Annotated in this window: 48 protein-coding genes (2 of these 48 cut by a window edge); 27 read left to right on the top strand and 21 right to left on the bottom strand. The window is 66.2% G+C overall.

Features of this window, described 5'->3' with window-relative positions:
• A protein-coding gene (locus ABE483_RS05830; protein ID WP_123730460.1) for an L-serine ammonia-lyase crosses the window boundary here: on the bottom strand, positions 1 to 1,361 show its 5' portion. Its footprint begins 22 nt before the window's first position; 1,361 of the gene's 1,383 nt are visible here — the first part of the coding sequence; it begins with the start codon at positions 1,359 to 1,361; the stop codon falls past the left edge of the window.
• Between the two features lie 97 nt (positions 1,362 to 1,458).
• Between ABE483_RS05830 and ABE483_RS05825 the strand changes: the two genes are divergently transcribed.
• Complete coding sequence (locus tag ABE483_RS05825) at positions 1,459 to 1,677, top strand: glutaredoxin family protein (RefSeq protein ID WP_070471416.1); 219 nt, start codon at positions 1,459 to 1,461, stop codon at positions 1,675 to 1,677.
• A 71-nt stretch (positions 1,678 to 1,748) separates the two neighbouring features.
• On the opposite strand, the gene ABE483_RS05820 is transcribed toward ABE483_RS05825, so the two are convergent.
• Positions 1,749 to 2,210, bottom strand: a complete 462-nt coding sequence (locus ABE483_RS05820; protein ID WP_346481325.1) for a cytochrome c — start codon at positions 2,208 to 2,210, stop codon at positions 1,749 to 1,751.
• 8 nt (positions 2,211 to 2,218) lie between these two features.
• Positions 2,219 to 2,611, bottom strand: coding sequence for a c-type cytochrome (locus ABE483_RS05815; RefSeq protein ID WP_019183109.1), 393 nt, complete (start codon positions 2,609 to 2,611; stop codon positions 2,219 to 2,221).
• Positions 2,612 to 2,815: 204 nt separating this feature from the next.
• Here ABE483_RS05815 and ABE483_RS05810 point away from each other — a divergent pair, with 204 nt between their 5' ends.
• From ABE483_RS05810 to ABE483_RS05800, 3 genes are read left to right on the top strand one after another with little or no spacing between them, the layout of a single operon-like run.
• The gene (locus ABE483_RS05810; RefSeq protein WP_313211586.1) at positions 2,816 to 3,961 is read left to right on the top strand and encodes an efflux RND transporter periplasmic adaptor subunit; all 1,146 of its coding nucleotides are present in this window, start codon (positions 2,816 to 2,818) and stop codon (positions 3,959 to 3,961) included.
• A complete protein-coding gene (locus tag ABE483_RS05805) occupies positions 3,958 to 7,467 on the top strand; it encodes an efflux RND transporter permease subunit (protein WP_346481324.1) in 3,510 nt (1,169 codons plus the stop codon). The genes ABE483_RS05810 and ABE483_RS05805 overlap by 4 nt, the downstream gene beginning before the upstream one ends.
• Positions 7,464 to 10,559 (top strand): efflux RND transporter permease subunit, encoded by a 3,096-nt coding sequence (locus ABE483_RS05800; RefSeq protein ID WP_346481323.1) that lies wholly within the window; start codon positions 7,464 to 7,466, stop codon positions 10,557 to 10,559. Before ABE483_RS05805 ends, ABE483_RS05800 begins: the two co-directional genes overlap by 4 nt.
• 319 nt (positions 10,560 to 10,878) lie before the next feature.
• Here ABE483_RS05800 and ABE483_RS05795 read toward each other — a convergent pair whose 3' ends face one another.
• The 6 genes from ABE483_RS05795 to ykgO all read right to left on the bottom strand — a co-directional run bounded on the left by ABE483_RS05795 (position 10,879) and on the right by ykgO (position 15,474).
• Entirely contained in the window at positions 10,879 to 12,099 is a 1,221-nt protein-coding gene (locus ABE483_RS05795; RefSeq protein WP_123729051.1) for a TraB/GumN family protein, read from the bottom strand.
• 4 nt (positions 12,100 to 12,103) lie between these two features.
• Positions 12,104 to 12,634, bottom strand: coding sequence for an N-acetyltransferase family protein (locus ABE483_RS05790; protein WP_313218056.1), 531 nt, complete (start codon positions 12,632 to 12,634; stop codon positions 12,104 to 12,106).
• Between the two features lie 19 nt (positions 12,635 to 12,653).
• Positions 12,654 to 13,541 (bottom strand): carbon-nitrogen hydrolase, encoded by an 888-nt coding sequence (locus tag ABE483_RS05785; RefSeq protein WP_152151648.1) that lies wholly within the window; start codon positions 13,539 to 13,541, stop codon positions 12,654 to 12,656.
• A gap of 218 nt (positions 13,542 to 13,759) precedes the next feature.
• Positions 13,760 to 14,794, bottom strand: coding sequence for an agmatine deiminase family protein (locus ABE483_RS05780; protein WP_346481322.1), 1,035 nt, complete (start codon positions 14,792 to 14,794; stop codon positions 13,760 to 13,762).
• Positions 14,795 to 14,840: 46 nt separating this feature from the next.
• On the bottom strand, positions 14,841 to 15,167 hold the full coding sequence (locus ABE483_RS05775; protein WP_123729053.1) for a hypothetical protein: 327 nt from the start codon (positions 15,165 to 15,167) through the stop codon (positions 14,841 to 14,843).
• Positions 15,168 to 15,348: 181 nt separating this feature from the next.
• The gene (gene ykgO, locus ABE483_RS05770; protein WP_057628212.1) at positions 15,349 to 15,474 is read right to left on the bottom strand and encodes a type B 50S ribosomal protein L36; all 126 of its coding nucleotides are present in this window, start codon (positions 15,472 to 15,474) and stop codon (positions 15,349 to 15,351) included.
• Positions 15,475 to 15,668: 194 nt separating this feature from the next.
• On the opposite strand from ykgO, the gene cmk reads away from it, so the two are divergent.
• From cmk to galU, 8 genes are all read left to right on the top strand, one after another.
• Positions 15,669 to 16,349, top strand: a complete 681-nt coding sequence (gene cmk, locus ABE483_RS05765) for a (d)CMP kinase (RefSeq protein WP_046273768.1) — start codon at positions 15,669 to 15,671, stop codon at positions 16,347 to 16,349.
• A gap of 194 nt (positions 16,350 to 16,543) precedes the next feature.
• Positions 16,544 to 18,229, top strand: coding sequence for a 30S ribosomal protein S1 (rpsA, locus tag ABE483_RS05760; protein WP_121042136.1), 1,686 nt, complete (start codon positions 16,544 to 16,546; stop codon positions 18,227 to 18,229).
• 87 nt (positions 18,230 to 18,316) lie between these two features.
• Positions 18,317 to 18,622: an integration host factor subunit beta gene (locus tag ABE483_RS05755; RefSeq protein ID WP_019183098.1), complete on the top strand. Its 306-nt coding sequence runs from the start codon at positions 18,317 to 18,319 to the stop codon at positions 18,620 to 18,622.
• 98 nt (positions 18,623 to 18,720) lie between these two features.
• Complete coding sequence (locus tag ABE483_RS05750; protein ID WP_313212332.1) at positions 18,721 to 19,005, top strand: LapA family protein; 285 nt, start codon at positions 18,721 to 18,723, stop codon at positions 19,003 to 19,005.
• Between the two features lie 6 nt (positions 19,006 to 19,011).
• Positions 19,012 to 20,190 (top strand): lipopolysaccharide assembly protein LapB, encoded by a 1,179-nt coding sequence (lapB, locus tag ABE483_RS05745; protein ID WP_121042140.1) that lies wholly within the window; start codon positions 19,012 to 19,014, stop codon positions 20,188 to 20,190.
• A gap of 3 nt (positions 20,191 to 20,193) precedes the next feature.
• Positions 20,194 to 21,168 carry a glycosyltransferase family 4 protein gene (locus ABE483_RS05740; protein ID WP_313212330.1) on the top strand — a complete coding sequence of 325 codons (975 nt, stop codon included), beginning with the start codon at positions 20,194 to 20,196 and terminating at the stop codon, positions 21,166 to 21,168.
• 16 nt (positions 21,169 to 21,184) lie between these two features.
• Positions 21,185 to 23,092, top strand: a complete 1,908-nt coding sequence (locus ABE483_RS05735; RefSeq protein WP_313212328.1) for a nucleoside-diphosphate sugar epimerase/dehydratase — start codon at positions 21,185 to 21,187, stop codon at positions 23,090 to 23,092.
• Positions 23,092 to 23,973, top strand: coding sequence for a UTP--glucose-1-phosphate uridylyltransferase GalU (gene galU, locus ABE483_RS05730; protein WP_346481321.1), 882 nt, complete (start codon positions 23,092 to 23,094; stop codon positions 23,971 to 23,973). The genes ABE483_RS05735 and galU overlap by 1 nt, the downstream gene beginning before the upstream one ends.
• Before the next feature lie 361 nt (positions 23,974 to 24,334).
• Here the strand turns inward: galU and ABE483_RS05725 are convergent, their stop codons facing one another.
• From ABE483_RS05725 to ABE483_RS05715, 3 genes are read right to left on the bottom strand one after another with little or no spacing between them, the layout of a single operon-like run.
• Complete coding sequence (locus tag ABE483_RS05725; RefSeq protein ID WP_141058424.1) at positions 24,335 to 25,543, bottom strand: acetyl-CoA C-acyltransferase; 1,209 nt, start codon at positions 25,541 to 25,543, stop codon at positions 24,335 to 24,337.
• Between the two features lie 22 nt (positions 25,544 to 25,565).
• Positions 25,566 to 27,938, bottom strand: coding sequence for a 3-hydroxyacyl-CoA dehydrogenase/enoyl-CoA hydratase family protein (locus ABE483_RS05720; protein ID WP_346481320.1), 2,373 nt, complete (start codon positions 27,936 to 27,938; stop codon positions 25,566 to 25,568).
• 44 nt (positions 27,939 to 27,982) lie between these two features.
• Complete coding sequence (locus tag ABE483_RS05715; protein WP_313212322.1) at positions 27,983 to 28,645, bottom strand: TetR family transcriptional regulator; 663 nt, start codon at positions 28,643 to 28,645, stop codon at positions 27,983 to 27,985.
• A gap of 319 nt (positions 28,646 to 28,964) precedes the next feature.
• Here ABE483_RS05715 and ndk point away from each other — a divergent pair, with 319 nt between their 5' ends.
• The 12 genes from ndk (at position 28,965) to guaA (ending at position 43,412) form a co-directional block, all read left to right on the top strand.
• Positions 28,965 to 29,390 carry a nucleoside-diphosphate kinase gene (ndk, locus tag ABE483_RS05710; RefSeq protein WP_008265389.1) on the top strand — a complete coding sequence of 142 codons (426 nt, stop codon included), beginning with the start codon at positions 28,965 to 28,967 and terminating at the stop codon, positions 29,388 to 29,390.
• A 10-nt stretch (positions 29,391 to 29,400) separates the two neighbouring features.
• Complete coding sequence (rlmN, locus tag ABE483_RS05705; protein ID WP_346465208.1) at positions 29,401 to 30,606, top strand: 23S rRNA (adenine(2503)-C(2))-methyltransferase RlmN; 1,206 nt, start codon at positions 29,401 to 29,403, stop codon at positions 30,604 to 30,606.
• A complete protein-coding gene (gene pilW, locus ABE483_RS05700; RefSeq protein ID WP_346481319.1) occupies positions 30,593 to 31,390 on the top strand; it encodes a type IV pilus biogenesis/stability protein PilW in 798 nt (265 codons plus the stop codon). Before rlmN ends, pilW begins: the two co-directional genes overlap by 14 nt.
• A gap of 6 nt (positions 31,391 to 31,396) precedes the next feature.
• The gene (locus ABE483_RS05695; protein WP_346481318.1) at positions 31,397 to 32,260 is read left to right on the top strand and encodes a RodZ domain-containing protein; all 864 of its coding nucleotides are present in this window, start codon (positions 31,397 to 31,399) and stop codon (positions 32,258 to 32,260) included.
• 59 nt (positions 32,261 to 32,319) lie between these two features.
• Complete coding sequence (locus ABE483_RS05690; protein ID WP_019183086.1) at positions 32,320 to 32,958, top strand: tetratricopeptide repeat protein; 639 nt, start codon at positions 32,320 to 32,322, stop codon at positions 32,956 to 32,958.
• The gene (bamB, locus tag ABE483_RS05685) at positions 32,958 to 34,166 is read left to right on the top strand and encodes an outer membrane protein assembly factor BamB (RefSeq protein WP_313212316.1); all 1,209 of its coding nucleotides are present in this window, start codon (positions 32,958 to 32,960) and stop codon (positions 34,164 to 34,166) included. Before ABE483_RS05690 ends, bamB begins: the two co-directional genes overlap by 1 nt.
• A 12-nt stretch (positions 34,167 to 34,178) precedes the next feature.
• A complete protein-coding gene (der, locus tag ABE483_RS05680) occupies positions 34,179 to 35,570 on the top strand; it encodes a ribosome biogenesis GTPase Der (RefSeq protein ID WP_259261070.1) in 1,392 nt (463 codons plus the stop codon).
• 137 nt (positions 35,571 to 35,707) lie between these two features.
• A complete protein-coding gene (moeB, locus tag ABE483_RS05675; RefSeq protein ID WP_346481317.1) occupies positions 35,708 to 36,847 on the top strand; it encodes a molybdopterin-synthase adenylyltransferase MoeB in 1,140 nt (379 codons plus the stop codon).
• A gap of 251 nt (positions 36,848 to 37,098) precedes the next feature.
• Positions 37,099 to 38,925 carry a monovalent cation:proton antiporter-2 (CPA2) family protein gene (locus tag ABE483_RS05670; RefSeq protein WP_313212314.1) on the top strand — a complete coding sequence of 609 codons (1,827 nt, stop codon included), beginning with the start codon at positions 37,099 to 37,101 and terminating at the stop codon, positions 38,923 to 38,925.
• A 137-nt stretch (positions 38,926 to 39,062) separates the two neighbouring features.
• Complete coding sequence (folD, locus tag ABE483_RS05665; protein ID WP_346463082.1) at positions 39,063 to 39,944, top strand: bifunctional methylenetetrahydrofolate dehydrogenase/methenyltetrahydrofolate cyclohydrolase FolD; 882 nt, start codon at positions 39,063 to 39,065, stop codon at positions 39,942 to 39,944.
• Positions 39,945 to 40,277: 333 nt separating this feature from the next.
• A complete protein-coding gene (gene guaB / locus ABE483_RS05660) occupies positions 40,278 to 41,735 on the top strand; it encodes an IMP dehydrogenase (RefSeq protein ID WP_123729717.1) in 1,458 nt (485 codons plus the stop codon).
• Positions 41,736 to 41,846: 111 nt separating this feature from the next.
• Positions 41,847 to 43,412: a glutamine-hydrolyzing GMP synthase gene (gene guaA, locus ABE483_RS05655; protein ID WP_313218074.1), complete on the top strand. Its 1,566-nt coding sequence runs from the start codon at positions 41,847 to 41,849 to the stop codon at positions 43,410 to 43,412.
• A 94-nt stretch (positions 43,413 to 43,506) separates the two neighbouring features.
• Here the strand turns inward: guaA and ABE483_RS05650 are convergent, their stop codons facing one another.
• Positions 43,507 to 44,391 carry a LysR family transcriptional regulator gene (locus ABE483_RS05650; RefSeq protein ID WP_346481316.1) on the bottom strand — a complete coding sequence of 295 codons (885 nt, stop codon included), beginning with the start codon at positions 44,389 to 44,391 and terminating at the stop codon, positions 43,507 to 43,509.
• Between the two features lie 76 nt (positions 44,392 to 44,467).
• Between ABE483_RS05650 and ABE483_RS05645 the strand changes: the two genes are divergently transcribed.
• The gene (locus tag ABE483_RS05645; protein WP_346481315.1) at positions 44,468 to 44,935 is read left to right on the top strand and encodes a PACE efflux transporter; all 468 of its coding nucleotides are present in this window, start codon (positions 44,468 to 44,470) and stop codon (positions 44,933 to 44,935) included.
• A gap of 129 nt (positions 44,936 to 45,064) precedes the next feature.
• Positions 45,065 to 47,518 (top strand): M20/M25/M40 family metallo-hydrolase, encoded by a 2,454-nt coding sequence (locus tag ABE483_RS05640; RefSeq protein WP_346481314.1) that lies wholly within the window; start codon positions 45,065 to 45,067, stop codon positions 47,516 to 47,518.
• A 198-nt stretch (positions 47,519 to 47,716) separates the two neighbouring features.
• Here the strand turns inward: ABE483_RS05640 and lpdA are convergent, their stop codons facing one another.
• The 4 genes from lpdA to ABE483_RS05620 are packed head-to-tail and all read right to left on the bottom strand — an operon-like array spanning position 47,717 to position 52,772.
• A complete protein-coding gene (lpdA, locus tag ABE483_RS05635; RefSeq protein ID WP_346481313.1) occupies positions 47,717 to 49,123 on the bottom strand; it encodes a dihydrolipoyl dehydrogenase in 1,407 nt (468 codons plus the stop codon).
• Positions 49,124 to 49,126: 3 nt separating this feature from the next.
• On the bottom strand, positions 49,127 to 50,470 hold the full coding sequence (locus tag ABE483_RS05630) for a dihydrolipoamide acetyltransferase family protein (RefSeq protein WP_346481312.1): 1,344 nt from the start codon (positions 50,468 to 50,470) through the stop codon (positions 49,127 to 49,129).
• A gap of 3 nt (positions 50,471 to 50,473) precedes the next feature.
• A complete protein-coding gene (locus ABE483_RS05625; protein WP_070427218.1) occupies positions 50,474 to 51,517 on the bottom strand; it encodes an alpha-ketoacid dehydrogenase subunit beta in 1,044 nt (347 codons plus the stop codon).
• Positions 51,518 to 51,521: 4 nt separating this feature from the next.
• Positions 51,522 to 52,772, bottom strand: a complete 1,251-nt coding sequence (locus ABE483_RS05620; RefSeq protein ID WP_070427219.1) for a 3-methyl-2-oxobutanoate dehydrogenase (2-methylpropanoyl-transferring) subunit alpha — start codon at positions 52,770 to 52,772, stop codon at positions 51,522 to 51,524.
• A 262-nt stretch (positions 52,773 to 53,034) separates the two neighbouring features.
• Between ABE483_RS05620 and ABE483_RS05615 the strand changes: the two genes are divergently transcribed.
• Positions 53,035 to 53,946, top strand: a complete 912-nt coding sequence (locus ABE483_RS05615) for a LysR substrate-binding domain-containing protein (RefSeq protein ID WP_346481311.1) — start codon at positions 53,035 to 53,037, stop codon at positions 53,944 to 53,946.
• Here the strand turns inward: ABE483_RS05615 and ABE483_RS05610 are convergent.
• The 4 genes from ABE483_RS05610 to ABE483_RS05595 form a co-directional block, all read right to left on the bottom strand.
• Positions 53,916 to 55,112 (bottom strand): hypothetical protein, encoded by a 1,197-nt coding sequence (locus ABE483_RS05610; RefSeq protein ID WP_313212687.1) that lies wholly within the window; start codon positions 55,110 to 55,112, stop codon positions 53,916 to 53,918. The two genes, ABE483_RS05615 and ABE483_RS05610, sit on opposite strands and share 31 nt — an antisense overlap.
• Complete coding sequence (bla, locus tag ABE483_RS05605) at positions 55,109 to 56,113, bottom strand: class A beta-lactamase (RefSeq protein WP_346481309.1); 1,005 nt, start codon at positions 56,111 to 56,113, stop codon at positions 55,109 to 55,111. Before bla ends, ABE483_RS05610 begins: the two co-directional genes overlap by 4 nt.
• Positions 56,110 to 57,153, bottom strand: a complete 1,044-nt coding sequence (locus ABE483_RS05600) for a DUF1611 domain-containing protein (protein WP_313212689.1) — start codon at positions 57,151 to 57,153, stop codon at positions 56,110 to 56,112. Before ABE483_RS05600 ends, bla begins: the two co-directional genes overlap by 4 nt.
• A 192-nt stretch (positions 57,154 to 57,345) precedes the next feature.
• On the bottom strand, positions 57,346 to 57,671 hold the end of the coding sequence (locus ABE483_RS05595) for a TonB-dependent receptor (protein ID WP_313212690.1). The gene runs 1,870 nt beyond the window's last position; the window shows 326 of its 2,196 coding nt (coding positions 1,871–2,196); the start codon falls outside the window, past its right edge; its stop codon occupies positions 57,346 to 57,348.

Here is a 57,671-nt window from a genome sequence, read left to right as displayed (position 1 = left end):
GCCAGCCCGCCGCGGCTGGTTTCCTTGTACTTGTCCTGCATGTCGCGGCCGGTGTCGCGCATGGTCTTGATGACCTTGTCCAGCGAGACCTTGTGCTTGCCGTCGCCGCGCATGGCCATGCGTGAGGCATTGATCGCCTTGACCGCGCCCATCGCATTGCGCTCGATGCAGGGAATCTGCACCAGCCCGCCGATCGGGTCGCAGGTCAGGCCGAGGTTGTGTTCCATGCCGATCTCGGCGGCATTCTCGATCTGGCTCGGGTTGCCGCCGAGCGCGGCGACCAGACCGCCGGCGGCCATCGAGCAGGCCACGCCCACTTCACCCTGGCAGCCCACTTCGGCACCGGAGATCGAGGCGTTTTCCTTGTACAGGATGCCGATCGCCGCCGAGGTCAGCAGGAAATCGAACACACGCTGTTCGTTGGCACCGGGGCAGAAGCGGTCGAAATAGTGCAGCACCGCTGGCAGTACGCCGGCTGCGCCGTTGGTCGGTGCGGTCACCACGCGGCCACCGGCGGCGTTTTCTTCGTTCACGGCCAGCGCGTACAGGTTGACCCAGTCCAGCGTGGTCAGCGGGTCGCGCATCGCCGCTTCCGGCTTGGAGGACAGTTCGCGGTACAGCGCCGGGGCGCGGCGTGATACATGCAGGCCGCCGGGCAGGGTACCTTCCTGGCGGATGCCGCGCTCCACGCAGGCCTGCATGGCGCTCCAGATCTCGCGCAGGCTGTCGCGGATCTCGTCCTCGGTACGCCAGCACTTTTCGTTCTCGAACATCATCTGGGCGATGCTCAGGCCACTGCGGGCGGTCTGCGCGAGCAGCTCATCGCCGCTCTTGAACGGGTAGGGCAGCGGGGTTTCATCGGGCACGATGCGGTCATCGGCCGCGTCATCCTGGTTGACCACGAAACCGCCGCCGACGGAGTAGTAATCGCGCGTGGCGATCACCTGCTCGTCCGCACCGTAAGCCGTGAAGCGCATGCCGTTGGTGTGGTACGGCAGCTTCTGGCGCTTGTTCAGGCCCAGGTCGCGCTTCTCGTCGAAGGCGATCTCGTGCTGGCCCATCAGGCGGATGCGCTTGCTGCTGCGGATCCGCTCCAGCGTTTCGGGGATGATGTCCGGATCGATCAGGTTCGGGCGCTGGCCTTCCAGCCCGAGCAGCACGGCCTTGTCGGTGCCATGGCCACGGCCGGTCAGGGCCAGCGAGCCATAGACGTCGGCGCGAATGCGCACCACGTCCTGCAGATGGCCCGGATCGAGCAGCCAGCGGTGCACGAAACGTTCGGCAGCCTTCATCGGTCCTACGGTGTGCGAAGAACTCGGGCCAATGCCGATCTTGAAAACGTCGAACGTGCTGACAGCCATGATTGCCAAACTGCGGGTATCGGATGGAGCGCTATTCTATGCTGTCGCAGGCGCCAGCCTTGAGTGCGGCGCAACATTTCCCAAGGTGGGTGGCCCGGTGTTTACCTTGTTCCAGCGTGATGACTGCCATTTGTGCGACCAGGCCCTGGCGGTGCTGGCGCAGGCCCGGGTGGCCGATCTGGACAGTGTGTTCATCGATGACGCCCCCGCGCTGGAGGCCCGCTACGGGCTGAGGGTGCCGGTGTTGCGCGATGCGCGGGGCCGCGAGCTGGACTGGCCGTTCGATGTGGCGGCGGTAGACGCCTGGATCCGGTAGAGCCGACCGTTGGTCGCCCCCCAGGCGGCGATGACGGCCGGGCAGCCGACCAACGGTCGGCTCTACCGCGGTCACTTCAAGCCGTGCAGATCCCGCAGCTGGGTCGGCCGTGAGCCGAAATAGGCCGCCAGATCGGCGATGTCCTGATCACTCAGGTCGGTCGCCTGCGGGGTCATCAGCGCGTGCTGACGATCCCCCGCGCGGTAGGCCTGCAGGCTGTGCGCCAGGTAATCCCCGTACTGCCCACCCAGTTTCGGATAGGTCGGGTCGATCGGCTTGTTGCCGTCCGCCCCGTGGCAGTCGATGCAGCTCTGGCCGGTGGCTTTGCCCTTCACCTGGGCACGCACCTCACCGGCGGCGATGCGGCCGGCCGGCAGGCCGGCGGAGGAGCCGGACCCGTGTTCACCACTGGCGTGGCCCGGATCGGCGGCGGAATCTGCGCTGTTCTCCACCTGTGACTGCGAGCACGCAGTCATCAGCAGGGCAACGGACAGGGCGATGGCGTAACGCTGGAGTGGCGTGGCTTTCGACATGAGCGCGCTTATTTGACGGTGGACAGGTAAACAGCGAGATCGGCGATCTCCTGTTCGCTGAAACTCATCGACTGCGCCTGCATCGTCGGATGCTTGCGCTTGCCGTGGCGGTACTCGGTCAGCGCCTGGCTGAGGTACTCACGGGTCTGCCCGCCGATCTTGGGCACCTTGTAGCTGGGGTAGGCGTTCTTGTACCCGGTGATGCCGTGGCACCCCTGGCACGTGTAGGCCAGGACCCGGCCATTGTCGAACCGGCCGGTGACGGCGGCGGGCGCCGGCGCGGTGGCGGCCGGAGCGGGGGTGGCGGGTACTGCAGGAGCGGGTGTTGCGGCCTGTGCGGCGGCCCCGAGGGGCAGGAGGACGGCCAGAACGAGACAAGCGGCGAGCGGCTGCGGGCGCATGATGTCCTTTTCCGATAAACGGGTCTGGTCGTTCCGGCGTGGGGTACGGAACTGGGCCGAGTATAGCCTGCCATTTCATCTAGCTGAAACCGGGCCCGGGAAGCCAACGCCGCAGGTCACCATGACCTTTGGGATATGGTGTGGTCGTGACGTGGTGCATTACTTTGCTACCACACCTGCCCACGCATCCTTAGGGACACGACGATGTCGCGACACACTTTCCTGCTCGGCCGCACCGGACGCTGTGCCGCTGCACTGCTGATCACCTCAACCCTGCTGCTGAGCGGCTGCGGTGGCGCCGGCCCCGCCGAAGCCAACGCTGCTGAAAAGGACGGCAAGGCCGAGAAGAAGGTCGATGCGGTACCGGTCGAAGCCGTCGCTGCCAGCCGTCGCGCCGTCGCCGCCAGCTACACCGGCACGGCCGCACTGGAACCGCGGGGCGAGTCGCAGGTGGTCGCCAAGACCTCCGGCGTCGCGCTGGTCGTTCTGGTCGAAGAAGGGCAGCAGGTACGTGCCGGCCAGCCGCTGGTGCGGCTGGACCCGGACCGTGCGCGCCTGGCGGTTGCCCAGAGCGAAGCGCAGATGCGCAAGCTGGAGAACAATTACCAGCGTGCCCACAAGCTCGTCGGCGAGCAGATGGTCAGCGCCGCCGATGTCGACCAGATCAAGTACGACCTCGACAACGCCCGCGCGCAGTACCGCCTGGCAACGCTCGAACTGTCCTACACCACGGTGGTCGCGCCGATCTCGGGCGTGATCGCCTCGCGCTCGATCAAGACCGGCAACTTCGTGCAGATCAACACACCGATCTTCCGCATCGTCGACAACTCGCGACTGGAAGCCACGCTCAACGTGCCCGAGCGCGAGCTGGCGACGCTGCGCCCGGGCCAGCCGGTCACGCTGATCGCCGACGCGCTGCCGGGCAAGACCTTCCCGGGCACGGTGGACCGCATCTCGCCGGTGGTCGATGCCGGCAGCGGCACCTTCCGCGTGGTCAGCGGCTTCGGCGAAGATGCTGAAGGCCTGCAGCCGGGCATGTTCGGCCGCATCCGTATCGACTACGACCAGCGTGCCGATGCTCTGGTGGTGCCGCGCATCGCACTGCTCGACGATGGCGAGCCGGCGGTGTTCCGCGTGCGCGAGGGCAAGGCCGCACGCGTGCCGGTCAAGCTGGGCTATGCCGAAGGCCCGTGGGTGGAAATCCGCGAGGGCCTGGCCGCCGGCGATCAGGTGGTTACAGCCGGCAAGGTGGCGCTGCGTGACGGCACCGCGGTGCAGGTGATCGGTGCCAAGCCGGCCGCCACTGCCGTCGCCAAGCCGGCGCCGGCCAAGGCGGAGAGCCGTCAATGACAGCGGCCGGCAACGACCACGGCAATGATCCGCACCAGGGCGAGCGCCCCGGTGCCCAAGGCGGCGGCCTGGTGGAATTCGCCACCCGCCGCCGCGTCACCATCGCGATGTTCACCGTCACGCTGATGCTGTTCGGCTTCATCGCGCTGGGCAATCTCAAGGTCAATCTGCTGCCCGACCTGAGCTACCCGACCCTGACCGTGCGCACCGAGTACACCGGTGCAGCGCCGGCGGAAATCGAAACGCTGATCACCGAGCCGGTCGAAGAAGCCGTCGGCGTGGTCAAGAACCTGCGCAAGCTCAAATCGATTTCGCGTACCGGCCAGAGCGATGTGGTGCTCGAGTTCGCCTGGGGCACCAACATGGACCAGGCCAGCCTGGAGGTGCGCGACAAGATGGAAGCGCTGAACCTGCCGCTGGAGGCGAAGTCCCCGGTGCTGCTGCGCTTCAATCCGTCCACCGAACCGATCATGCGGCTGGTGATCTCGGCGAAGACCGATCCGTCCAGCGATGCCGAGGCCGTGCGCCAGCTCACCGAGCTGCGCCGCTACGCCGATGAAGACCTGAAGAAGAAACTGGAGCCGGTCACCGGCGTGGCGGCGGTCAAGGTCGGCGGCGGTCTGGAGGATGAAATCCAGGTCGACATCGACCAGCAGAAGCTGGCCCAGCTCAACCTGCCGATCGACAATGTCATCAAGCGGCTCAAGGAAGAGAACATCAATATCTCCGGCGGTCGCCTGGAGGAAGGCTCGCAGCGTTACCTGGTGCGCACCGTCAACCAGTTCGCCGATCTGGAGGACATCCGCAATCTGCTGGTGACCACCCAGAGCAGCAACGGCAGCGCCGCCGATGCAGCGATGCAGCAGATGTTCGCCATCGCCGCCTCGACCGGCTCGGATGCCGCCGTGGCCGCCGCCTCGGCCGCGCAGAGCGCATCCAGCAGCAGCTCCACCAACATCGCCAACGGCGTGCCGGTGCGGCTGAAGGATGTCGCCACCGTGCGCCAGGGCTACAAGGAACGCGAAGCGATCATCCGTCTGGGCGGCAAGGAAGCGGTCGAGCTGGCGATCTACAAGGAGGGCGATGCCAACACGGTGTCGACCGCCGAAGCGCTGCGTGCGCGGCTGGAGCAGATCAAGGGCCAGGTGCCCGGCGATGCCGAGCTGACCACGATCGAAGACCAGTCGCGCTTCATCGAACACGCCATCAGCGACGTCAAGAAAGACGCCGTGATCGGCGGCATCCTCGCCATCCTGATCATCTTCCTGTTCCTGCGCGATGGCTGGAGCACGTTCGTGATCAGCCTGTCGCTGCCGGTCTCGATCATCACCACGTTCTTCTTCATGGGCCAGCTCGGCCTGAGCTTGAACGTGATGTCGCTGGGCGGTCTGGCGCTGGCCACCGGCCTGGTGGTGGACGACTCCATCGTGGTGCTGGAGAGCATCGCCAAGGCGCGCGAGCGTGGCCTGAGCATCCTGCAGGCCGCCATCGTCGGCACCCGTGAAGTGAGCATGGCCGTGGTCGCCTCGACCCTGACCACCATCGCGGTGTTCCTGCCGCTGGTGTTCGTGGATGGCATCGCCGGCCAGCTGTTCCGCGACCAGGCGCTGACCGTGGCGATCGCGATCGCGATCTCGCTGTTGGTCTCGATGACCCTGATCCCGATGCTGAGCTCGCTCAAGGGCCGCCCACCGCTGGCCTTCCCGGAAGAACCCGCGCATCAGCCGTGGCAGCCGGACAGCCGGTGGTTGAAGCCGGTCGCCGGCAGCCGTCGTGGCGTAGGCACGCTGGTGCGCTGGATCTGCTTCGGGATGGCCTGGTCGGTGATCCGCGTCTGGCGCGGTCTGGTGGCCGTGGTCGGCCCGGTGATGCGCAAGGCCAGCGATGTGGCGATGAAGCCGTACGCCGGTGCCGAACGCGGTTACCTGAAGCTGCTGCCGGGCGCGCTGCACCACCCGGGCAAGGTGCTGGGTCTGGCCGCGCTGGCCTTCGTCGGCACGATGGCGCTGGTGCCGATGCTGGGTGCGGATCTGATCCCGCAGCTGGCCCAGGACCGCTTCGAAATGACCGCCAAGCTGCCGGCCGGCACGCCGCTGAAGCAGACCGATGCACTGGTCCGCGAGATGCAGCTGGCCCATGCCAAGGACGACAGCATCGCCTCGTTGTACGGCGTCAGTGGCAGCGGTACCCGCCTGGATGCCAGCCCGACCGAGAGTGGCGAAAACATCGGCAAGCTGACCGTGGTGATGACCGGTGGCGGCAACGCACGCACCGAAGCGGCGATCACCGAGCGTCTGCGTGAGTCGATGCAGCAGCATCCCGGCGTGCAGGTCGATTTCGCCCGCCCGGCGCTCTTCAGCTTCTCCACCCCGCTGGAAGTGGAACTGCGCGGCCAGGACATGGCCACGCTGGAAACGGCCGGCAAGGCGCTGGCCGCGATGCTGCGCAACAACCCGCACTACGCAGACGTCAAATCCACGGTGGAAGAGGGCTTCCCGGAGATCCAGATCCGCTTCGACCAGGAGCGCGCCGGTGCCTTGGGCCTGACCACGCGGCAGATCGCCGATGTGGTGGTCAAGAAGGTGCGCGGTGATGTGGCCACGCGCTACAGCTTCCGCGACCGCAAGATCGACGTGCTGGTCCGTGCCCAGGAAGGCGACCGGGCCAGCGTGGACAGCATCCGCCGGCTGATCGTCAATCCGGGCAGCAACCGGCCGGTGACGCTGGATTCGGTGGCCGAGGTGGTCGCCACCAACGGCCCGAGCGAGATCCATCGCGCCGATCAGACCCGCGTGGCGGTGGTCTCGGCCAACCTGCGCGATATCGACCTGGGCGGCGCCGTGCGCGAAGTGCAGGACATGGTCGCCAAGCAGCCGCTGGGTGCCGGTGTGGGCATGCACATCGGCGGCCAGGGTGAGGAGCTGGCCGATTCGGCGCGCTCGCTGATCTTTGCCTTCGGCCTGGCCATCTTCCTGGTGTATCTGGTGATGGCCTCGCAGTTCGAGTCGCTGCTGCACCCGTTCGTCATCCTGTTCACCATCCCGCTGGCGCTGGTCGGTGCGATCCTGGCGTTGATGCTGACCGGCAAGCCGATCTCGGTGGTCGTGTTCATCGGGTTGATCCTGCTGGTGGGCCTGGTGACCAAGAACGCGATCATCCTGATCGACAAGGTCAACCAGCTGCGCGAGGCCGGTGTGCCCAAGCGCGAGGCGTTGGTGGAAGGCGCGCGCTCCCGCCTGCGGCCGATCATCATGACCACCCTGTGCACGCTGTTCGGCTTCCTGCCGCTGGCGGTGGCGATGGGCGAAGGCGCCGAAGTGCGTGCGCCGATGGCGATCACCGTGATCGGTGGCCTGCTGGTCTCCACCCTGCTGACCCTGGTGGTGATCCCGGTGGTGTACGACCTGCTGGATCGTCGTGGCGACGCCTACTACCGCGCGCGTGGCCGGCACCTCAAGACGCCGCTGGCCGATGCCGGCCATGACACCGCACAGGAGCCGGCATGAGCATTGCCGAGTTCTCCATCCGCCGGCCCATCACCACGATCATGTGTTTTGTGTCGTTGGCGGTGGTGGGCCTGATCGCCTCGTTCCGGCTGCCACTGGAAGCACTGCCGGACATCTCCGCGCCGTTCCTGTTCGTGCAGGTGCCGTATACCGGTTCCACGCCGGAAGAGGTCGAGCGCAACATCATCCGGCCCACCGAAGAAGCGCTGGCAACGATGACCGGGATCAAGCGCATGCGCTCCTCGGCCACCTCCGAAGGTGCCAGCATCTTCATCGAGTTCACCGACTGGGATCGCGACATCGCCATCGCGGCCTCCGATGCCCGCGAGCGCATCGATGCGATCCGCAGCGACCTGCCTGACGACCTGCAGCGCTACAACGTGTTCAAGTGGTCCAGCAGCGATGACCCGGTGCTGAAGGTGCGCCTGGCCAGTGCCACCGACCTGACCGGCGCATACGACATGCTCGACCGCGAGTTCAAGCGGCGGATCGAGCGCATCCCGGGGGTGGCGCGGGTCAACATCTCCGGTGCCCCACCGAACGAGGTCGAGATCGCGATCAGCCCGGACCGGTTGACCGCGCACAACCTGAGCATCAACGAGCTCAGCGATCGCCTGCGCACGCTGAACTTCTCGATCTCGGCCGGGCAGATCGACGACAACGGCCAGCGCGTGCGCATCCAGCCGGTGGGCGAGATCACCGACCTGCAGGAACTGCGCGATCTGGTGATCGACACCAAGGGCCTGCGCCTGGGCGACATCGCCGAGATCCGGCTCAAGCCCACGCGCATGAACTACGGTCGCCGCCTGGACGGCAACCCGGCCGTCGGCCTGGATATCTACAAGGAGCGCAGCGCCAACCTGGTGGAGGTCTCGCGTGCCGCGCTGGCGGAAGTGGAGGCGATCCGCACGCAGCCCTCGATGCGCGATGTGCAGATCAAGGTGATCGACAACCAGGGCAAGATGGTGACGTCTTCGCTGCTGGAGCTGGCCGAGGCGGGTGCAGTGGGCCTGCTGTTGTCGATCACGGTGCTGTTCTTCTTCCTGCGCCATTGGCCCTCCACGCTGATGGTGACCCTAGCGATCCCGATCTGTTTCGTGATCACGCTGGGCTTCATGTATTTCGCCGGCGTCACCCTCAACATCCTGACCATGATGGGCCTGCTGCTGGCGGTCGGCATGCTGGTGGACAACGCCGTGGTGGTGGTGGAGAGCATTTACCAGGAACGTGAGCGGATGCCTGACCAGCCACGGCTGGCCTCGATCATCGGCACCCGCAACGTGGCCATCGCGCTGAGCGCCGGCACGCTGTGCCACTGCATCGTGTTCGTGCCGAACCTGTTCGGCGAGACCAACAACATCAGCATCTTCATGTCGCAGATCGCCATCACGATCTCGGTCTCGCTGCTGGCCTCCTGGCTGGTCGCGGTGAGCCTGATCCCGATGCTGTCCGCGCGTATGCAGACGCCCAAGCTGGTGCATTCGGACAGCGGGGTGATCGCCCGCCTGCAGCGCCGCTACGCCACACTGCTGCAGTGGACGCTGGAGCATCGCGGTTGGAGCGTGTTCGGCATCCTGCTGGTGATCCTGATCAGCCTGGTGCCGATGAAGCTGACCAAGATCGACATGTTCGGTGGCGAGGGTGGCCACGAGGTGTTCATCGGGTACAACTGGAAGGGCGCCTATACCTTCGGGCAGATGTCCGAGGAAGTGGCACGCGTCGAACGCTACCTGGATGACAACCGCGAGGCGCTGCACATCACCCAGGTGTATTCCTGGTACAGCGAGCAGGAAGGCAGCAGCACGATCGTGACCTTCGATACCGCGCACGCCAAGAGCATGCCGGCCGTGCAGGAGGCACTGCGCAAGGGCCTGCCGCGTTCGGCGCGTGCCGATTACGTGGTCGGCAACTCGGGCGACGGCGGCGGCGGTGGCAACAACCAGGTGCAGGTGCAGCTGGTCGGCGACTCGACCAAGATGCTGCAGGAGATCGGCGAGGAAGTGGTGCCGCTGCTGGCCCAGCGCAAGGAACTGCGCGACGTGCGCATCGACAACGGCGAGAAGGGCAGCGAGTTGTCCATCCATGTGGACCGCGAGCGCGCGGCCGCGTTCGGCTTCAATGCCGAGCAGGTGGCCAGTTTCGTCGGCCTGGCCCTGCGTGGCGCGCCGCTGCGCGAGTTCCGCCGCGGTGACAGCGAAGTGCCGGTATGGGTGCGTTTCGCCGGTGCCGAGCAGAGCAGTCCGGAAGACCTGGCCAGCTACACCGTGCGCACCGGTGACGGCCGCTCGGTGCCCCTGCTGAGCCTGGTGGATGTGGCGATCAAACCCTCGGCCACGCAGATCGGCCGCACCAACCGCCAGACCACGCTGACCATCAAGGCCAACCTGGCCGAGAAGGTCACCGTGCCGGAAGGGCGCAAGGCCATGGAGGAGATGCTCACGCCGATGAGTTTCCCGGCCGGCTACACCTTCAGCTTCGACGGCGGCGACTACGGCGACGACGACCAGGCGATGTCGCAGATGATGTTCAATCTGGTGATCGCATTGGTGATGATCTACGTGGTGATGGCGGCCGTGTTCGAGTCGCTGCTGTTCCCGGCGGCAATCATGAGCGGCGTGCTGTTCTCGATCTTCGGCGTGTTCTGGCTGTTCTGGATCACCGGCACCTCGTTCGGGATCATGTCCTTCATCGGCATCCTGGTGTTGATGGGCGTGGTGGTGAACAACGGCATCGTGATGATCGAGCACATCAACAACCTGCGCCGCCGCGGGATGGGGCGGACCCAGGCGCTGGTGGAAGGCTCACGCGAGCGCCTGCGCCCGATCATGATGACGATGGGCACCGCGATCCTGGCGATGATCCCGATCTCCATGACCGACACCCAGCTGCTCGGCAATGGTCCGCCGTACTACCCGATGGCCCGCGCCATCGCCGGCGGCCTGGCGTTCTCCACGGTGGTGAGCCTGCTGTTCCTGCCGACCATCTACGCGATGCTCGATGACATGAGCACGGCGGTGTCGCGGATCATCCGGCGCGCGCGTGGCCGCGGCGTGGATGCTCCGGTGGTCGAGCCGGGCGCAGAATCGGTTTGAGGGTGGATGGAGGCCCGTTGGGCGGGCCTCCTTTTTTCGCGGACCGCATCCACGCATGGCGTGGATCTACAGGCGGGTATGGGCGCCATCCACGCATGGCGTGGATCTGCACGTGGGGCGGTAGTGCCGGCGGGGGGGGGGGCGCCGCGGAGGCCCCCCCCGCGGGGGGGCCCCCCGCGCGCGCCCCCAACCCCGCCTATCCTATAGCGCCCCCTGTGGCGCGCCCGCGCCCCGCCCGCGTCACTACCCGCGGTTCCCACATGCGTGCACAAAAAAGGCCACGCATTGCGTGGCCTTTCGATTACAGCCGGCGCGGGAATCACCCCGCGACCTTGCCCCACACCTGGAACCCGGTCAGCCACAACCCGAGCATGCTGCCCAGGTTGGTCAGCATGAAGGTCAGCACCACGCGGGTCACCCGGTTGCGGTACCAGCCCTTGACGCTCTGCGCATCGTCGCGCAGCTTCAGGAAGTCTTCGTAGGCCGGTTTGCGCAGGCGCGCTTCCACAAGGGCCGAGAACGCACCGGTCGGGATGCTCAGCCGGAACGGCTTGAACGGGGCCACCACGATCGCGGTCAGGATGCTCAGCGGGTGGCTGCCGGCCAACAGGCAGCCCAGGCCGGCCAGACCGCCGGTGTACATCGCCCAGACCGCCAGCAGCTCACTGCCGACCCCCAGGCCACCGCGATAGAAGCCCACGCCGATACCGGTCAGCACGATGGCCAGGATCGCCAGCGTGATCCACGGGATGTTGCGCTTCTTCGGCACGTCTTCCAGCGACTCGCGCAGCGGACCCGGCGCGTCGGTGTCGGTTTCCAGGTACCTGGCCAGACCGGCCAGATGACCGGCACCGACCACCGCCAGCACTTCGCGCTGGGCCGGATCGTGCACTTCGCGCAGGCGCGTGGCCATGTAGCGGTCGCGCTCGCCGATGATGGTTTCGTACAGGGCCGGGCTCTCGCTGGCGAACTCGCCGAAGCTGGCTTCGAGCATGTCGCCCTGCTTGAGCTTCTCGATCTCGTCTTCGCCGACTTCCTCGGACGCGAACAGGCCAGCGCCCAGGCCCATCACCAGCTTGATCTTGCCGAAGAAGCCCAGGCGCTGCGAGGCACGCCGGAAGGTCAGGCCGACCTCGCGGTCGATCAGATGCACGGGCAGGTTGCGTTCGTTGGCCAGGGTGACCGCGCGCTTGAGCTCGGCACCCGGCTCGATCTCGAGCTGTTCGGCCAGGCGGCGCTGGTAGGCGGCCAAGGCCAGGTTGGCGGCGAACAGGGCGACGCGGCCCTTGCGGATCACCTCGACCAGGTCCAGCTTGGCCAGCGCATCCGGATCGGTCAGTGCCTGCAGGCGCTGGGCGTCTAGTTCGACCGCGACCGCATCGAAGCGGCCGCTTTCGATCGCACGTTCCACCGCTTCCACGCTGGCCTGCGAGACGTGCGCGGTACCCAGCAGGGTGTAGCGCACGCCATCGCGTTCGACGATGCGGACGGGCTGGCCGGCGAACAACGTGTCGCCGGCGTCAATCAGGGTATCGGTCATTGCATCATTCATTCGAAGGGGCGCTGTCGGCACCATCGCCGAGCGCGCGCTGCATCTGGACGGTATCCAGCCAGCGGCCATGCTTGCGGCCGAGGCCGCGGAAAACGCCGACGGTATGGAAACCGAAACGCTCGTGCAGTTTGATGGAGGCGGTGTTGGTGGGCTCGCCGATGACGGCCACCATCTGCCGGTAACCGCGCGCGACGCAGGCATCGATCAGGCCCTGCATCAGCGCGGTGCCGACACCGCGGCCCTGGAACGCCGCGTCCACATAGACCGAGTTCTCCACGGTCCACTGATAGGCGATCCGGCCGCGGTAGGTATTGGCGTAGGCATAGCCGGCCACCTGGCCATCGACCTCGGCCACGATGTACGGAAAGCCGCGGCCAACGATGTCCTGCATGCGGCGGTGCATTTCCGCCGCCTCCGGGATCTCGTACTCGTAGGTGTTGACGAAGTCGGTCACTTCCACCGCATAGATCGCGGTGATGGCCGCGATATCGGCATCGGTGGCATCGCGCAGGTGCACGGTCACGGTGGGGTGTCCTGGTCGGTCAGTCGATGTAGCGCTTGAGCAGATCGCCGTATGCATCGATGCGGCGATCACGCAGGAACGGCCAGATGCGGCGGACGTGTTCACTGCGCTGCAGGTCCACATCGCAGACCAGCACGGTCGGCTCGCCACCGGCTTCGGCGATGAATTCACCCTGCGGGCCCAGCACGTGGCTGTTGCCCCAGAACTGGATGCCCGAAGCACCCATCGGCGAGGCTTCATGGCCGACGCGGTTGCAGCTCAGCACCGGCACGCCGTTGGCCACGGCATGGCCGCGGTGGCTCAGCACCCACGCATCACGCTGGCGGCCCTGTTCGTCGCGCTGGTCGTCCGGGTCCCAGCCGATCGCGGTGGGATAGAGCAGCAGCTCGGCACCGGCCAGCGCCATCAGCCGCGCCGCTTCCGGATACCACTGGTCCCAGCACACGAGCACGCCGAGGCGACCCACCGAGGTATCGATCGGGGTGAAGCCCAGATCGCCCGGGGTGAAGTAGAACTTCTCGTAGAAGCCCGGATCATCCGGGATGTGCATCTTGCGGTACTTGCCGAGCAGGGTGCCGTCTTTCTCGAAGACCACCGCGGTGTTGTGGTACAGCCCGGCAGCGCGACGCTCGAACAGCGACCCGACGATCACCACGCCATGCTTCCTGGCCAGCGCGCCCAGGCGCTCCGTGCTCGGGCCCGGGATCGGCTCGGCCAGATCGAATTCATCCACCGATTCGTGCTGGCAGAAGTACGCGCCGTTGTGCAGTTCCTGCAGCAGGATCAGCTTGGCACCCTGCGCGGCCGCTTCAGCCACGCGCGCTTCGATGACGGCCAGATTGGCCTCGGCATCGCCGTGGTTGCGCTCCTGGATCAGGGCGACGGAAAGGGTGTGGCGTGAGCTCATCCGGAGACGGTCCTGCAAGGGGAAAAACGCAGTTTATCGCGGATGGGTGCACGCAGCGTGCTGGCTGCTAAATGGGCAACACCCGCACCGGTAGTGCCGGCCGCTGGCCGGCTCCGCAGGATGACCGGAACAGCGGCGGACAGGCCACAACCCTCGGTCGTGGGCTGTCGTTCTTCCGTCGGCTGCCGGCCCGCCAGGCCGAGGTACTCACTGGTCGATCAGGCCAGCAATCCCGCCGGCAGCTGCATCGTGATGCAGTGCAGGCTGCCGTTCTGCCAGATCAGCGAACGGCACGGCACCGGCACGATCTCGCGGTCCGGATAGGCCTGGGCCAACACCGCACGCGCCGCTTCGTCGGCCGCATCGCCGTAGGCCGGCATCAGCACCGCGCCGTTGAGGATCAGGTAGTTCGCATACGAAGCCGCCAGGCGGCGGCCTTCGTCGATCACCGGCTGCGCCCACGGCAGCGGGAACAGGCGGTACGGTTGGTCGTCGGTGGTACGCAGCGCGGCCAGCTCGGCACCCATCGCCTGCAGTTCGGCGTAGTGCGAATCGCCGGCGTCGTCGCAGGCCTGGTAGACGATGCTGTCGGTCGAGGCGAAGCGGGCCAGGGTATCGATGTGGGCGTCGGTATCGTCGCCTTCCAGATAGCCATGGTCCAGCCACAGCACGCGGTCCTGGGCCAGCCAGGTGGCCAGGTCGGCGCTGAGCGAGTCGCGGCTGCGATCCGGATGACGCTCGTGCAGGCACTGCCAGGTGGTCAGCAGGGTGCCGGCGCCGTCGGTCTCGATGCCGCCGCCCTCCAGCGCGAACGGAATGCTCTGCAGCTCCGCGTTGTTGAACAGGCCCGCCGCGTGCAGGACGCCGACCAGCTGGTCATCCAGGCTGGCGTCGAACTTGCCGCCCCAGCCGGTGAAGCGGAAATCCAGCAGGCGGAAGCCGCCATCGGCACGCGTGAGCGTGATCGGACCGGAGTCGCGCAGCCAGGTATCGTCGTACTGGGCAGTCACGAACCGCACGCGGTCCGTGTCGATCCGGTTCGAACGCAGGCGCGCATCGGCGTACGCCTCCAGGTCGTCGTCGGCAACGATGATCACCACCGGCTGGAAGCGGGTGATGGCCGCGACGAGCGCGATGTAGGTGTCCTCGACGTCACCCAGGCGGTCGGCCCAGTCGGTGTCGGCGTGGGGCCAGGCGATCAGGATGGCGGACTGGGATTCCCATTCGGCCGGAAAGCGGAGCGTGTCGTTCATGATCTCAGTGCGATGGCCCGCCGGCTGGCGGGCAAAGGGAAAGGGGTCAGCGGATCGGCGGTTTCGGACCGATCTCGTTGGCGTCGGCGCGGTTGGCGACCACGTCGATCACCTTCTGCTTTTCGAAGTACACGGTGAACTGCGGGTAGACCCAGCGGTTGATCGTGGGCCACTGGCGCTTCTGACCGCCGCGGGGTTCCAGGCGTTCGCCCGGGTCGCCGAACTGGGCCTGGACCTGCTGCATGCTCTGGCCGCGGACGGGCAGGGCGACGGCGGGCTTTTCACGGCTGCGGTCGATCAGCAGCGTGTCGGCGTGGGCGCTGGAAACGGCCAGTACGGCCAGCAACGGCAAGGTGGTCAGGTAACGCTTCATCTCGATCTACTCCCCAGTGGTCAAGAATGCGGAAGGTCTCACGACTGCAGGTCTCACGACCAACGGTCGTGAGCTACCTGGCGATTACACCAAAAATGGCAGCAAAAAGCCGCCCGGAGGCGGCTTTTTGTTCATCACCCGGTCCGGTGAGGGACCGATGGCGGCCGTGAGGCCAGCCGGCTCAGCGCTGGCGAGCCTTGAAGCGCGGGTTCGACTTGCAGATCACGAAGATCTTGCCGCGACGACGGACGACCTTGCAGTCGCGGTGACGGGTCTTGGCCGACTTCAGGGAAGACAGGACTTTCATTGCATACCTCGGCGTAAACGTTGGATTCGGTTGGAGCGCGGCCGCGATATGCAGATGACAATCGGCAGGTGACGCCCGTTCAAGCCCGCCATTCTACCGGCCTTTTTCCCATCCTTTCAAGTGGTTGGGCCAAAAAAGTCTCAGGGCGCCCCGGGCAGGGGCTAGAATGGGCGGTCACATCTACCGGGAAACCCATGAATCAGCTTCCATCCGTGCTCACCATCGACGGTCCTTCCGGGGCCGGCAAAGGCACTGTCAGCCGCATTGTCGCACGCCGCCTGGGCTGGCATTACCTGGATTCGGGCGCCCTGTACCGGGCGGTGGGCGTGGCCGCCAGCTGGGCTGATATCGATACCTCCGACGCTTCGGCGCTGGTGCGCTGCACCTTCGACACCCACGTGCGCTTCGTGGAATCGGCCGATGGCGGGCTGCGGGTGCTGGTCAACGAGACCGATGCCACCGACGAGCTGCGCCTGGAGACCACCGGCGCGCTGGCCTCGGCCATTGCCGCCATCCCGGAGGTCCGGGCGGCGCTGAAAGAGCGCCAGCGCGCATTCAGGATGGAGCCGGGGCTTGTCGCCGACGGACGGGACATGGGTACGGTCATCTTCCCGGACGCTCCATTCAAGGTGTTTTTGACCGCCAGCGCCGAGGAACGGGCCGAGCGGCGGCATAAGCAGTTGAAAGACAAGGGTGTTTCGGTTAACTTTGACGACCTCCTGCGCGAGATCATGGCCCGCGACGCCCGTGATGCACAGCGCACAGTGGCGCCCCTGAAGCCGGCAGACGATGCCGTCGTCATCGACACCAGTGGTATTGGCATCGACGCTGTCGTTGCCAAGGTATTGGATCTGCTTCCGGTTTCGGGTGCCTGATCCGTTGTAAAGGAGGGCCGTCAATCCATCGACGGTGTCGCACCATCGCAAGGCAACAAAAGCTCCGTCCCGCAATGATGCGTGGCGGTTTTCCTACTTAACACACGACCTGCCTTACCGGGGTCGACCAACAGGCGGGCAGTAAGCGGTTCCCTTCGGGGGCCAATGCCCATGTGTCCAACAGAGTAAATCTAATGACCGAATCATTTGCAGAGCTGTTCGAAGCCAGTCAGGCCAATCTGGCCAAGCTGAAGCCGGGCTCGATCGTCAGCGGTGTCGTTGTTGAAGTCCGCGGCGATGTCGTGGTGATCAACGCCGGCCTGAAGTCCGAAGGCATCGTGCCGATCGAACAGTTCCGTAACGACGCTGGCGAGATCGACGTTGCTGAAGGCGACGTCGTCAAGGTCGCCCTCGATTCCATCGAGAACGGCTTCGGTGAAACCGTTCTGTCGCGTGAGAAAGCCAAGCGCGCGATGGTGTGGGACGAGCTGGAAGAAGCGTTGGAAAAGAACGAAACCATCACCGGCCGCATCAGCGGCAAGGTCAAGGGTGGTTTCACCGTGGACATCAAGGATGTCCGCGCGTTCCTGCCCGGTTCGCTGGTGGATGTGCGCCCCGTGCGCGACCCGGCCTACCTGGAAGGCAAGGAGCTGGAATTCAAGCTCATCAAGCTGGACCGCAAGCGTAACAACGTCGTTGTGTCCCGTCGTGCAGTCGTCGAAAGCGAGCATTCGGAAGAGCGCGAGCAGCTGATGGACAAGCTGCAGGAAGGCGCGATCCTGAAGGGTGTCGTCAAGAACCTGACCGATTACGGCGCATTCGTGGACCTGGGCGGTATCGACGGCCTGCTGCACATCACCGACATGGCCTGGAAGCGCGTGCGCCATCCGTCCGAAGTCGTGAACGTCGGCGACGAGCTGGACGTGCGCGTGCTGAAGTTCGACCGCGAGCGCAACCGCGTTTCGCTGGGTCTGAAGCAGCTGGGTGAAGATCCGTGGGACAACATCGCCCGTCGTTACCCGGCCAACAGCCGCGTCTTCGGCAAGGTCTCCAACGTCACCGATTACGGCGCATTCGTCGAGATCGAGCCGGGCGTCGAAGGTCTGGTGCACGTCTCCGAGATGGATTGGACCAACAAGAACGTCAACCCGTCCAAGGTTGTGCAGGTCGGTGACGAAGTTGAAGTCATGGTCCTGGACGTCGACGAGGAGCGTCGCCGCATCTCGCTGGGTATGAAGCAGGTTGCCGCCAATCCGTGGGAAACCTTCGCTGCCATCCACAAGAAGGGCGACAAGGTGTCGGGCCAGATCAAGTCGATCACCGACTTCGGCATCTTCATCGGCCTGGACGGCGGTATCGATGGCCTGGTGCACCTGTCCGACATCAGCTGGAACACCACCGGCGAAGACGTGGTCCGCAACTACAAGAAGGGCGACAACCTGGACGCAGTGGTCCTGGCCGTCGATCCGGAGCGCGAGCGCATCAGCCTGGGCGTCAAGCAGCTGGAGCAGGATCCGTTCGGTCAGTACATGGCGGCCAACCCGAAGGGTTCCAAGGTCGAAGGCGTGGTCAAGGAAGTGGACGCCAAGGGCGCTACCATCGAACTGGCTGACGGCATCGAAGGCTACGTGGCCGCTCGCGACGTTGCGAACGAGCGCGTGGACGACGCGACCCAGTTCCTGAAGGTCGGCGACAAGGTGGAAGCCAAGTTCGTGGGCATGGATCGCAAGGGTCGTACCCTGCAGCTGTCGATCAAGGCCAAGGACGACGCTGAAATGCGCGAAGTGCTGGAGGAATACCAGTCCTCTTCGGCTTCCAGCGGCACCACCCAGCTCGGCGCGCTGCTGCGTGCACAGCTGAACGGCAACAAGTCCGAGTAATCGGTCTGTCGCTGTCGTAGTTTCCTGGGCGGCCCGGACATCAGTCCGGGCCGTTTCAGGGTCTGAGTTCCTCCCCAAGAGCCCGTAATGACCAAATCCGAGCTGATCGAAATCCTGGCGCGCCGACAGGCGCATTTGAAGTCGGACGATGTCGATCTGGCCGTGAAGTCGTTGCTGGAAATGATGGGTGGGGCGCTGGCCGGCGGGGATCGCATCGAGATCCGCGGGTTCGGCAGTTTTTCGTTGCACTACCGGCCCGCACGGCTGGGGCGCAATCCCAAGACCGGGGAATCGGTCGCGTTGCCGGGCAAGCATGTCCCGCACTTCAAGCCGGGCAAGGAACTGCGCGAGCGCGTCAGCGCCGTGGTACCGCTGGAAAGCGATCCTGCGTAGAGCCGACCGTTGGTCCGCTGCTTTTTTCGTTCCGGGCCTCTTTGTCCCGCTGCTCTATATTCCGCTACTCTTGAATCTCCCGGAACTGGAGCTGCTGCATGAACATCGTACGTCTGCTGATCCTGCTGGCGGTTCTGGTCGTGGGTCTCATCATCGGCGCCCTCAACTCGCAGCCGATCATCATCAGCCTGGGCTTTACCCAGATCAATTCCACCACCGGCGTGGCGATCATCATCGCCCTGTTGTCCGGTGCAATCATCGGCGGCGGCCTCGTGCTCGCCAGTGTGGTGATCCCGTTGTACGCCAAACTGCGCCGTGCGCAGAAGGCCGCGCCTGCCGTGGTCGTGGCACCCCCTTCTTCTTCTACATTCGACGGACGCTGAGCGCCGATGGAATTTGTCTCCGAGTGGTTCTGGTTCTTCCTGTTCCTGCCCCTGGCCGCGTTGTCGGGCTGGGTGATCGGGCGTCGCGGCGGTCAACGCCATGGCGACAACCAGGTCAGCCATCTGTCCAGCACGTACTTCCGCGGCCTGAACTATCTGCTCAACGAGCAGCCGGACAAGGCGATCGAGCTGTTCCTGCACATCGCCGAACTGGACAAGGAAACCTTCGAGACCCAGGTCGCGCTGGGCCATCTGTTCCGCCGCCGCGGTGAGGTTGATCGTGCGATCCGCCTGCACCAGGGCCTGGTCAACCGCGCGGACCTGAGTGATCAGCAGCGTGTCCAGGCACTGCTGGCGCTGGGCGAGGACTACATGAAGTCCGGCCTGCTTGATCGCGCCGAAACCGTGTTCACCGAGCTCGCCCAGATCGACCAGCGCGCACCGCAGGCGCTCAAGCACCTGATCGGCATCTACCAGGCCGAGCGCGACTGGGAAAAGGCGATCGACAACGCCAGCCGCTTCGAAGAGGTCACCGGCGAGCCGATGGGCAAGCTGATCGGACAGTTCGAATGCGAGCTGGCCGAGCGTTACCGTGGCGCTGGCAAGATCGAAGAGGCCCGCGCGGCCATCGCGCGCGCCTACCAGGCCGATGCGATGTCGGTGCGGGCCGGCATCATCGAAGGGCGCCTGGAGAACGATGCGGGCAATGCTGAAGCCGCCGTGCGTGCCTTCGAGCGGGCCGCCCGCAACGATCCGGAGTACCTGCCGGAAGTGCTGCAGGCGCTGATGCAGAACTACCGCAAGGTCGGCGACCTCGGTGGCGCGCGCGCGTTCCTCTCGGAGATGACCGAGCACTATCGCGGCATCGCCCCGGTGCTGGCCCTGACCCAGCTGATGGAAGAGCAGGAGGGTGTCGCTCCGGCGCGCGCCTACCTCGGCCGCCAGCTCAAGGATCGTCCGTCGGTGCGTGGCGAGTCGGCCCTGATCGACCTGACCCTGGCCGAGGGCGCGGATTCCACCGCGACCCTGCACGACCTCAAGCACATCACCGACCAGTTGCTGGTCCGCAATCCGGCGTACCGCTGCACCCGCTGTGGCTTTGGGGCGCGCACGCATCACTGGCAGTGCCCGAGCTGCAAGGAATGGGGCACCGTCAAGCCGCTGCTCAACTACGCGGTGCTCTGAACCATGATGGTCGCCTGGATGGCGGGGCTGCTGGCGGTGCTGGCGGTATCGGCGGGCCTCACCTGGGGCGCACGCGCCTATGCGCTGCGCCGCAATCTACTGGATGAGCCCGGCGAGCGCCGCAGCCACGGGGTGGCGACGCCACGCGGCGGCGGCATCGCGATCGTGCTGACCCTGCTGCTGGCCTGCGTGGTCGCCGCGGTGATCTGGCCCACGGCCGGACTCACCCTGGCGGTATTCGCGCTGGGGCTGGTGCTGGTCGCGGGGATCGGTTGGTGGGACGACCATCGGCCGCTGCCGGCGGTGCGTCGCCTGTTGGTCCATGTCATCGCGGCCGCGCTGCTGGCTGGGTTGGTCTGGCACGCCAGTGGCAATCCCTGGCAGGCGCTGCTGGCGCTGTTGTTTGCCACTTCGTTGATCAACATCTGGAACTTCATGGATGGGATCAACGGGATAGCCACCACGCAGGCGATCCTGGCCGGTCTCGCGTTCGCCCTTGTCCTGCCGCCACCTTACGGGCTGGCCGGCGTGGTGTTGGGGCTGGCCTGCCTGGGCTTCCTGCCGTTCAACTACCCGAAGGCGCGCATCTTCATGGGTGACGTGGGCAGCGGGGCGCTGGGCTATGCGATCGCGGCGCTGGTCTGTCTGGTCAGCGTGCGCACCGATATCCACTGGCTGCTGTTGCTGGTGCCGCTTTCGGCCTTTCTTGTGGACGCAGGCTTCACATTGCTTTCGCGCATCCTGTCCGGACAGCGCTGGATGGAACCCCACACGCAGCATCTCTATCAGCGCGCGGTGAAAGGTGGTGCAAGCCACACTTTCGTCACCGGGATGTATCTTGTTTTTGGAATATTCAGTGCGGCAGTGTTTAATGCATGCACGAATTTGCAGCCGAGGTGGGAGGCTGCCGTGGCCATCGCGTGGTTGATCTTCGCGTCCGGCCTTTGGCTGCTCCTGCGCAAGGGAATGCGCAACTAGAAGGATTACGTTGTTTATGACGCCTTGGCAGGACCGACTTACCGGCTTGATGCCCCGCGCGGCCATCGTCGCCCACGACCTGTTCATGGTCTGGGCGTGCTGGCAGTTGCTGCACGCCGGACGCTACTCGATGCTGGTCGACGCGCCGGCGTTGCCGCTGTGGAACATCGACACCTCGCTGGTGCTGGTCATCCAGGCCGTGGTGTTCTGGCGGGTGGGCCTGTACCGCGGCCTGTGGCGCTTTGCCAGCGTCGCCGATCTGCTCAATATTTTCAAAGCCAGCTTCATCGGCCTGCTCGCCATCGTGGTGGCCTTGGCGTACAAGCGCTTTGAAGGCGTGCCGATGTCGGTGCTGGTCATCTACCCCTTCGCGCTGTCCGCGCTGCTGGGCGCGCCGCGCCTGCTGTACCGCGCATGGAAGGACTATCAGGCGCTGCAGTCCGACGTCACCGCGCGCCGTGTGCTGATCCTGGGTGCCGGCCAGGCGGCCGAGGCCCTCGTCCGCGACCTGCGCCGCTCGGGTGATTTCGAGCCGGTCGGCCTGCTCGACGACGCCCCTCACCTGCAGGGCGCCAAGCTGCAGGGCCTGCCGATCCTGGGCACCCTGGAAGATGCCCCGGCCGTGGTCCGCGAGACCGCCGCCAAGCTGCTGGTGATCGCCATTCCCTCGCTGGATGCCGTGGGCATGCAGCGGGTGGTGGCCATCTGCGAAAGCACCGGCGTGCCGTTCCGGATGGTGCCCAAGCTCAACGACATCCTGCTGGGTCATTCCTTGCCGGGTGAGCTCAAGGAAGTGGCGATCGAGGACCTGCTCGGCCGCAAGCCGATCCTGCCGGACTGGGCGCTGATCCGTGGCTGGCTGGGCGGGCGCACCGTGCTGGTCACCGGCGCGGGCGGTTCGATCGGTTCGGAGCTGTGCCGCCAGTGTGCACGCCACGGGGCAGGGCGCATCGTCCTGGTGGAGATGAGCGAGCTGCTCCTGCTCACCATCGAGGCCGAGCTGCAGCGCAGCTTCCCGGATCTGGTGGTGGAAGCGGTGCTGGGTGACTGCGGCGACCCCGCGGTGATCCGCCATGCGCTGTCGCTGTCACGGGTGGACTCGGTCTTCCATGCCGCCGCCTACAAGCAGGTGCCGGTGCTGGAGCGCCAGCTCCGCGAGGCGGTGCGCAACAACATCCTCTCCACCGAAACGGTGGCGCGTGCCTGCGTCGAAGCGCGCATCGAGCATTTCGTCTTCATCTCCACCGACAAGGCGGTCGATCCGGTCAACGCCCTGGGTGCCAGCAAGCGCTACGCGGAGATGATCTGCCAGAGCCTGGACCAGAAGACCAGCCACACCCGTTTCGTGACCGTGCGCTTCGGCAACGTGCTGGCCTCGGCCGGCAGCGTGGTGCCGGTGTTCCGCGAGCAGATTCTCAAGGGTGGCCCGGTCACCGTGACCGACCCGGAAGTCACCCGCTACTTCATGACCATTCCCGAGGCCTGTCAGCTGATCCTGCAGGCGGCCGCGTCGGCCTCGCATGGGGCGATCTATACGCTGGACATGGGCGAGCCGGTGCCGATCCGCGTGCTGGCCGAGCAGATGATCCGCCTGGCCGGCAAGCAGCCGTACAAGGACATCGCCATCGTCTATACGGGCCTGCGCCCGGGCGAGAAACTGCACGAAACGCTGTTCTATTCCGACGAAGATTATCGTCCGACCGCGCACCCGAAGATTCTCGAGGCCGGCGTACGCACGTTCGCGCGCGAACAGGTATTGGCCAATGTGCCGAAACTGCGCGAGGCGATTGCCAGCTACGATACTGATGCGATCAACAGCATTCTGTTTGCGACCATGCCGGAATTTTCTCCGCTGCAACAGGACGATCACGTCAGTTCTGCTAAAGTGCTCGCCTTTCCGGCGCGTGAGGCCACTAGGTTCTGATGAGCAAGCGTATTCGCAAGGCGGTATTTCCTGTCGCAGGGTTGGGAACGCGATTCCTTCCGGCTACCAAAACCGTTCCGAAGGAAATGCTGCCGATCATTGATCGGCCGTTGATCCAATATGCCGTGGATGAGGCGATCGAGGCGGGCTGTGACACGCTGATCTTCATCACCAACCGCTACAAGCATGCGGTCGCAGATTATTTCGACAAGGCCTACGAGCTGGAGCAGAAACTCGAGCGCGCCGGCAAGCAGGAGCAGCTCGAACTGGTTCGCCATGTGCTGCCCAATGGCGTGCGCGCCGTGTTCGTGACCCAGGCTGAAGCGCTGGGCCTGGGCCATGCGGTGCTGTGCGCCAAGGCGATTGTCGGTGACGAGCCGTTCGCCGTGCTGCTGCCGGACGATCTGATCTGGAACCGCGGCAACGGTGCGCTCAAGCAGATGGCCGACGCCAACGAAGCCACCGGCGCCAGCATCATCGCGGTCGAAGACGTACCGCATGACAAGACCGGCAGCTACGGCATCGTGGCCACCGAAGCCTTCGACGGCCGCCAGGGCAGGATCAGTGCCATCGTCGAAAAGCCCAAGCCCGAAGATGCCCCGAGCGACCTGGCCGTGGTCGGCCGTTACGTGCTCAGCCCGAAGATCTTCGAGCTGCTCGAAGCAACCGGGACCGGTGCAGGTGGCGAAATCCAGCTGACCGACGCGATCGCCGATCTGCTCAAGAGCGAACGTGTCGACGCGTTCCGCTTTGAAGGCCGTCGCTTCGACTGCGGCACCCATCTGGGCCTGGTCGAAGCCACGATCCGCTTTGCGCTCGACAACGAGAAGCTGGCCGGTCCGGCGCGCGAAGTGCTCCAGAAGATGCTGGCTGAAGGCTGAGGACGAGCTGCCGCCGCGCGATGCAGCGGCGGTAGTGCCGGCCGCTGGCCGGCTCTTCAAGCAGCTGTGGTAGTGCCGGCCGCTGGCCGGCTCCTCAAGCAGCGGTGGTAGTGCCGGCCGCTGGCCGGCTCCTCAAGCAGCGGTGGTAGTGCCGGCCGCTGGCCGGCTCCCGGCAGAACAGAAAAGGGCAGCCGCCCGGCGGCCCTTTTCGTTTCCGACCGTGCACCGACCAACGGTCGGTGCCTACCCGTTGCATTGGTGCCACCAGTAGGGCCGGTGATACCCGTTGCATTGGTGCCACCGGTGGGGCCGGTTATCCGCCGCATCGGCGCCGACCCGTGGGCCGGCACCGATCAATGCCTTACAGCGATTCGAAGATACCCGCCGCGCCCATGCCGGTGCCGATGCACATGGTCACCATGCCGTACTTCTGCTGACGACGGCGCAGGCCGTGCAACAGGGTGGCGGTGCGGATCGCGCCGGTGGCGCCCAGCGGGTGGCCCAGGGCGATCGCGCCGCCCAGCGGGTTGACCTTGGACGGGTCCAGGCCGCAATCGCGGATCACCGCCAGCGACTGTGCGGCGAAGGCTTCGTTGAGCTCGATCCAGTCCAGCTGGTCCTGGGTCAGGCCGGCCTGCTTGAGCGCCTTGGGGATCGCGGCGATCGGGCCGATGCCCATCACTTCGGGGCGCACACCGGCGACCGAGAAGCTGACGAAGCGGGCCAGCGGGGTCAGGCCGTAGTCCTTGATCGCCTGCTCGGAGGCCAGCAGCACCGCACCGGCGCCATCGCTCATCTGCGAGGAGTTGCCGGCGGTGACCGTGCCGCCGAACTGGCCGTTGCGGAACACCGGGCGCAGCTTGGCCAGGCCTTCAGCGGACGAATCCAGGCGCGGGCCTTCGTCGGTATCCACGATCGTGTCGCGGGTGATGATGCGGCGGCCGTCGGCCAGGTCCGGCTGGCGGGTGCGCACGTCGTACGGGCTGATCTCGTCCTTGAACTCGCCGTTCTGGATCGCGGCGATGGCCTTCTGGTGCGAGGCGAGGGCGAAGGCGTCCTGCTCCTCACGCGAGACCTTCCATTCTTCGGCGACCTTCTCGGCGGTGATGCCCATGCCGTAGGCGATGGCGACGTGGTCGTTGTCGAACACGCTCGGTGCCATGGCGATCTTGTTGCCCATCATCGGCACCATCGACATCGACTCGGTACCACCGGCCAGCATCAGGTCCGAATTGCCCAGACGGATCTGGTCGGCGGCCATGGCCACGGCCTGCAGGCCGGAGGAGCAGAAGCGGTTGACGGTCTGCGCGGCGATGGTGTCCGGCAGGCCGGCCAGCAGCACGCCGATGCGGGCCACGTTCATGCCCTGCTCGGCTTCCGGCATCGCGCAGCCGATGATCGCGTCATCGATGCGGTTGAGGTCGATGCCCGGCGCCTGTGCGACCACGGAGCGGAGCACATGGGCCAGCATGTCGTCGGGACGGGTATTGCGGAACACGCCCTTGGGCGCCTTGCCCACCGGGGTACGGGTGGCGGCGACGATGTAGGCGTCCTGGATTTGCTTGGTCATTGCAGTGATCTCTCTAAAAGGGTCAGTTGCGCAGCGGCTTGCCGGTCTTGAGCATGTGCGCGATGCGGGCCTGGGTCTTTTCCTGCTGGGCCAGTTCGACGAAGTGCTTGCGCTCCAGCGTCAGCAGCCACTCTTCGTCCACCAGCGTGCCGCGATCCACTTCGCCACCGCACAGCACGGTGGCGATGCGCACGGCGATCTCGTAGTCGTACGGGCTGATGAAGCGGCCTTCCAGCATGTTGACCAGCATCATCTTGAACGTGGCGATGCCGACGTCACCGGCGACCTGGATGCGGCGGGCCGGCATCGGCGGACGGTAGCCACCTTCGGCCAGCGCCAGCACTTCGGCCTTGGCGATGTGCAGCGTCTCGAAGCTGTTGAACGCCACCTTGTCGGTCGCGCGCATCAGGCCCAGTTCCTTGGCGTTGACCGCCGAGTTGGAGACCTTGGCCATCGCGACGGTTTCGAAGGTCTTCTTCAGCTCGGCGAACACGTCACCGCCTGGACCGGCGGCCTGCGAGGCGCGCACGGCCAGTTCCTTCAGGCCACCACCGGCCGGCAGCAGACCCACGCCCGCTTCAACCAGACCGATGTAGCTTTCCAGCGCAGCCACGCTCTTGGCGCTGTGCATCTGGAACTCGCAGCCACCGCCCAAGGCCAGGCCGCGCACCGCGGTCACCACCGGCACCAGCGAATACTTGATCGCCTGGCTGGTGCGCTGGAAGTTGTGCACCATCTCTTCGAACTGGTCCACCTTGCCGGCCTGCAGCAGGCCGAGCGCACCGGACAGATCGGCGCCGGCGGAGAAGGGTTCCTTCTGCTGCCAGATCACCAGGCCCTTGTAGTCCTGCTCGGCGCGCTTGATCGCTTCCTGCAGGCCGTTGAGCACGTGGTCGGACACGGTGTTCATCTTGGTCTTGAAGCTGACCACCGCGATGCCGTCGCCGTCGTGCCACATGCGCACGCCGTCGTTCTCGAACACGGTTTCGCCCGGGCTGAAGGTCTCGCCCAGCAGCGGATCCGGGAAGCGCTGGCGCTGGTACACCGGCAGCGCCGAACGCGGCAGCTTGGCATTGCGCGATGGGCTGTAGCTGCCTTCGGCGGCGTGCACGCCGTCGCGGCCGTCGAACACCCAATCGGGCAGCGGTGCGCTGCTCATGCTCTTGCCGGCCACGATGTCATCGGCGATCCACTGCGCGACCTGCTTCCAGCCGGCGGCCTGCCAGGTTTCGAACGGGCCGAGCGACCAGCCGTAGCCCCAGCGGATGGCCAGATCGACGTCGCGCGCGGTTTCGGCGATGTCGGCCAGGTGGTAGGCGCTGTAGTGGAACAGGTCGCGGAAGGTCGCCCACAGGAACTGCGCCTGCGGGTGCTGGCTTTCGCGCAGCTTGGCGAACTTCTCGGCCGGGTTCTTGATCTTCAGGATCTCGACCACTTCCGGTGCGGCGGTGCGGTCGGCGGGGCGGTAGTCCTGCTTCTCCAGGTCCAGCACCACGATGTCCTTGCCGACCTTGCGGAAGATGCCGGCACCGGTCTTCTGGCCGAGCGCGCCCTTGGAAATCAGCGCGTCCAGCCACTTCGGCGACTTGAAGAATTCATGCCACGGATCGTTGGGCAGGGTGTCGCCCATGGTCTTGATCACGTGGGCCATGGTGTCCAGGCCGACCACGTCGGAGGTGCGGTAGGTGGCGGACTTCGGGCGGCCGACCAGCGGGCCGGTCAGGCCGTCCACTTCATCGAAGCCCAGTCCGAATTCCTGGGTATGGTGGATGGTGGACAGGATCGAGAACACGCCGATGCGGTTGCCGATGAAGTTCGGGGTGTCCTTGGCGTACACCACGCCCTTGCCCAGGGTGGTGACCAGGAACGCTTCCAGGCCTTCCAGCACGGCGGCGTCGGTGGTGGTCGCCGGGATCAGCTCGGCCAGGTGCATGTAGCGCGGCGGGTTGAAGAAATGCACACCGCAGAAGCGGTGGCGCAGCTGTTCTGGCAGTACGTCGGCGAGCTTGTTGATGCCCAGGCCCGAGGTGTTGGAAGCCAGCACGGCGTGATCGGCCACGAACGGGGCGATCTTCTTGTACAGGTCCTGCTTCCAGTCCATCCGTTCGGCGATGGCCTCGATGATCAGGTCGCAGTCCTTCAACTGCTCCAGGCCGGTTTCGTAGTTGGCCGGCGTGATCGCCTCGGCGTAGGACTTGCTGGCGAGCGGGGCAGGGCTGAGCTTGCCCAGGTTGGCAATCGCCTTGAGCACGATGCCATCGGCCGGACCTTCCTTGGCGGGCAGGTCGAACAGCACCGTGTCGACGCCGGCGTTGGTCAGGTGGGCGGCGATCTGGGCACCCATGACGCCGGCACCCAGCACGGCGGCACGGCGGACTAGCAGGGAATTGGACATGTCGATAAGCCTTTGGTTGTCTGGAAGCCGGTCAACGCCCGGCTCTACGGGGTGGAAAGGGAGGTCGTCGAAGCGCTCGAGGCCGCGCTGGCGCGGAATCCGGCTTCGGCGAAATGAATCAGTTCCTGGGCGGCATGGGCACGATGCGCCGCTTCGGTGACACCGGCGGGTCGCTTGATCAGGCCGAAGTCGGCCATCGCGTAAGTCAGCGAGCCGGCGAGGAAATCCAGGCGCCAGTACAGCTCCTCCTTGCTCAGCTCCGGCACGCAGGCGGAGATCGCCTTGCCGAAGTCGCGCAGGACGTGGCCGTAGTGGTCGGACAGGAACTTGCGCAGGTTGTCGTTTTTTTCTGCGTAGGCGCGGGCGATGACCCGCACGAACGCGCCGCCGGTCTGGCGGTCCTGGGCCATCGCCAGCGCCGGCTCGACGAAGGCGGCCAGCACCGGGCGCAGCGCGCCGGGGTGCTCACGGCGTGCAGCCTCCAGCTGGGCCAGGCGGGCCGAGGTCATCTCGTCCATGCGGCGGCGGAAGACCTCGTTGACGAGGTTCTCCTTGGAGCCGAAGTGGTAGTTGACCGCGGCGATGTTCACATCGGCCTGGCTGGTGACCTGGCGCAGCGAGGTGCCCGCGAACCCGTGCAGGGCGAACAGTTCTTCAGCGGCGCCGAGGATGCGGTCCTTGGTGGAGAAGTGGGCAGGTTTGGCCATGGGGCAGGGCAGTTCAATCAAACGATTGTTTGATATTAGACCTGCGGCTGCGGCATCGCATTGTGCGGCGCAGCAGAAATGGGCGTCCGTTCATCCGCCCCCGGGTAGTGCCGGCCGCTGGCCGGCAACCCTTCATTCCCTGAACGGGGCGAGCGATCCCATGCGGTCCAAGCCTGCCACGCAAGGCGTGGCACTACCGGAGATGGGGAGGACACGTTAGAATTGGCGCACGTATATCAGGCTAAGCCCGCGTTTTGACGCGGGTTTTTTTCATGTTAACCTCGGGCCGATCAAGTGGCCCGCCCAACGGAGTATTCCCATGGCGCTGGAGCGCACCCTTTCCATCATCAAGCCGGACGCCGTCGCCAAGAACGTCATCGGCGAAATCTACGCCCGCTTTGAAAAGGCCGGCCTGAAGGTCGTCGCCGCCAAGTACAAGCAGCTGTCGCGCCGTGAAGCCGAAGGCTTCTACGCCGTGCACCGCGAGCGTCCGTTCTTCAACGCGCTGGTCGAGTTCATGATCTCCGGCCCGGTGATGATCCAGGCGCTGGAAGGCGAGAACGCCGTGCTGGCCCACCGCGACCTGCTGGGCGCCACCAACCCGAAGGAAGCCGCCGCAGGCACCATCCGCGCCGACTTCGCTGAATCCATCGATGCCAATGCCGCCCACGGCTCGGACTCGGTTGAGAATGCCGCGATCGAAATCGCCTACTTCTTCGCCGCGACTGAAGTCGTCTCGCGCTGAGAGTGATGCCGTGAACGAGGTCGTACAGCCAACCGCCATCCCATCCGTGCTCGTCTCGAGCCCGGCTGTGGCCAAGCAGAACCTGCTCGACCTCGATCGCGAGGGTCTGGAGCGCTTCTTCGCCGAGACACTCGGCGAAGCGCGCTACCGTGCCCACCAGGTGATGAAGTGGATCCACCATCACTACGTCACCGATTTCGATGACATGACCGACCTCGGCAAGGCGTTGCGCGCCAAGCTCAAGCAGCATGCCGAGGTGCTGGTTCCGAACATCGTGTTCGACAAGCCCTCCGCCGATGGCACCCACAAGTGGCTGCTGGCCATGGGCACCGACGGCAAGAACGCGATTGAAGCGGTCTACATCCCGGACAAGAACCGCGGCACGCTGTGCGTATCGTCGCAGGTCGGCTGCGCGCTGAACTGCACCTTCTGTTCGACCGCCACCCAGGGCTTCAACCGCAACCTGTCCACCGCCGAGATCATCGGCCAGGTGTGGGTCGCGGCGCGCCATCTGGGCAACATCCCGCACAAGCAGCGTCGTCTCACCAATGTGGTGATGATGGGCATGGGCGAGCCGTTGATGAATTTCGACAACGTCGTGCGCGCCATGAGCGTGATGCGCGACGATCTGGGCTATGGCCTGGCCAACAAGCGCGTGACGCTGTCCACCTCCGGCCTGGTGCCGCAGATCGACCGCCTCTCCACCGAGAGTGACGTGTCGCTGGCGGTGTCGCTGCATGCGCCCAACGATGCACTGCGCGAGACCCTGGTCCCGCTCAACAAGAAGTACCCGATCGTCGAGCTGATGGCCTCGTGCGCACGTTACCTGCGCGCCAACAAGCGCCGCGAATCGGTCACCTTCGAATACACCCTGATGAAGGGCATCAATGACCAGCCCGAGCACGCCCGCCAGCTGGCGCGGCTGATGCGCCAGTTCGACAACGCCGTACAGGCCTCGAACTCGGGCAAGGTCAACCTGATTCCGTTCAATCCATTCCCGGGCACGCGCTATGAGCGCTCCGGCGAAACCGACATCCGCGCCTTCCAGAAGATCCTGCTCGATGCGAAGGTGCTGACGATGGTGCGACGCACCCGTGGCGACGACATCGATGCCGCCTGCGGCCAGCTCAAGGGCCAGGTCATGGATCGCACGCGCCGCCAGGCCGAGTTCAATAAAACGCTGCAGGACGGGAAAGGCCGGGATGCGGCTGCCTGATTGCCGATTGCCAGCCGTTGTTTTCCTCGCGCTGGCAGTGGTCGGCTGTGGCAAGCAAGGCATCAAACCGCCGTCCGGGCCCCTTGAGGTCGCGCCGACCTATGAGGCCCGGGACAACCCTGAGATCCGCAAGCGCGTGAACTACCAGGACCAGATGGTCCTGGCTGGCGAATCGCTGCGCGCAGGTGCCCCGGATGCCGCCGAGAAGCGGGTGCGGGCGGCCATGAAGATCGATGCGCGGCGTCCCGAGGCCTATATGCTGCTGGCGGCCATCGCCGCCCAGCGCGGCAACGAGGCCGAGGCCGGCCAGCTGTACGCCAAGGCCGCTGAGCTGGGCCCGGAGCGCGGCGACGTCCTCAACAATTATGGCGCGTGGCTATGTGCTCATGGCCGGCCGGCCGAGTCGCTGGTCTGGTTCGACCGGGCGCTGCAGACCCCGGGCTACACCACGCCGGCGTCCGCCCTGGCCAATGCCGGTGGCTGTGCGCTGGACGCAGGCCAGCCCGAACGGGCCGTGCCGGACCTGCGACGGGCGCTTGAGATAGATCCCGTCAATGCCTATGCGCTGGAGTCGATGGCCCGCAACGAGTACGCCCAAGGGCGCTATTTCGAGGCCCGGGCCTTTTCGCAACGGCGTTTGACGGCTGCACCGGCCACACGTTCCGTGTTACAACTTGCCTCTCAAATCGAGGCGCGGCTTGGCGACAGCGTGGCATCCGGTCGCTATCTGCAGCGAATTCATGACGAATTTCCGCAGGATGCGGCACCTAATCCCCGGGGTTGAAGCATTGTGATTGATGACCAGACTGTGAACGCTTTTGATACTGCGGCCGGTTGCGGAGCTCGTCTTCGCCAGGCCCGGGAAGCGGCCGGACTGACCCTGGAGGCGGTGGGGCAGCGGCTGCATATGCCGGTTCAGGTACTCAAGTCCCTCGAAGAAGAACAGTGGCAGCGTCTCGGCGCGCCGGTCTTCGTCCGCGGCCAGCTGCGCAGTTATGCCCGCCTGCTCAAGGTGGACATCGGCGAGATCCTCGAGCAGGCGCATATCGGGCCGATCGTGCCGCCGCAGCTGGTCAGCCACACCCATACCCCGCGGGCCCGGCGCATTGCCGAGAGCCTGGGGCGTCGTGTCCTGTATGTCGGCATCACCGCCGTTCTGGCCGTGCCGGTCTGGTTCGCCACCCGCGGCCATTTCGATGGCACGGCGACCACCCCGAACACCGCCTCGCTGGATGTGATCCCGGCGGCGGTACCGGTGGCCGGTGGCGACACCCCGGACCCGGCCGCACCGGTGGCGGTCGAAGCGGCCAAGCCTTCGGCACCGGCGGCGCCGTATCTGGCATCGCTGACCCCGGTTCCGCGTCCGGCCGCTGCGCCGGCATCGCAGGCCGGCGCCCTGAGCCTGCAGTTCAAAGGCGACAGCTGGGTGGATATTTCCGGGCCCGACGGCACCACCGTCGAAAAGGCCCTGATCAAGTCGGGCGAGACCCGAAGCTTCGCGCCAGGCCAGGTGGCCCGCATGGTGCTGGGCAATGCATCGGCGGTCGAGGTTCAGCAGGCCGGCACTATCGTCGACCTTTCGCCGTACCAGCGAGCCAACGTGGCACGCTTTACGGTATCCTCTGACGGCTCCGTGGTCCCAGTTTCGCACTGAACCGCGTTTCCCCAATCCAATTCAAATAGCTCCTCCTCATGGGCGGGGCGAGAGTACGCATGGCGATCGACGACCTGCTCGACGAGCACGAACAAAGTGAACGCGTCCGCGGCTGGCTGCGGAAGAACGGTGTCAGCATCCTCGCTGGCGTAGCCATCGCGATTGGTGGCATATGGGGCTGGAAAGAGTGGCAGACCCGGCACAGCAACAGCCTGGCCGGCGCCAACGTCCAATACCAGATCGTCCTCAAGAGCCTGGAAGAAAAGGATCTGGAGCAGGCCGCCAAAGGTGTGAAGGACCTGGAAAGCGGCAAGGCCAACATCTATGCCGATCTGGCCGCACTGCAGCTGGCCAAGGCCCAGGTCGATGCCGGCAAGAACGAAGACGCGCTGGCGACCCTGCGCGCGATCAAGGCCGACCCCGAATTCAAGCCGGTGATCGAGCAGCGCGTTGCGCGCCTGCTGGTGGCCACCGGCAAGACCGAGGATGCGATCAAGCAGCTCGGCACCGCAACCGACAGCGCCAGCCTGGAAATCCATGGCGACGCACTGATGGCGCAGGGCAAGCGTGATGCCGCCCGCGAGCAGTATGAGAAGGCGCTCAAGACGCTGGACGTGGCAGCGCCCCAGCGGCGCCTGCTGGAAACCAAGTTGACGGATGCCGGTGGCACCGTCACCGATCCTGCGGAGTCGGTGTAATGAATCAGATGGTCATGATCAAGCGCGTTGCCACGGTTGCCCTGTTGGGCATGGCCCTGACCGGCTGCAGCACGATGAAGGGCTGGTTCGCCGGCAAAGATGCGGCGGCCAAGAAGGCGCTGGAGCCGGCCGAGCTGGTCAAGTTCGATGCCACCGCCAAGGTCGACAAGATCTGGACGGCCAACGTCGGCAAGGGTGAGAAGCGCATCGGCGTCCGTCAGGGCCCGGTGGTCGCCGATGGTCGCGTGTACGCGGCCGCCATCTACGGTGGCGTGCATGCCATCGACCTGCAGACCGGCAAGAAGATCTGGACCTATGAACCGGCCAAGGTGAAGAAGCAGCCCAAGCTGCGTCTGTCCGGTGGCCCGGGCGTGGGTGACGGCCTGGTCGTCATCGGCACCCTGGATGGCGAAGTCATCGCGTTGAACGCGGCCGACGGCACTGAGAAGTGGCGTGCCAAGGTGCCGGGTGAAGTGATCTCCGCGCCGGCCGTGGGCCAGGGCATGGTGTTCGTGCGCAGCAACGACGGTCGCGTGACCGGCCTGGATGCCGAAAATGGCACCCAGCGCTGGTTCAACCCGCGCGAGCTGCCGGCACTGACCGTGCGTGGCAACGCGCCGGTCGTCGCCGGCCCGGGCGTGCTGTTCATCGGTAACGACGACGGTTCCATCGCCGCGCTGGCCATGCAGGACGGCCGCACGCTGTGGGACCAGATGGTCGGCACCGGCGAAGGCCGTACCGAGCTGGAGCGCATGGCCGATATCGATGGCGCCCCGGTGCTGGAAGGCAATACGCTGTTCGTCAGCAGTTTCAAGAACCAGACCATGGCGATCGAAGGCCCGACCGGCCGTCCGCTGTGGGCACGTGATCATGGTGGCGCCGGTGGCGTGGCCCTGACCTCGAGCAATGTGTTCGTCACCGACAACAAGGGCGGCGTGTTCGGCCTGGACAAGGCCAGCGGTTCGGCCATGTGGTCGCAGACGGGCCTGGCCCGTCGTTCGCTGACCGGTCCGGTCATCCACGGCGATTACGTTGTGGTCGGTGATTACAAGGGGTATCTGCACTGGTTGCGGACCGATAACGGTGAGTTCGCGGCGCGCGCCAAGAGTGGCGGCGACGCCCTCCTGGCACAGCCGGTAGCTGCCGATGGGATTCTGCTGGTGCAGAACGTTGATGGAAAGCTGACCGCGTTCCGGTTGGCACAATAAGGAGTTACCGCGATGCTGCCCTTGGTCGCCCTGGTTGGACGGCCGAATGTCGGCAAGTCCACGCTGTTCAATGCGTTTACCCGTACGCGCGACGCGCTGGTCCATGACCAGCCCGGCGTGACCCGGGACCGTAATTACGGTGTTTGTCGTCTTGATGAAGACCACCCGTTCCTGGTGGTCGATACCGGCGGTATCGCCGGTGAAGAAGAAGGTCTGGCCGGCGCTACTGCCCGCCAGGCCCGCGCCGCCGCCGCCGAGGCGGACCTGATCCTGTTCGTGGTCGATGCCCGTGAGGGCCCGATGGACGACGAGATCCTGTCCTGGCTGCGCAAACTGGCCCGTCCGACCCTGCTGCTGATCAACAAGATCGACGGCATGAACGAAGACACCGTGCGTTCGGAGTTTGCCCGTTACGGCTTCAGCGAAATGCTGACCGTCTCGGCCGCGCACCGTCAGGGCCTGGATGATCTGCTGGACGAGGTCGTGGAACGGTTGCCGGAAGAGGGCACCACCGAGACCCTGGACACCGATCCGAACCGCATTCGCATCGCCTTCGTCGGCCGCCCCAACGTGGGCAAGTCGACGCTGGTCAATCGTCTGCTCGGCGAAGAGCGCATGATCGCCTCCGAAGTGCCCGGTACCACCCGTGATTCGATCGCGGTGGACATGGAGCGTGACGGGCGCGAGTACCGCCTGATCGATACCGCGGGCCTGCGTCGCAAGGCGCGCGTCGAGGAAGTGGTCGAGAAGTTCAGCGTCATCAAGACCCTTCAGGCCATCGAGCAGTGCCAGGTCGCGGTGCTGATGCTCGATGCCTCTGAAGGTGTCACCGATCAGGACGCCAGCGTGCTGGGTGCGGTGCTCGATGCCGGCCGTGCCTTGGTGGTGGCGATCAACAAGTGGGATGGCCTGACCGATTACCAGCGCGAGCAGGCTGAAGCACTGGTGTCGCGCAAGCTCGGCTTCGTGCCGTGGGCCGAAGTGGTGCGCATCTCGGCCAAGCACGGCTCGGGCCTGCGTGAGCTGTTCCGCTGCATCCACGCCGCGCATGCCTCGGCGACGCATGAGTTCAGCACCAGCGAAGTCAACAAGGCGCTGGAAACGGCCTACGAGACCAACCCGCCGCCGGCGATCCGTGGTCACGTGTCCAAGCTGCGCTACGTGCATCCGGGCGGTTCCAACCCGCCGACCTTCATCGTCCACGGCACCCGTCTGAAAGACCTGCCGGAGTCGTACAAGCGCTATCTGGAGAACTTCTTCCGCAAGCGCTTCAAGCTGGTCGGCACGCCCGTGCAGTTCATCTTCCGCGAGGGTGTGAACCCGTACGAGGGCAAGAAGAACGTGCTCACCGAACGTCAGCTCAAGCGCAAGCGCCGCTTGATCAAGCACGTCAAGGGCAAGTGATGCAGAAAGAGCCGGCGCAAGCCGGCTCTTTTCATTTGGGGCTGCCGGCCAGTGGCCGCACGCAGCGGTAGTGCCGGCCGCTGGCCGGCAACCCGGACAAACCGGCGGCCGGCGCGCCCGTGCGCGATAATCCCCGCATGAGCACGATCCCCGAACTCACCCCTGCGCAGGTCCGCGAACGCCTCGCCCAGGGCGCACTGCTGATCGACGTCCGAGAGGCGCACGAGCGTGCCACCGGCATGGCCGAAGGCGCCCTCGGCATCGCCACGGGCGATCTCCAGGCCGAACCCGGCACGCACCTGCCGGCCATCGACCGCGAGGTCGTCCTGATCTGCCAGAGCGGCAAGCGCTCGATGGAGGCCGCGAACGTCCTGGCCGGTCTCGGCTATACGCATGTCGCCTCCGTCCACGGCGGCACGTCCGCGTGGCGCGCTGACGGGCTGCCGTTGGTGCAGCCGATGCAGAGCGACGCCGAGCGCGATTTCAACGAACGGTACTCGCGTCATCTGCTGTTGCCGCAGGTGGGCGTCCAGGGCCAGAAGACGCTGCTCGCCTCGCGCGTGCTGGTGCTCGGCGCCGGCGGTCTGGGCGCCCCGGCCAGCTTCTATCTGGCCGCGGCCGGGGTAGGGCACCTGCGCATCGCCGACGACGACGTGGTGGATCGCAGCAACCTGCATCGGCAGATCATCCATACCGACGCCAGCGTCGGCGAGCCCAAGGTGCGCTCCGCCCGCGCGCGCCTGCTCGCGCTCAATCCTTCGCTGGATGTGGAGGCCGTGCAGGCGCGGGTCACCTCGGACAACATCGATGCGCTGCTCGAGGGGGTCGACGTGGTGCTGGATGGCTCGGACAACTTCCCGCTGCGTTATCTGCTCAACGATGCCTGCCTCCAGCACGGCATCCCGCTGGTGTATGGCGCGGTGGAGCGCTTTACCGGCCAGGTCAGTGTGTTCGATGCCGGTCGCCAGCGTGGCACTGCGCCCTGCTACCGCTGCCTGTTCCCGGAGCCGCCGCCGCCCGAGTTCGCGCCCAACTGCTCGGAGGCCGGGGTCCTCGGCGTGCTGCCGGGCATGGTCGGTCTGCTGCAGGCCACCGAAGTGCTCAAGCTGCTGCTCGGCATCGGCGAGCCACTGATCGGACGCCTGCTGACCTTCGATGCGCTGGGCATGCGCTTCCGCGAGACGCGGCTCAGGCCGGACCCGGCCTGTCCGCTCTGCGCGCCCGGGCGCGCGTTCCCTGGGTACATCGATTACGCCGCGTTCTGCAGCGGCGCGTAGATCCACGCCATGCGTGGATGCGGTTCGCCGGGACGCTATGCGTGGATGCCGTTGGCGAGGGGCCGCCGGGTGAGCGCAGCCACGCGTGGCGTGGCTCTACCGGTGGGTTCGGTGGCGATTTCGGGACGATGTGGCATCCAGATTCAATATCGTTCTGAATTCAGCACGATAAAACGCATCATCCGCGCTATTGCCCTTCACCGCTTTGCCCTATCGTTGACCCATCTTGTGTAGTCCGGGGAAACAACCGCATGGCGGTGGAAGCAGGTGCCAGTGAACTGGTGAAAGTCGTCGCTCTGCTGGGCGCGGCAGTGGTCATGGTGCCGCTGTTCCGCCGGCTGGGGTTGGGCTCGGTGCTGGGCTATTTCGCCGCGGGCCTGGCCATCGGCCCGTTCGGGTTCGGCTGGTTCTCCGATCCGCAGGCCATCCTGCATACCGCCGAGCTCGGCGTGGTGATGTTCCTGTTCGTGATCGGCCTGGAGATGCGGCCCTCGCACCTGTGGAGTCTGCGCAACGAGATCTTCGGCCTGGGCACGCTGCAGATCGTGGTCTGCGGCGCGGTGCTGACCGGCGTGTGCATGCTGCTCGGCTTCCCCTTGCCGGTGGCCTTCATCGGCGCCGCCGGGTTCGTGTTGACCTCCACCGCGGTGGTGATGCAACTGCTTGCCGAACGCGGCGACATCGCGCTGCCGACCGGCCAGAAGATCGTCTCGATCCTGCTGTTCGAAGATCTGCTGATCGTGCCTCTGCTGGCGGTGGTCGCGTTCATGGCGCCGGTGCACAGTGATGCGGGCGAGAGCTCGCGCTGGGTCACCGTGGGTATCGCTGCCGGTGCGATCGTCGGCCTGGTGCTGGTCGGCCGCTTCCTGCTCAATCCGTTGTTCCGCATCCTCGCCGCCGCCAAGGCGCGCGAGGTGATGACGGCCGCTGCCCTGCTGGTCGTGCTCGGCGCCGCGCTGCTGATGCAGCTGGGCGGGTTGTCGATGGCGATGGGCGCGTTCCTCGCGGGCGTGCTGCTCAGCGAATCCACCTTCCGCCACCAGATCGAAGCGGACATCGAGCCGTTCCGCGGCATCCTGCTCGGCTTGTTCTTCCTCAGCGTCGGGATGGCGTTGGACCTCACCGTCGTGGCCAACAACTGGCCGCTGATCGTCTCCGGCGTGTTCGCGCTGATGCTGGCCAAGGCGGTCTGCATCTACGTGGTCGCGCGCATCCTGGGCAGTGATCATCGGCAGGCGCTGGACCGTGGCGTGGTGATGGCGCAGGGCGGCGAGTTCGCCTTCGTGCTGTTCTCCGCCGCGGCGGTGGCCGGTGTGATCGACGTACAGGTCAACGCCAATCTGACCGCGATCGTGGTGCTTTCGATGGCGCTGACGCCGCTGTTCGTGCTGCTGCACGACAAGCTGATGCCGGACCGGGAAGTCTCGCTCGATGGCGTCGAAGAAGCCGACGGCTTGTCCGGCAGCGTGCTGCTGATCGGCTTTGGTCGCTTCGGCCAGGTGGCGAGTCAGTCGCTGCTGGCGCGCGATGTGGATGTGACCATCATCGACAACGACGTGGACATGATCCACAACGCCGAGCGCTTCGGGTTCAAGATCTACTACGGCGACGGTACCCGGCTGGATGTACTGCATGCGTCCGGCGCGGGGTCGGCGCGTGCGATCGCGGTGTGCGTCAACAGCGACCAGGATGCCGATCGCATCGTCGAGCTGGTCACCCACGAGTTCCCCCAGGCCAAGCTGCTGGTGCGCTCGTTCGATCGCGAGCATTCGCTGCGCCTGATCCATGCCGGCGTGGACTTCCAGATCCGCGAGACCTTCGAGTCGGCGCTGCAGTTCGGCCAGGCCGCGTTGATGGAGCTGGGTGCCGATCCGGACGATGCGCGTGAGATCGCCGAGCAGATCCGCGAGCGTGATGCGGAACGCTTCGAGCTGGAGATGGCGGGCGGAGACCTGCGCGCCGGGGCGCACATGGTGTTCGGCACGGCGCTGCCCGGCGTGCCCACGCCGACCCCGTTCACCGCGCCCAAGCGCAAAGCGCGCACGCTCAACGCGGACGAGGTGCCGGAAGAGGAATAAGCAGGGTAGTGCCGGCCGCTGGCCGGTACCCAGGTGGGCCCATCCCACGTGCCGGCCAGCGGCCGGCACTACCGGTGGGCGGGGCGGGCCGAATCAGGGACAATAGCCGACCGTCGCCCCCACGCCTGCCGCCCTCGATGAGCTCACCGACTTCCGACACCGCTTCTTCCGCCCGCATTCTCGACGGCCGCCGCATCGCCGAAGACCTGCTGGACAGCCTCAAGGTCCGGGTGGACGCCCGCCTGGCTGCCGGTGGCAGCCGTCCGGGCCTGGCCGTGGTGCTGGTCGGTGGCGATCCGGCGTCGACCGTGTACGTGCGCAACAAGCGCCGCGCGGCCGAGAAAGTGGGCATCGAAGCCTTTGATTACGATCTGCCGGCCGGCACCACCGAGGCCGAGCTGCTGACGTTGATCGACCAGCTCAACGCCGATCCGAAGATCCACGGCATCCTGGTGCAGCTGCCGCTGCCGGGCATCCCGGACGCCAATCGCCTGATCCACCGCATCGACCCGCGCAAGGACGTTGACGGCTTCCACCCGGAAAACGTCGGCCATCTTGCCCTGCGCGAGTTCGGCCTGCGCCCGTGCACGCCGCGCGGCATCGTGACCCTGCTGGGCCATACCGACCAGCCGGTGCGCGGTCGCAACGCCACCATCGTCGGCGTCAGCAACCACGTCGGCCGCCCGATGGGCCTGGAGCTGCTGATCGCCGGCTGCACCGTGACCAGCTGCCACAAGTTCACCCCCAAGGACGTGCTGGAGCAGTCGGTGCGCAACGCCGACATCCTGGTGGTCGCCGTGGGCCGCCCGGGCATCGTCCCGGGCGAGTGGGTCAAGCCGGGCGCCGTGGTGATCGACGTGGGCATCAACCGCCTGGAGGATGGCCGCCTGGTCGGCGATGTCGGCTTTGAGGCCGCCGCCCAGCGCGCCAGCTGGATCACCCCGGTCCCGGGCGGGGTAGGGCCGATGACCGTGGCCACGTTGATGCAGAACACGATCGAGGCAGCCGAGGCGTTCTGACCGCCCTGTGCCGACCCACGGTCGGCACCTCCCGCGGCCGCGCTTCCGGGCCGACCGACACCTGCCGCCCCTGGTAGAGCCGACCGTTGGTCGGCTGCTGTTGGCGCGGTGGCAGGGCGATCCAGGCGCAGCCGACCAACGGTCGGCTCTACGGGCTCAGACGGCGCCGACAGGCGCAGCCGACCAACGGTCGGCTCTACCCGATCCGGGCGCAGCCGACCAACGGTCGGCTCTACCGGGTTCGTCGGCGCGACACAGCGTCGCACCTGCCCCCTGCCAAAGACGCCCGAATCAGGGTAAAATGTCGCGCTTCCCCACATCTCGGGTATGCCGATGCTGCGCATCCAGGCTGAAGCTCTCACCTACGACGACGTCTCCCTCGTCCCCGCTCATTCCATCATCCTGCCCAAGGATGTCAGTCTGGAAACGCGCCTGACGCGCGACCTGCGGCTGAAGCTTCCGATCCTCTCGGCTGCCATGGATACCGTCACCGAAGCCCGCCTGGCCATCGCCATGGCCCAGCTCGGCGGCATGGGCATCATCCACAAGAATCTGAGCGTCGAGCAGCAGGCTGCCGAAGTCGCCAAGGTCAAGAAGTTCGAGGCCGGCGTCATCCGCGACCCGATCACCGTCGGCCCGGAGACCACCATCCGCGACGTGCTGGCCCTGACCCAGGCGCGCAACATCTCCGGTGTGCCGGTAGTGGACGGCGGCGGCCAGCTGGTCGGCATCGTCACCCACCGTGACATGCGCTTCGAGACCGAGCTGGACGATCCGGTCCGCCACATCATGACCAAGAAGGATCGGCTGATCACGGTCAAGGAAGGCGCGGCCTCCGATGAAGTGCTGCAGCTGCTGCACCGCAACCGCATCGAGAAGATCCTGGTCGTCAACGATGAGTTCGCCCTGCGCGGCCTGATCACCGTCAAGGACATCCAGAAGAACACCGATTACCCGAACGCCGCCAAGGACACCGCCACCCGCCTGCTGGTCGGCGCGGCCGTCGGCGTCGGTGGCGATACCGACCGCCGGGTCGAGGCGCTGGTCGCCGCCGGGGTGGACGTGCTGGTGGTGGACACCGCGCACGGCCACTCGCAGGGCGTGCTGGACCGCGTCAGCTGGGTCAAGAAGCACTTCCCGCAGGTGCAGGTTGTCGGTGGCAACATCTGCACCGGTGAAGCCGCACTGGCGCTGCTGGACAGCGGCGCGGACGCAGTCAAGGTCGGCATCGGCCCGGGCTCGATCTGCACCACGCGCGTCGTCGCCGGCGTTGGCGTGCCGCAGATCACCGCGATCGACCTGGTCGCCGAGGCGCTGCAGGACCGCATCCCGCTGATCGCCGACGGTGGCATCCGCTACTCCGGTGACATCGGCAAGGCGCTCGCCGCCGGTGCCTCCACCATCATGATCGGTGGCCTGCTGGCCGGTACCGAGGAATCGCCCGGCGAGACCGAGCTGTTCCAGGGCCGCTCCTACAAGAGCTACCGCGGCATGGGCTCGCTGGCCGCGATGGAGAAGGGCTCCAAGGACCGCTACTTCCAGGACGCCTCCAGCGCCGACAAGCTGGTGCCCGAAGGCATCGAAGGCCGCGTGCCGTATCGCGGCCCGGTCGGCGGCATCATCCACCAGCTGATGGGCGGCCTGCGCGCCACCATGGGTTACGTGGGCTGCGGCACCGTCGAAGACATGCGCAGCAAGCCGAAGTTCGTCAAGATCAGCGGCGCCGGCCAACGTGAGAGCCACGTCCACGACGTGCAGATCACCAAAGAGCCGCCGAACTACCGCGCCTGATGCGGCATGAGCAAAGAGGAACGAGGAAGCTGATTCCCGTTCCTCTTTCTCTATCCGCCGCCGGTAACGACGCTGTGTTTCCCGTATTTACTCCTGCATTGCCCGGGCACCATGACCAACATCCATAACGACAAGATCCTCATCCTCGATTTCGGTGCTCAGTACACCCAGCTGATCGCGCGCCGCATCCGCGAGCTCGGCGTGTACTGCGAAATCTGGGCGTGGGACCACAACCCGGCCGACATCGCCGCGTTCGGCGCCAAGGGCATCATCCTGTCCGGCGGCCCGGAATCGACCACCCTGCCGGGCGCGCCCGCCGCACCGCAGGAAGTGTTCGACAGCGGCCTGCCGATCTTCGGCATCTGCTACGGCATGCAGACCCTGGCCGCGCAGCTCGGTGGCGCCACCGAAGCGGCCGACCAGCGTGAGTTCGGCCATGCCGAAGTCAACGTCGTCGCCCCGGATGCGCTGTTCAAGGGCCTGAGCGACCACGGTGGCGAGCCGAAGTTGAATGTCTGGATGAGCCACGGCGACCACGTCTCCGTCGCGCCCCCGGGCTTCACCGTCACCGCCGTGACCGATCGCATCCCGGTGGCCGCGATGGCGAACGAAGAGAAGCGCTGGTACGGCGTGCAGTTCCACCCGGAAGTGACCCACACCCTGCAGGGCCAGGCGCTGCTGCGCCGCTTCGTGGTGGATGTGTGTGGCTGCGAAACCCTGTGGACCGCCGCCAACATCATCGACGACCAGATCGCCCGCGTGCGCGAGCAGGTCGGCGATGACGAAGTGATCCTGGGCTTGTCCGGCGGCGTCGATTCGTCCGTCGTGGCTGCGCTGCTGCACAAGGCGATCGGCGACAAGCTGACCTGCGTGTTCGTCGATACCGGCCTGCTGCGCTGGCAGGAAGGCGACCAGGTGATGGCGATGTTCGCCGAGCACATGGGCGTCAAGGTGATCCGCGTAAATGCAGCGGACCGCTACTTCAGCAAGCTCGAAGGCGTCAGCGATCCGGAAGCCAAGCGCAAGATCATCGGCAACCTGTTCGTGGACATCTTCGATGAAGAATCCACCAAGCTGAAGAATGCCAAGTGGCTGGCGCAGGGCACCATCTACCCCGACGTGATCGAGTCGGCCGGCAGCAAGACCGGCAAGGCCCACGTGATCAAGAGCCACCACAACGTCGGCGGCCTGCCGGAGCACATGAAGCTGGGCCTGGTCGAGCCGCTGCGTGAGCTGTTCAAGGACGAAGTGCGTCGCCTCGGCGTCGAGCTCGGCCTGCCGCGCAGCATGGTCTACCGCCACCCGTTCCCGGGCCCGGGCCTGGGCGTGCGCATCCTCGGCGAAGTGAAGCGTGAGTACGCCGAACTGCTGGCCAAGGCCGATGCGATCTTCATCGACGAACTGCGCAAGGCCGATCTGTACGACAAGACCAGCCAGGCGTTCGCGGTGTTCCTGCCGGTGAAGTCGGTGGGCGTGGTCGGTGATGCGCGTGCGTATGAGTGGGTGATCGCGCTGCGCGCGGTGGAAACCATCGATTTCATGACGGCGCATTGGGCGCACCTGCCGTATGACTTCCTGGGCACGGTGAGCAACCGGATCATCAATGAGCTGCGGGGAGTGTCGCGGGTGGTTTATGACATCTCGGGGAAGCCGCCGGCGACGATCGAGTGGGAGTGAGTCTGCGTCCAGCCCTGGCTGGTATCTAGACACACGGACGTACACGGAAGCCCGCAGAAATGCGGGCTTTTTTGTTCTCTTCGGGTGTACGGGGTCAGAGGTGGTCGCGCATCAGCGCGATCACATCGCCAGCGGCACGTCGCACCGGCTTCCTGCGCAGCCACACCAGGTGCACCGGCATCGTCACGCCGTTCTCCAGGTTGTCGAACGCCAGCACTTTCACGCGTCCAGCAGAAACGGCGACCTCAACGACATCCGCCGGCAGGTTGGCCCAGCCAGCACCGCGTTCCACCAGCCCCAGCGCAGCCTCCACAGAGTCCACATGCCAGCGGGCGTCGGACACCAGCAGCCGACGATCTGCGACGTCGTCGTCTGGCCCAGCCACCACGATCTGGCGGCTGCCGCTGAGATCCTCCAGACGCCGAAGGCCCGCCGGGAGACCGGGCGTGTCCGCCGTGGCCGAAGCGACGGCGATGAAAAGAACGTTGGTGACATAGGTGAAGGCCTCTTCTCGGTCCACCTCCGTGGAGACGGGCAGCAGGACCAGATCGGCCCGCTCCTGGTGCAGCATCTCGCGAACCTGGTCCTGGGGCAGTCGAAGCAGGTTCACCCGCAGCAGAGGGTACCGACAGCCCACCCGGGCGAGCGCCTCCAGCAACGTCTGGTCCGGAACGCCGGCGGCGACAGTGACGGTCAGAGTGCTCTCCAGATTCTGCGAAAGCTCCACGGCATGGATCTGCAACAGCCGCAACCTGCTGGCGACGGAGCGCGCGTGGGGCAGCAGGGCCAGTGCTTGTGCGGTCGGTAACGCCTCGCGGCGCGAGCGGTCAAACAGTGGATAACCCAATCCGGCCTCGATGTTTGCGATGCCCATGCTCACTGCGGAGGGCACTCGACGCAGCGCGCGGGCCGCGCCGGAGAAGGAGCCGTGGTCGACCACAGCGAGGAAGAGATCGATGTCATCGCTGGAGAGGGACATATATCTTTCAATAATTCTGAAAGGAGATGACTTTTTCAGTCAGTGATTCTGAATATAGCATCCACACCCTTCGCCAGTGACCAAGCAGGAGGATGTGATGCAGGGCGTAAAACGCAAGGTGATCTACGTCGGGGGCTATGAGCTTCTGGGACTCGCGGTGGGAACGATGGTCATGACGGTGCTGACCGGCAAGTCACCGGCCACGACCGGACTGCTGGCGCTGATGATCACGGGGATAGCCACGGTATGGAACGTGAGCTTCAACTACCTGTTCGAGGCATGGGAGCGGCGCCAGCGCGACCGCACCCGCACGGTACGCCGACGTGTGCTGCATGCCGTGGCGTTCCAGCTGACCCTGGTGTGCTTTCTGGTCCCGCTCATCGCATGGTGGCTGGGCATCACGTTGACGCAGGCGTTCGTACTGGACCTGGTGTTCATCGTCTACATCCCTTTTTATACGTTCGCCTACAACTGGGCGTTCGACCGGTGCTTCGGCGTTCCCAGTTCCGCAGTGAATCACGAGGGGAACCCGCATCTTGGCTGATCAGAAAATTGTTTGACAGATCCGAAATTGCTTTGTAATCCTGTGAAGGTCCCCTTGCTGGATTGCCCCTGTGCTCGTTATCCCGCGCCTCTGCAGCCTGGCGAATGACCTAGACCACAGGGTGCGCGCATGAGCGCGCTCCGGTCATCCCGCGGCGTCGCACGCTACACGCTGCCACTGCTGCTCCTCAGCATCGTCATCGCCGCCTGGTCCGCCTGGAGCGCGCAGAAAACCCCGCCGCCAAAGCCAGCCACCATCGCCACCACCGAGTTCTCGGCCGCACGTGCGATGCAGCACTTGAGCTGGATCGCGGCCGAGCCGCATCCCACCGGCTCAGCGGCTGCGGCAAGGGTTCGCGACCAACTGGTGAACCACCTGCAGCAGGCCGGACTGCAGGTGGCCGTGCACCGCGGGCACGCAGCCGCCGAGTACGGTTCGGGCGACGGACGTGGTGTGCGCGCGTCCCATGTCGAGAACGTGGTTGCGGTGCTGCCGGGCCGCGATCGCAGCCTGCCGGCGGTGCTGCTGATGGCGCACTACGATACCGTTCCCCATTCGCCCGGCGCAGCCGACGATGGCCTCGGCGTGGCGGTGATGCTGGAGATCTCGCGTGCGCTGCAGAACGATCTGCGGCAGCGTGACGTGGTCTTCCTGTTCACCGATGCGGAGGAGGCCGGCCTGCTTGGCGCGCGTGCGTTTTTCGCCTCGCATCCGCTGTCGTCGCGTATCGGCACGGTCGTCAATCTGGAAGCCCGCGGCAGCAGCGGCCGTGCGGTGCTGTTTGAAACCGGGCCGGGCAACGCGGCGCTGCTGGGCACGTTCGCCAAACTCGCGCCGCAGCCGCTGGGCAATTCGCTGACCGGTTTCGTCTACCGCTACATGCCCAACGGCACCGACTTCACGGTGCCGGCGCAGAAAGGTATTCCCGGCCTCAATTTCGCGATCATCGGCAGCCAGATCGACTACCACGCCGCCACCGCGAGCGTGGCCAATCTCGACCCGGGCAGCGTGCAGCACATGGGCGCGCAGGTGCTGCCGCTGGTGCGCCGGCTGGCGACCTCGGCGACACTGCCGACCTCCACCCAGGATGCGATCTACAGCGATCTTCCTGGCGGCTGGATGATCAGCGTGCCGATGTGGTCAGGCTGGTGCGTGCTGGCGGTCGGGCTGCTGGTCATTGTCGTCGTCGCACGGCGTGCCACGTTCAACCTGGGCGGATGGCGCGGCGTGGTCAGTGGTGTGGCCTGGTGGCCGCTGGCACTGCTGTCGGTCGCGCTGGCGGTGCGTGTGTCTTACCGGTTGCTGGGCGGTGGCGATGCCACGCTGGTGATCAATCGCGACCTGCTGGCGGCATTCTCGACGCTGGCGGCGGGCGAGGGGCTGTTGTCCATCGGGGTGGTGGTGGGGTTGGGTGCGTTGCTGGCCTGCAAGGCTGCGCGCAAACCGGCTGCCGCACTGGCGCTGCTGGCCGGTGCGTGCGCCTCACTGCGGGGTGGGTTCGATGTGATCGGGCTGGTGCTGGGCGTGCTGGTTGCGCTGCTGGCCTGGACAAGCGCGGGAACCGCTGCACGCGGTGAAAGCGTGCGGCTGGGCGCCTTGCTGGTGGGCTGGATCATCGGTGCAGCCGTGCAGGTGCTGGCGCCGGAGCTGGCGCCGTTGCTGCTGTGGCCGCTGTTGGCGATGGCGGCGGTGGTCTGGCTGCTGCCGGCGCATGCGCCGCTGTCCGCATTGCGTGTCCTTGTCGCGGCAGTGATCACCGCGTTTGCTCTGGCGCACGTCTTCCACTTTGCCCTGCAGCTGTTCGAGGCGATCGGCTTCGGCACGCCGGAGGTGCTGGCGTTGCCGTTCGCGTGGCTGGCCGTATTGCTGCTGCCGTGGGTACGTATAGCCGAGGGTGGACGCGGGTTCGCGATCGCTGCGCTCGTGACGTTGCTGGCGGCTGCGGGTGTACTGGCCGCCGCGTCATTCACCGAGGCGGACCGCACGCGCTACCCCGAGCTGTCCCAGGTGCTGTTCGTTGCGGACCCAGACAACCAGCACTACCACCGCGTCAGTTCACTGTCGCAGCTGTCTGACTGGAGCCGGCGTGCGTTGGGCGGCGCGCAGGCTGAACCTGCCCGCCTGCCGATTCCTGCGATGGATCTGACATCTGTCTGGGCAACGACGGCGGACGCCATTGCGGTGCCAGGGCCGGTGCGTTTCGAGCGCTCCTACGATGCCGATACGGGCCAGGCGATATTGCGCGTGCTGGCACCAGCAGGCACGCGCGAACTCCGTGTACGGCTCAAGAGCGGGGCAGTCGTGCGCAATGTGCAGCTGCAGGGCGAGGACGCGCCCCTGCTGGACGAGGCAGGCCGCTGGTCACGACTGCGTTGGCAGGCGCCGGGCCCGGACGGGATCGAGCTGCGCTGGCCGGCAGACAGTGGCCCGGTCGAGGTGCAGGCCGCAGCCGGGATCGATGGCTGGCCCAAGGATGCGGCGCCATTGCCTGCGCGGTCTGCGCACATCGTGCCGTGGTCGACCTCGGACATGACCTGGATTCTGGGCGCGACGCGCGTGAGCCACGAGGGCGGAGCGCAGTAGGGCGGAGCGCATTGGGATCGGCGGCACTACGCACGATGGGATGGACGGCCGGTGGCCCATCTGCCACAGCCAACAGCCACGGCCGCTCGTTGCGGCGTACCGGAAGCAACACAAAGAAACGGCCCGCAGTGCGGGCCGTTTCTTTTCCTGCCTGGACATCCAGCGCTGCCGATGCCTCAGCAGCGCCTTGCAGATGCCTCAGATATGCAACGCATGCCCCAACGCACGCAGCGCCGCTTCCTGCACCGCCTCACCCAGCGTCGGGTGCGGATGGATCGTGCCGGCGATGTCTTCCAGCGTGGCGCCCATCTCAATCGACTGCACGAAGGCGATCGACAGTTCGGACACCTGCACGCCCACCGCCTGCCAGCCCAGGATGCGGTGATCGCTGCTGCGCGCGACGACGCGCACGAAGCCATCGGTGGATTCCAGCGACATCGCACGGCCATTGGCCGCGAACGGGAACAGCGCGACCTTGGTCTCGATGCCCTGTGCCTTGGCTTCGTCCGGCGACAGCCCGACCACCACGATTTCCGGATCGGTGAAGCACACCGCCGGAATCGCGGCCGGCACGAAGTGCCGCTTCTTGCCGCTGACGATCTCGGCCACCAGTTCGCCCTGCGCCATCGCCCGGTGCGCGAGCATCGGCTCGCCGGCGACATCGCCGATGGCCCACACGTTGCGCATCGAGGTCTTGCACTGGTCGTCGATCTTGATCGCCTTGCCGGTCAGATCCAGCTGCAGCGATTCGAGATTGAAGCCGTCGGTCTTCGGGCGACGGCCGACTGCGACCAGGATCTGTTCGGCGTCCAGCGCGATTTCGTTACCGTCCTTGTCGCGCACGCGCAGCTGGCCGTTGTCGGCCAGGCCAAGCACGCTGTGGCCGGTCAGCAGCTTCACGCCGGACTTCTCCAGATGCGTGGCCACCGGCTTGGTCAGCTCGGCATCGTAGGCCGGCAGGATGCGTTCCTGGGCCTCGACCACCGTCACCTCGCAGCCGAGCTTGCGGTACACCGTGCCCAGCTCCAGGCCGATGTAACCGCCACCGACGACGATCAGCTGCTTCGGCAGCGAGGTCGGCGAAAGGGCTTCAGTGGAGGAGATGACCTTACCGCCGAACGGCAGGAACGGCAGTTCTACCGGCACCGAGCCGGTGGCCAGCAGCAGGTGCTCGCAGGTGATGCGCAGCGTGCCGCCGTCTTCGGCGGCACCGGCGATCTCGACGGTCTTGCCGTCGACGATCGTGGCCCAGCCCTTGATCAGCTGCGCGCCGTTCTTCTTCAGCAGTGCACTGACGCCACCGGTCAGCTTCTTGACGATGCCGGCCTTCCACGCGACGGTCTTGGCCAGATCCAGCGACGGCGCCTGCACGCTGATGCCCAGCGGCGAGGCGCCTGCGGCATAGGCGGTGACCTTGGCGAACTCCTCGGCGGCATGGATCAGCGCCTTGGAGGGAATGCAGCCGATGTTGAGGCAGGTGCCACCCGGATTGACGCCCTCGACCACGACGGTCTTGACGCCGAGCTGGCCGGCGCGGATGCCGGCGATGTAACCGCCGGGGCCGCCGCCGATGATCAGCAACTGGGTTTGAAGGGTATTGGACATCGCTTACTCCACGAACAGCAGGGCCGGGGTTTCCAGGCGCGTACGGATCGCCTGCACGAACTCGGCCGCATCCATGCCATCGACGATGCGATGGTCGAACGAGGACGACAGATTCATCAGCTTGCGCGCCACCACCTGGCCCTCGCGGAACATCGGGCGTTCAATGATGCGGTTCACACCGACGATCGCCACTTCCGGATGGTTGATGATCGGGGTCGACACCACACCGCCCACCGCACCGAGGCTGCTGATGGTGATGGTCGAGCCGGACAGCTCCTCACGGGTCGCCTTGCCAACGCGCACGGCATTGGCCAGGCGCGCGATCTCGGTGGCGGTCTGCCACAGATCCAGCGACTCGGCATGCGCGACCACCGGCACCGACAGGCCGACCTCGCTCTGGGTCGCGATACCCAGCTGCACGCCCTCGTAGCGGGTCACGATGTTGGCCTGGTCATCAAAGCGGGCGTTCATCTGCGGGAAGTCGCGTGCGGCCAGCACCACGGCGCGTGCCAGCAGCGGCAGCAGGGTCAGCTTGCCGCGCTCCTTGGCCCAACGTTCGTTGAGCTTGGCACGCAGGGCTTCCACTTCCGTGACGTCGACTTCTTCCACATAGGTGATGTGCGGAATGGTCGTCCAGGACTGCTGCATCTTCTGCGCGATCTTGCGGCGCAGGCCGATGATCGGCACCTGCTGCTCGCCGGTGCGGCGCGCGTAGCTGCTGCCGCCGGCACTGCCACCGACCGGCTGCGCCTTGCCACCGGCGGCGGCGTAGGCATCCAGATCGGCCTGCAGGATGCGACCGCCCGGGCCGGTGGCCGGCACGTAGCGCAGCTCGATGCCCAGGTCCCAGGCGCGGCGACGCACGGCCGGCGAGGCCAGCGGGGCTTCACCGGCGTTGAGCACGCCGTTGGTGACCGCGCCACGCGCGTCCTGCTTGGCGGCGCAGGCAGGTGCGGAGGCAGCGGCGGCCTTGGCCGGCGTCGCAGCCGGTGCAGGCTCGGCGGCGGCCGCAGGTGCAGCGGCCGGCGCAGCCGCCTTGGGCGCAGCCACCGGTTCGGCCGCCGCGACAGCGGCCGCCGCACTGGCAGCACTGGCATTGCCGGCGCCTTCCACTTCCAGGCGGATCAGCTCGCTGCCGACGGCCATCATCTGGCCGGGCGTGCCGCCCAGCGAGACCACGGTGCCTGATACAGGCGAGGGGATCTCGACCATGGCCTTGTCGGTCATGACCTCGGCCACGACCTGGTCTTCGGCGACCGGGCCACCGACCTCGACCTTCCAGGTGATCAGTTCGACTTCGGCGATACCTTCACCGATGTCCGGCATCTTGATGACGTGATGTCCCATGGTTCAGTCCTCCAGCACGCGCTGCATTGCATCGATGACCCGGGACGGACCCGGGAAGTAGTCCCATTCCTGCGCGTGCGGATACGGGGTGTCCCAGCCGGTAACGCGTTCCACCGGTGCCTGCAGGTGGTAGAAGCAATGCTCCTGCACCAGCGCGACCAGTTCGGCGCCGAAGCCGCAGGTGCGGGTGGCTTCGTGCAGCACGATGCAGCGGCCGGTCTTCTTGACCGAATTGACGATGGCGTCCAGGTCCAGCGGCCACAGGCTGCGCAGGTCGATCACTTCGGCATCGATCCCGGCATCTTCAGCGGCGGCCTTGGCCACCCACACGGTGGTGCCGTAGGTGATGATCGTCAGTGCCTTGCCTTCGCGGGCGATGGCGGCCTTGTCCAGCGGCACGTTGTAGTAGCCCTCCGGCACCAGGTTGTCCGGGTACTTGGACCACGCGGTGACCGGGCGGTCGTGGTGACCATCGAACGGGCCGTTGTACAGGCGCTTGGGCTCCAGGAAGATCACCGGATCGTCGTTCTCGATCGAGGCGATCAGCAGGCCCTTGGCGTCGTACGGGTTGGACGGCATGACCGTGCGCAGGCCGGTGGCGTGGGCGAAGATCGCTTCCGGGCTCTGGCTGTGGGTCTGGCCACCGTAGATGCCACCGCCGCACGGGGTGCGGAACACCAGCGAGGAGGTGAAGCTGCCGCCGGAGCGATAGCGCATGCGCGCCGCTTCGGACACGATCTGGTCGTAGGCCGGGTAGATGTAATCGGCGAACTGGATTTCGGCGACCGGGCGCAGGCCGTAGGCGGCCATGCCGATCGCCGCGCCGGCGATGCCGTTCTCGGAAATCGGCGCATCGAACACGCGCTGCTTGCCGTACTTGGTCTGCAGGCCGTCGGTGCAACGGAACACGCCGCCGAAGTAGCCCACGTCCTGGCCGAAGACCACCACGTTGTCGTCGCGTTCCAGCATCACGTCCATCGCCGAGCGCAGCGCCTGGATCATGGTCATCGGCGTGCCGCCGGTGTTGTTCTGTTCAATCCCGCTCATGTGTTCAGACTCCCAACTGCTGACGCTGGCGACGGAGGTGTTCGGGCATGTCCTTGTAGACGTCTTCGAACATGAGGGCCGCGCCGGGACGGTTGTCGCTGCCGAGCAACCCGTGGGTCTCGGCTTCCTTGAGGGCACGCAGGATCTCGGCATCCAGTTCGGTGCGCAGTTCGTCGTGCTGCTGCTCGCTCCACAGGCCGCGCTTGATCAGGTGCTGCTTCAGGCGGTCGATCGGATCGCCGAGCGGGAACTGCTGGGCATCATCGGCGGGGCGGTACTTGGACGGATCATCCGAGGTCGAATGCGGCCCGGCGCGGTAGGTCACCCACTCGATCAGGGTCGGGCCCAGGTTGCTGCGGGCGCGTTCGGCGGCCCAGCGCGAGGCGGCGTACACGGCCAGAAGATCGTTGCCGTCCACACGCAGCGACGGAATGCCGTAGCCCACGCCGCGCGCGGCGAAGGTGGTGTTCTCACCGCCGGCGATGGCCTGGAAGGTGGAGATCGCCCACTGGTTGTTGACCACGTTGAGCACGACCGGGGCGCGGTACACGTGCGCGAAGGTCAGCGCGGCGTGGAAGTCGCCCTCGGCGGTGGCGCCATCGCCCACCCACGCGGTGGCGATGCGGGTGTCGCCCTTGATCGCCGAGGCCATCGCCCAGCCCACCGCCTGGATGTATTGGGTGGTCAGGTTGCCGGAGATCGAGAAGAAGCCGTAGTCCTTGTACGAATACATGATCGGCAGCTGGCGGCCCTTCAGCGGGTCGGCCGCGTTGGACAGCACCTGGCAGATCATGTCGACCAGCGACACTTCCTTGGTGATCAGGATGCCCTGCTGGCGGTACGTCGGAAACTGCATGTCGTCATCGCGCAGCGCCAGGGTCTGGCCGACCGCGATCGCTTCCTCACCCAGGCACTGGATGTAGAACGAGGTCTTCTTCTGGCGCTGGGCGATCAGCAGGCGGGCGTCATAGGCGCGCGTCTTGAGCATGGCGTGCATCGCACGCAGCAGCACGGCGTCGTCGATGTCGGCAGCCCACGGGCCCACGGCGTCGCCGTTGTCATCCAGCACGCGGATCAGCTGGCCGGTCAGCGGTGCGGTCTGGCTGGCGCTCACGTCCACGGGCGGTTTGTCGACCGCGCCGGCGGGGCTCAGCTTCAGATAGGAAAAGTCGGTGGCCTCGCCGGGACGGGCGCTGGGCTCGGGCACGTGCAAACGCAACGGTTCACGCGTGGCGGGGATCTGGGGTGATGACATGTCAGGGGCCTCGCTGGGCTTGGGTCATGGAGCTACAGGCATACCGCAGGCGGGGGGCAACGGTAATGGCGATGTTGGCGCGCCGACATCCGGGCGGGATCTCGTCGCGAAGCGGGTAAGGGCCAGCGCTTGCAAGGCGGCTGGGGCCATGGCGCATTGCACCCGGTGTGAAGTCTAGAGGCACAGCGGCTTATCGTAAATTTGTTTAATTGCGTATGAGGTATTGTTTATTCAGATATCTTCATTCCGTGGGAGCCCGTGCATGCAAATCCCCGCCAACATGACCCTGCGCCAGCTGCGGTACTTTGCCGAAGCGGCCGAGTTGGGGCAGTTTTCGCAGGCTGCGCGCAAGCTGCACGTCTCCCAGTCGGTCATCACCACCGCGGTCGCCCAGCTGGAAACCTCGCTGGGGCTGAAGCTGTTCGACCGCATGCCGCACGGGGTCGGATTGACCGCCGAGGGGCACCGCTTCCACCAGCATGTGCGGCACATCCTGGATACGTTGCAGGACGCGCTCAGCGAGCCGATGTTCCTGGCCAACACGCTGCCAGGCCGGGTGAGGATCGGCGCCTCCTACACGGTGCTGGGCTATTTCCTGCCGAGCCTGCTGGCGCGCTTCAAGCGCTCCTACCCGCAGGTGGAGGTGGATCTGGTCGACATGGACCGCGCGGCGATCGAACAGGGCGTCAGCAGCGGTGAGCTCGATTTCGGGCTGTGCATCATCTCCAACATGGCCGAGCCCTATGTGCTGCGGCGCCAGGTCCTGATCCGCTCGCGCCGCCAGCTGTGGCTGGCCGAGTCGCATCCGCTGCTGCAGCTGCCGGTGATCAGCCCGGCCGACGTCGAGCCGTACCCGTACATTATGCTGATGGTCGACGAAGGGCAGGAGTCGGCGATGCGCTACTGGCGCTCGGTCGGGCGCGAACCCAACGTGGTGTTCCGCACCTCGTCGCTGGAAGCGCTGCGTGGCATGGTCGCCTACGGCTTCGGGGTCAGCATCCTGTCGGACATGGTCTATCGACCGTGGTCGCTGGAGGGGCGCCGGATCGACGTACGCACCCTCACCGATGCGGTACCGCCGATGGAAGTCGGCCTGGTCTGGCGCCCGGACGAAGGCCTGTCCGCGCCGGCACGCGCACTGCATCAGTTCCTGGTCTTCGCCTGTGGCGGATGAGCGCCGATGGCATCGGCCAGCGCGGGGCGCGGATCGGGCAGTTCACCCACGGGCGCGGTGAAGGCCTGCCCGCGGCGTGACCAGATCTGCCACGCCGAATAGGCCAGCAACGGCACCACGTAGGTGGCCAGGATGGCGTAGGCCAGAAGCCGGTAGCCCTTTGCGATCAGCGCGACCAGGCCGATGCCATCGGCCATGAACACGGCCATCAGCAGGATCGCCACGATGATCGCCACGCGGACCCCGCGCTTCGGTGCGGTACCGGTGCGTTCCTTCCAGTTGACGCTGATGCGGCCGTCCACCGAGGCCATCAGGGTGACGCCGGTTTCGACCAGGGCCACCATGATCATCAGGCGGAACAGCAGCTGGAACCACGGCAGGCCGAGCTGGCCGAGCATGAGGTCCGACGGCAGCGGCGCGTCGGCGATGTCCGGCAGGAACGCGATCATGCAGACGTAGAACACGATCGCCGGCAGGATCGCCAGCGGGCCGGCCAGGGCGCCTGCGATCACCGCATCGCGCCGGCACAGCAGGTGGCGCACCACCAGCAGGATCGAGACCGCCGCGAACATGTTGTAGCCGGCGTAGGTCACGCCGTTGAGCACCCAGTCCTTGCCCAGTTCATGGGTGTTGGAGAGCTGTGCCATCGCGCCGCCGCCGAAGCGGTACAGGATCAGGCAGGCGGCAATGGCGTAGACCAGATACATGAAGGCCGACATCAGCTTGAACATGCGTTCGACGGCATTGGTGCCGGCCTGCACCACGCCGGTGATGATCGCCACCAGTAGCAGGGTGCCCACGATGCGCGGCCAGCCGAACATGGTCGCGGCCAGTTCGCCGGCGGCGGCACCGAACACGGCCAGCACCACCACGATCAGCGCCAGGTAGGCCACCTCGAAGGTCCACCAGCCACGGCCGAGCAGATGCCGGAAGAAGGTGCGGTAGTCGTTGGCACGGATCGCCCGTGCCAACAGGAACGTCAGGATGCAGATCACGCTCCAGATCAGCATCGACAACACCATCGCCGCCAGGCCGCCCCAGGGGCCCGAGGGCAGGAAAAACTCCGCCAGCTCACGGCCGGTGGCGTAGCCGCCGCCGATCACGGCCGACTTGAACGCCAAACCGGGCAACAGATACCGCTGGAACCGGCTGGCGGCGGCGGTCACTTGCGGGCGGCCGTGGGCTGCAGCAGGTAGAAGTCACGCACGGTGCGGGCGATCTCGGCGATCACACGCTCACGTTCGCTGCGCGGGGCATTGCTGGCTTTGACGAACACGGAGATCGCGAACTGGCTGCCATCGGGCAGGGTGACCACGCCCACATCGTTGACGGTGCCGGCCACGGTGCCGCTCTTGTCGGCCACCTTGGTGCCCGGCGGCAGGCTGCCCCGCAGGCGTGCACTGCAGGTGCGGCAACGTTCCATGATCTGGACCAGCACCTCGGTGCTGGCCGGGCTCAGCGCCTTGCCGGTGAACAGCCGGGTCAGCAGGGTCGACATCGCCCGCGGCGTGGAGGTGTCGCGCGGATCCTTGTCGAAGGCTTCATTGCCGGATTTGGTGCGCTTGACGACCTCGGGGTCGAGGGTCAGTTCGGCCACGCGCTCCTTGGTCAGCGGCTCGTCACCGAGGCCGAAGATATCGCTGAGCAGCTGCCGGGTGTTGCGATCCAGGCGCTGGCCTTCAATGCCCTGCGCGCGCAGCCAGGCCGTGACCGCAGCCGGCCCGCCAGCCTGCGCCACCAGCACGTCGGTGGCGGTGTTGTCGCTCTGGGTCAGCATGACCTCCAGCAGGTTGTGCACCGACAGGCTCACGCCGTCGTGGATGAAACGATCGGCGATCACTTCCGAATCGACATAGAACGATTTCGGCACCGGCACCATCGTGGTCAACGCCAGTTCGCCGGCATCGACCTTGGTCAGGATCACGGCCGCCACGGCGACCTTGAACGTGCTGGCCATCGGGAATGCTTCGTCGGGATTGAGATGGACCTGCGCCCCCTTGCCATCCAGGCGCCACGCCGAGACACCCACCTTGCCGTCGACCAGGGTAGCCAGGCGCGCGACTTCGGTTTCCACCGGGCTGGTCTTGCTGGCGCTGAACGCGGCGAGCGGACTCAGGCCCAGCAACGCGGCAACGCACAGGCTCAAGGTACGGGATGTCATCTTCATGCGATGCAGGCCTCCAGCAAACGGTTGAATTCCCCATCTTGCCGCATCGGGTCGGCCACCGGCAGACCAAGACGCGCGCTGACCTCGGCACAGGCGGCCGATGCCGCGGCCTCGGTCATGCCATGGGTGTTGAGACTGACGCCGACGCAGCGGATATCAGGATTGGTACGGCGTCCCAGCTGTACGGTCAACGCGATCACCTCTTCGATGGAGGGCAGCGGATAGTCCGGATACCCCAGCACGTGCTTGCGCCCCGGCTGGTGGCAGACCACGAACACATCCGGCTGGCTGCCATGCAGCAGACCGAGGCTGACGCCGGCGTAGGCGGGATGGAACAGCGAACCCTGGCCTTCGATGACATCCCAGTGATTGTCGGCCGCATTCGGGCTGAGCAGTTCGGCGGCACCGGCCGAGAAATCGGCGACCACCGCGTCCATCGGAATGCCGCTGCCGGCGATCAGGATGCCGGTCTGGCCGCTGGCACGGAAGTCGGCATCCACGCCGAGTCCACGCAGGCCGCGTGCCAGCGCCAGCGCGGTGTATTTCTTGCCCAGCGCGCAGTCCGTGCCGACGGTCAGCACGCGCTTGCCGGTGCGCTTGCGGCCGTTGCCGACCGGGATGCCGCGCGGCGGCACGCGCACGTTGATCAGCTCGCGTCCGTGGCGTTCGGCCGCGGCAGCCAGTTCCGGAATGTCATCCAGCTTCTGGTGCATGCCACTGACCAGGTCCAGGCCGTTTTCCAGTGCGTCCACCAGCGCCGGCAGCCACTGCGAGGGAATCACCCCACCGCCGTTGGCCACGCCGATCACCATCGCACGGGCACCGGCGGCGCGCGCCTGCGCGGGGGTCATGCTCGGCAGGCCGGTGGTGATCGGGCAGCCGGGCAGGCTCCACTCGGCCACGCACACTTCCGGCGCCCAGTCGTGCAGGCCGATCGCGGTCTTGGCGAAGCCCGCTTCGGTGGTATCGCCCAGGAACAGCAGGTACGGCTGGGGGAGGGCGGCGAGAGCCTGTACGGCAGCGGTGGGCGTTGCGCTCATGAGGGATCCAGTAGTCGGCGGAGAGAAGAGAGGGGAGGCATTCACGACGAGGGGCTCGCAGTTGTTAGACCTGGTTGGATCTGTATAAGTCCTAATCAGAGAATATGCAACCCAATCAGGATAATCCTTTAGTCTCTTCCGACGGTGGGCCCGGCGACGGCGTGCGCGCCACCGGGCACGGCGCTACGGCACTCAGTAGCGATAGTCGATCGACATGCCGATCGTGCGGGGCTGCAGCGGCACGCCGGTCACCGCGACGTAGCGGTTGAGCGCGTCCCGCACCGAGCCGGTGGAGACGTAGGCACGCTCGTCGGTGGCATTGCGGGCGTACAGGCGGACCGTCCAGGTCATGTTGGTCAGCTCGGCATGCAGGTCCAGCGCGTTGTAGCTGTCGATGTCGTACGCGCCGGCCACGCGCTCGCCGGTGACCCGGTAGCCGGCGCCGACCCGGCCCTGCCACTGGTCGCTCACATCGAAGTCGTAGTCGATCGTGCTCGACCAGCTCAGGCGCGGCGTCA

The sequence above is a fragment of the Stenotrophomonas sp. TWI602 genome (genome assembly GCF_039674045.1).
In the GTDB taxonomy this organism is placed as follows: Bacteria; Pseudomonadota; Gammaproteobacteria; order Xanthomonadales; family Xanthomonadaceae; genus Stenotrophomonas.
This window is presented reverse-complemented; position numbering and strand designations above follow the sequence as displayed.

Excerpts from the sequence above, each read along its gene's own strand:
- ABE483_RS05800 (WP_346481323.1), top strand. The coding sequence starts at position 7,464 with ATGAGCATTGCCGAGTTCTCCATCCGCCGGCCCATCACCACGATCATG.
- ABE483_RS05720 (WP_346481320.1), bottom strand. The coding sequence starts at position 27,938 with ATGTCCAATTCCCTGCTAGTCCGCCGTGCCGCCGTGCTGGGTGCCGGC.
- ABE483_RS05725 (WP_141058424.1), bottom strand. The coding sequence starts at position 25,543 with ATGACCAAGCAAATCCAGGACGCCTACATCGTCGCCGCCACCCGTACC.
- rpsA (WP_121042136.1), top strand. The coding sequence starts at position 16,544 with ATGACCGAATCATTTGCAGAGCTGTTCGAAGCCAGTCAGGCCAATCTG.
- der (WP_259261070.1), top strand. The coding sequence starts at position 34,179 with ATGCTGCCCTTGGTCGCCCTGGTTGGACGGCCGAATGTCGGCAAGTCC.
- moeB (WP_346481317.1), top strand. The coding sequence starts at position 35,708 with ATGAGCACGATCCCCGAACTCACCCCTGCGCAGGTCCGCGAACGCCTC.
- ABE483_RS05630 (WP_346481312.1), bottom strand. The coding sequence starts at position 50,470 with ATGGGACATCACGTCATCAAGATGCCGGACATCGGTGAAGGTATCGCC.
- pilW (WP_346481319.1), top strand. The coding sequence starts at position 30,593 with ATGCGGCTGCCTGATTGCCGATTGCCAGCCGTTGTTTTCCTCGCGCTG.
- ABE483_RS05755 (WP_019183098.1), top strand. The coding sequence starts at position 18,317 with ATGACCAAATCCGAGCTGATCGAAATCCTGGCGCGCCGACAGGCGCAT.
- guaB (WP_123729717.1), top strand. The coding sequence starts at position 40,278 with ATGCTGCGCATCCAGGCTGAAGCTCTCACCTACGACGACGTCTCCCTC.
- ABE483_RS05780 (WP_346481322.1), bottom strand. The coding sequence starts at position 14,794 with ATGAACGACACGCTCCGCTTTCCGGCCGAATGGGAATCCCAGTCCGCC.
- ndk (WP_008265389.1), top strand. The coding sequence starts at position 28,965 with ATGGCGCTGGAGCGCACCCTTTCCATCATCAAGCCGGACGCCGTCGCC.
- cmk (WP_046273768.1), top strand. The coding sequence starts at position 15,669 with ATGAATCAGCTTCCATCCGTGCTCACCATCGACGGTCCTTCCGGGGCC.
- bla (WP_346481309.1), bottom strand. The coding sequence starts at position 56,113 with ATGAAGATGACATCCCGTACCTTGAGCCTGTGCGTTGCCGCGTTGCTG.
- ABE483_RS05820 (WP_346481325.1), bottom strand. The coding sequence starts at position 2,210 with ATGTCGAAAGCCACGCCACTCCAGCGTTACGCCATCGCCCTGTCCGTT.
- ABE483_RS05625 (WP_070427218.1), bottom strand. The coding sequence starts at position 51,517 with ATGAGCGGGATTGAACAGAACAACACCGGCGGCACGCCGATGACCATG.
- ykgO (WP_057628212.1), bottom strand. The coding sequence starts at position 15,474 with ATGAAAGTCCTGTCTTCCCTGAAGTCGGCCAAGACCCGTCACCGCGAC.
- ABE483_RS05620 (WP_070427219.1), bottom strand. The coding sequence starts at position 52,772 with ATGTCATCACCCCAGATCCCCGCCACGCGTGAACCGTTGCGTTTGCAC.
- ABE483_RS05750 (WP_313212332.1), top strand. The coding sequence starts at position 18,721 with ATGAACATCGTACGTCTGCTGATCCTGCTGGCGGTTCTGGTCGTGGGT.
- galU (WP_346481321.1), top strand. The coding sequence starts at position 23,092 with ATGAGCAAGCGTATTCGCAAGGCGGTATTTCCTGTCGCAGGGTTGGGA.
- ABE483_RS05615 (WP_346481311.1), top strand. The coding sequence starts at position 53,035 with ATGCAAATCCCCGCCAACATGACCCTGCGCCAGCTGCGGTACTTTGCC.
- ABE483_RS05810 (WP_313211586.1), top strand. The coding sequence starts at position 2,816 with ATGTCGCGACACACTTTCCTGCTCGGCCGCACCGGACGCTGTGCCGCT.
- ABE483_RS05740 (WP_313212330.1), top strand. The coding sequence starts at position 20,194 with ATGATGGTCGCCTGGATGGCGGGGCTGCTGGCGGTGCTGGCGGTATCG.
- ABE483_RS05640 (WP_346481314.1), top strand. The coding sequence starts at position 45,065 with ATGAGCGCGCTCCGGTCATCCCGCGGCGTCGCACGCTACACGCTGCCA.
- ABE483_RS05815 (WP_019183109.1), bottom strand. The coding sequence starts at position 2,611 with ATGCGCCCGCAGCCGCTCGCCGCTTGTCTCGTTCTGGCCGTCCTCCTG.
- ABE483_RS05670 (WP_313212314.1), top strand. The coding sequence starts at position 37,099 with ATGGCGGTGGAAGCAGGTGCCAGTGAACTGGTGAAAGTCGTCGCTCTG.
- ABE483_RS05805 (WP_346481324.1), top strand. The coding sequence starts at position 3,958 with ATGACAGCGGCCGGCAACGACCACGGCAATGATCCGCACCAGGGCGAG.
- ABE483_RS05650 (WP_346481316.1), bottom strand. The coding sequence starts at position 44,391 with ATGTCCCTCTCCAGCGATGACATCGATCTCTTCCTCGCTGTGGTCGAC.
- lpdA (WP_346481313.1), bottom strand. The coding sequence starts at position 49,123 with ATGTCCAATACCCTTCAAACCCAGTTGCTGATCATCGGCGGCGGCCCC.
- ABE483_RS05785 (WP_152151648.1), bottom strand. The coding sequence starts at position 13,541 with ATGAGCTCACGCCACACCCTTTCCGTCGCCCTGATCCAGGAGCGCAAC.
- bamB (WP_313212316.1), top strand. The coding sequence starts at position 32,958 with ATGAATCAGATGGTCATGATCAAGCGCGTTGCCACGGTTGCCCTGTTG.
- ABE483_RS05795 (WP_123729051.1), bottom strand. The coding sequence starts at position 12,099 with ATGACCGATACCCTGATTGACGCCGGCGACACGTTGTTCGCCGGCCAG.
- ABE483_RS05775 (WP_123729053.1), bottom strand. The coding sequence starts at position 15,167 with ATGAAGCGTTACCTGACCACCTTGCCGTTGCTGGCCGTACTGGCCGTT.
- ABE483_RS05735 (WP_313212328.1), top strand. The coding sequence starts at position 21,185 with ATGACGCCTTGGCAGGACCGACTTACCGGCTTGATGCCCCGCGCGGCC.
- lapB (WP_121042140.1), top strand. The coding sequence starts at position 19,012 with ATGGAATTTGTCTCCGAGTGGTTCTGGTTCTTCCTGTTCCTGCCCCTG.
- guaA (WP_313218074.1), top strand. The coding sequence starts at position 41,847 with ATGACCAACATCCATAACGACAAGATCCTCATCCTCGATTTCGGTGCT.
- folD (WP_346463082.1), top strand. The coding sequence starts at position 39,063 with ATGAGCTCACCGACTTCCGACACCGCTTCTTCCGCCCGCATTCTCGAC.
- ABE483_RS05600 (WP_313212689.1), bottom strand. The coding sequence starts at position 57,153 with ATGAGCGCAACGCCCACCGCTGCCGTACAGGCTCTCGCCGCCCTCCCC.
- ABE483_RS05690 (WP_019183086.1), top strand. The coding sequence starts at position 32,320 with ATGGCGATCGACGACCTGCTCGACGAGCACGAACAAAGTGAACGCGTC.
- ABE483_RS05715 (WP_313212322.1), bottom strand. The coding sequence starts at position 28,645 with ATGGCCAAACCTGCCCACTTCTCCACCAAGGACCGCATCCTCGGCGCC.